Source organism: Seramator thermalis, from assembly GCF_004138125.1.
In the GTDB taxonomy this organism is placed as follows: Bacteria; Bacteroidota; Bacteroidia; order Bacteroidales; family Dysgonomonadaceae; genus Seramator; species Seramator thermalis.
Genome location: NZ_RXHS01000011.1, coordinates 57,672 through 102,008, shown reverse-complemented (window position 1 = coordinate 102,008; position 44,337 = coordinate 57,672). Strand labels below are relative to the sequence as shown.

Annotated in this window: 31 protein-coding genes (1 of these 31 cut by a window edge); 11 read left to right on the top strand and 20 right to left on the bottom strand. The window is 41.6% G+C overall.

What is annotated here, in order from left to right; translation table 11 throughout:
* Positions 1-294 precede the first annotated feature (294 nt).
* Positions 295-2,421: a S46 family peptidase gene (locus EJN84_RS09300; RefSeq protein ID WP_129595165.1), complete on the bottom strand. Its 2,127-nt coding sequence runs from the start codon at positions 2,419-2,421 to the stop codon at positions 295-297.
* Positions 2,422-2,446: 25 nt separating this feature from the next.
* A complete protein-coding gene (locus tag EJN84_RS09295) occupies positions 2,447-3,964 on the bottom strand; it encodes a lipopolysaccharide biosynthesis protein (protein ID WP_129595164.1) in 1,518 nt (505 codons plus the stop codon).
* Positions 3,965-4,178: 214 nt separating this feature from the next.
* Between EJN84_RS09295 and EJN84_RS09290 the strand changes: the two genes are divergently transcribed.
* A complete protein-coding gene (locus EJN84_RS09290) occupies positions 4,179-5,723 on the top strand; it encodes a glycine--tRNA ligase (RefSeq protein WP_129595163.1) in 1,545 nt (514 codons plus the stop codon).
* 6 nt (positions 5,724-5,729) lie between these two features.
* Positions 5,730-6,302, top strand: a complete 573-nt coding sequence (locus EJN84_RS09285) for an FKBP-type peptidyl-prolyl cis-trans isomerase (protein WP_129595162.1) — start codon at positions 5,730-5,732, stop codon at positions 6,300-6,302.
* Positions 6,303-6,311: 9 nt separating this feature from the next.
* Here the strand turns inward: EJN84_RS09285 and dacB are convergent, their stop codons facing one another.
* Positions 6,312-7,745 (bottom strand): D-alanyl-D-alanine carboxypeptidase/D-alanyl-D-alanine endopeptidase, encoded by a 1,434-nt coding sequence (dacB, locus tag EJN84_RS09280; protein ID WP_129595161.1) that lies wholly within the window; start codon positions 7,743-7,745, stop codon positions 6,312-6,314.
* A 93-nt stretch (positions 7,746-7,838) separates the two neighbouring features.
* Here dacB and EJN84_RS09275 point away from each other — a divergent pair, with 93 nt between their 5' ends.
* Complete coding sequence (locus EJN84_RS09275; RefSeq protein WP_129595160.1) at positions 7,839-8,951, top strand: metallophosphoesterase; 1,113 nt, start codon at positions 7,839-7,841, stop codon at positions 8,949-8,951.
* A gap of 126 nt (positions 8,952-9,077) precedes the next feature.
* Here the strand turns inward: EJN84_RS09275 and EJN84_RS09270 are convergent, their stop codons facing one another.
* Complete coding sequence (locus EJN84_RS09270; protein ID WP_165004232.1) at positions 9,078-11,210, bottom strand: TonB-dependent receptor; 2,133 nt, start codon at positions 11,208-11,210, stop codon at positions 9,078-9,080.
* Positions 11,211-11,863: 653 nt separating this feature from the next.
* Here EJN84_RS09270 and EJN84_RS09265 point away from each other — a divergent pair.
* Positions 11,864-13,312 (top strand): tryptophanase, encoded by a 1,449-nt coding sequence (locus EJN84_RS09265; RefSeq protein WP_101487400.1) that lies wholly within the window; start codon positions 11,864-11,866, stop codon positions 13,310-13,312.
* A 65-nt stretch (positions 13,313-13,377) separates the two neighbouring features.
* Here EJN84_RS09265 and EJN84_RS09260 read toward each other — a convergent pair whose 3' ends face one another.
* Positions 13,378-15,921, bottom strand: a complete 2,544-nt coding sequence (locus EJN84_RS09260) for an adenosylcobalamin-dependent ribonucleoside-diphosphate reductase (protein WP_129595158.1) — start codon at positions 15,919-15,921, stop codon at positions 13,378-13,380.
* A gap of 330 nt (positions 15,922-16,251) precedes the next feature.
* On the bottom strand, positions 16,252-16,725 hold the full coding sequence (locus EJN84_RS09255) for a hypothetical protein (protein WP_129595157.1): 474 nt from the start codon (positions 16,723-16,725) through the stop codon (positions 16,252-16,254).
* A 211-nt stretch (positions 16,726-16,936) separates the two neighbouring features.
* Here EJN84_RS09255 and speA point away from each other — a divergent pair, with 211 nt between their 5' ends.
* Positions 16,937-18,835, top strand: coding sequence for a biosynthetic arginine decarboxylase (gene speA, locus EJN84_RS09250; protein ID WP_101487459.1), 1,899 nt, complete (start codon positions 16,937-16,939; stop codon positions 18,833-18,835).
* Between the two features lie 109 nt (positions 18,836-18,944).
* On the opposite strand, the gene EJN84_RS09245 is transcribed toward speA, so the two are convergent.
* The 9 genes from EJN84_RS09245 to EJN84_RS09205 form a co-directional block, all read right to left on the bottom strand.
* On the bottom strand, positions 18,945-20,402 hold the full coding sequence (locus EJN84_RS09245) for an MFS transporter (RefSeq protein ID WP_394343091.1): 1,458 nt from the start codon (positions 20,400-20,402) through the stop codon (positions 18,945-18,947).
* 30 nt (positions 20,403-20,432) lie between these two features.
* Positions 20,433-21,101: a bifunctional 4-hydroxy-2-oxoglutarate aldolase/2-dehydro-3-deoxy-phosphogluconate aldolase gene (locus EJN84_RS09240; protein ID WP_129595155.1), complete on the bottom strand. Its 669-nt coding sequence runs from the start codon at positions 21,099-21,101 to the stop codon at positions 20,433-20,435.
* Between the two features lie 142 nt (positions 21,102-21,243).
* A complete protein-coding gene (locus tag EJN84_RS09235; RefSeq protein WP_129595154.1) occupies positions 21,244-22,281 on the bottom strand; it encodes a sugar kinase in 1,038 nt (345 codons plus the stop codon).
* 42 nt (positions 22,282-22,323) lie between these two features.
* Complete coding sequence (locus EJN84_RS09230; protein ID WP_165004229.1) at positions 22,324-23,463, bottom strand: DUF4861 family protein; 1,140 nt, start codon at positions 23,461-23,463, stop codon at positions 22,324-22,326.
* 7 nt (positions 23,464-23,470) lie between these two features.
* Positions 23,471-24,262 (bottom strand): gluconate 5-dehydrogenase, encoded by a 792-nt coding sequence (locus tag EJN84_RS09225; protein WP_129595153.1) that lies wholly within the window; start codon positions 24,260-24,262, stop codon positions 23,471-23,473.
* Positions 24,263-24,288: 26 nt separating this feature from the next.
* Entirely contained in the window at positions 24,289-25,134 is an 846-nt protein-coding gene (gene kduI / locus EJN84_RS09220; RefSeq protein ID WP_129595152.1) for a 5-dehydro-4-deoxy-D-glucuronate isomerase, read from the bottom strand.
* A gap of 113 nt (positions 25,135-25,247) precedes the next feature.
* Positions 25,248-27,536 (bottom strand): translocation and assembly module lipoprotein TamL, encoded by a 2,289-nt coding sequence (tamL, locus tag EJN84_RS09215; protein WP_129595151.1) that lies wholly within the window; start codon positions 27,534-27,536, stop codon positions 25,248-25,250.
* Between the two features lie 26 nt (positions 27,537-27,562).
* On the bottom strand, positions 27,563-31,993 hold the full coding sequence (locus tag EJN84_RS09210; protein WP_129595150.1) for a translocation/assembly module TamB domain-containing protein: 4,431 nt from the start codon (positions 31,991-31,993) through the stop codon (positions 27,563-27,565).
* A gap of 98 nt (positions 31,994-32,091) precedes the next feature.
* Positions 32,092-33,339 (bottom strand): S-adenosylmethionine:tRNA ribosyltransferase-isomerase, encoded by a 1,248-nt coding sequence (locus EJN84_RS09205; protein ID WP_129595149.1) that lies wholly within the window; start codon positions 33,337-33,339, stop codon positions 32,092-32,094.
* A 161-nt stretch (positions 33,340-33,500) separates the two neighbouring features.
* On the opposite strand from EJN84_RS09205, the gene EJN84_RS09200 reads away from it, so the two are divergent.
* From EJN84_RS09200 to udk, 3 genes are read left to right on the top strand one after another with little or no spacing between them, the layout of a single operon-like run.
* Positions 33,501-34,571: a DUF2027 domain-containing protein gene (locus EJN84_RS09200; protein WP_129595148.1), complete on the top strand. Its 1,071-nt coding sequence runs from the start codon at positions 33,501-33,503 to the stop codon at positions 34,569-34,571.
* Between the two features lie 16 nt (positions 34,572-34,587).
* Positions 34,588-35,187, top strand: coding sequence for an NDR1/HIN1-like protein (locus EJN84_RS09195; protein ID WP_129595147.1), 600 nt, complete (start codon positions 34,588-34,590; stop codon positions 35,185-35,187).
* A 60-nt stretch (positions 35,188-35,247) separates the two neighbouring features.
* Positions 35,248-35,868, top strand: coding sequence for a uridine kinase (udk, locus tag EJN84_RS09190; protein WP_129595146.1), 621 nt, complete (start codon positions 35,248-35,250; stop codon positions 35,866-35,868).
* A 1-nt stretch (position 35,869) separates the two neighbouring features.
* Here udk and EJN84_RS09185 read toward each other — a convergent pair whose 3' ends face one another.
* On the bottom strand, positions 35,870-36,607 hold the full coding sequence (locus EJN84_RS09185) for an acyl-[acyl-carrier-protein] thioesterase (RefSeq protein WP_129595145.1): 738 nt from the start codon (positions 36,605-36,607) through the stop codon (positions 35,870-35,872).
* A 140-nt stretch (positions 36,608-36,747) separates the two neighbouring features.
* On the opposite strand from EJN84_RS09185, the gene proS reads away from it, so the two are divergent.
* Entirely contained in the window at positions 36,748-38,229 is a 1,482-nt protein-coding gene (proS, locus tag EJN84_RS09180; RefSeq protein WP_129595144.1) for a proline--tRNA ligase, read from the top strand.
* A 122-nt stretch (positions 38,230-38,351) separates the two neighbouring features.
* On the opposite strand, the gene EJN84_RS09175 is transcribed toward proS, so the two are convergent.
* A complete protein-coding gene (locus EJN84_RS09175; RefSeq protein ID WP_129595143.1) occupies positions 38,352-39,659 on the bottom strand; it encodes an alpha-L-fucosidase in 1,308 nt (435 codons plus the stop codon).
* Positions 39,660-39,684: 25 nt separating this feature from the next.
* Complete coding sequence (locus EJN84_RS09170; protein WP_129595142.1) at positions 39,685-40,344, bottom strand: hypothetical protein; 660 nt, start codon at positions 40,342-40,344, stop codon at positions 39,685-39,687.
* Positions 40,345-40,486: 142 nt separating this feature from the next.
* Between EJN84_RS09170 and EJN84_RS09165 the strand changes: the two genes are divergently transcribed.
* Positions 40,487-42,028 (top strand): helicase HerA-like domain-containing protein, encoded by a 1,542-nt coding sequence (locus tag EJN84_RS09165; RefSeq protein ID WP_129595141.1) that lies wholly within the window; start codon positions 40,487-40,489, stop codon positions 42,026-42,028.
* Positions 42,029-42,080: 52 nt separating this feature from the next.
* Here EJN84_RS09165 and EJN84_RS09160 read toward each other — a convergent pair whose 3' ends face one another.
* A complete protein-coding gene (locus tag EJN84_RS09160) occupies positions 42,081-42,908 on the bottom strand; it encodes a tetratricopeptide repeat protein (RefSeq protein WP_165004226.1) in 828 nt (275 codons plus the stop codon).
* 80 nt (positions 42,909-42,988) lie between these two features.
* On the opposite strand from EJN84_RS09160, the gene EJN84_RS09155 reads away from it, so the two are divergent.
* Complete coding sequence (locus EJN84_RS09155) at positions 42,989-43,921, top strand: mechanosensitive ion channel family protein (RefSeq protein WP_129595139.1); 933 nt, start codon at positions 42,989-42,991, stop codon at positions 43,919-43,921.
* Positions 43,922-43,960: 39 nt separating this feature from the next.
* On the opposite strand, the gene EJN84_RS09150 is transcribed toward EJN84_RS09155, so the two are convergent.
* Positions 43,961-44,337, bottom strand: partial view of a sulfatase-like hydrolase/transferase gene (locus EJN84_RS09150; protein WP_129595138.1) — the 3' end only. Its footprint extends 1,147 nt past the window's final position; the window shows 377 of its 1,524 coding nt (coding positions 1,148-1,524); its start codon lies beyond the right edge, outside the window — the gene reads right to left on this strand; its stop codon occupies positions 43,961-43,963.

Below are 44,337 nucleotides of genomic sequence, written 5' to 3'. Positions count from 1 at the left end.
GTTCTGCCGGCGTTCCAGTATCACCATAAATTCTTCTTTGCTTATCGGCGTCATATATTGTTATGTTTGCCGGCAAAGATCAAAAATTATGATGAATACTAAAACGGGGAATTTATCGGGTGCTTACATTAAATAGTCATTTATCAAAAAAAAGCTGCTACAACCAAACAAGGCAGCTTTTTTCGTCCGAGTTTGCAACTATAAAAAGCGGTGTCAATCAAAATTAATTGAAAAGAGACTGTCAATGGAATCTGACAGTCTCTTTTCGATTTAAAATAGGTTTTTCAACAGGAACTATTGTACTATTGTAAGCTCTTGAACAATGTGAGGAGCATTCATCACCTTGTCGATAATAAAAAGTACGTAACGAATATCGACACTGATAGTACGTTGCATTTCGGGTTCGAAGAGAATGTCGCCACTCAGCGATTCCCAATTGCCATCAAAGGCAAGACCTATCAATTCGGCCTGACCGTTAAACACCGGGCTACCCGAGTTACCTCCGGTAATATCGTTATCGGATAGGAAGCATGTACGCATATTCCCATCCTTATCGGCGTATTGGCCAAAATCGCCTTTATTTAACGCCTCAATTACAAATGGTTTCAAATCAAATTCGGGATCGCCGGGCTTGTATTTTTCCATTACTCCTTTCGCAGTGCTGAAATAGTCGTACCAAACAGCATCGCGGGGTGCATAACCTTTGATAGAACCATAACTCAATCGTTGGGTGAAATTGGCATCGGGTGAAAAAGCCTTGTCTGGGTTCATTTCCATCAACGCGGCCATAAATTCACGCTCGCCACGAAGAATTTTTTCATAATCCGACATCATTCGCGAAGATAACTCATACCCCATATCTTTTACCGACAAGGCAAGCTGCATAGCCGGATCTTTTGTCAATCGCTTGGTGTCCGCCGATTTTAGCAGCGTGAGTAAATCATCCAAATTTGTAAATTTCGAATTTTTGAAAAGCCATTCGGCATATTTTTCATAATTTCCTTTAAACTTTTTGTTGATGGTCTCATATACATCGGGCTGATACTCTTTCGGAACTCGCTCGGCATACAGTTTCATAAGCGCGGGAAGCACCTTTTTATCGAGTTGAGGATCGTAATCTTTGTAGGCTCTAAGAATGCGATCGTTGATAAATTCCTGTTTTTCCTGCTCTGTTCCATTTGTATTGAACTGCAAAATGGTGTTGGAAAAACGAATAATTTCGATTCCGTTTTGGAAAGTTTCCAGAAAATAAGTAGTATATTTGGCTATTTCGTTGCTGTTGGTATAAGCTTCCTCAAGAGTGTTAAGCGTATTACCATACTTTTCTTTGCGGGCAGGATCAGATTCAATCCATGAAGCAAGACGATTTTCGAGTTCTTTTTTCTCGGCAATTACATTCAGATGATCAATGGCTTCGTTCATGCCTATAGCATTTTTCCAATAATTAGAACTTCCGTCATATTTCGAAGCATATTTGATGCGTGTTTCATCGCTTTTGGTCATGTCATTCCACCAGATTTCCTGTTTCACGCCACGAACTTCGATACGGGGTTTGTTTTCGGATTCTACCATTTGCTGTATTCCCCACGACGACATATAGCGCTGAGTTCGGCCGGGATAACCGATGGTCATCGAATAACTTCCTTTCTGATAACCATTGAGCGATACAGGAACAACATATCGAGGTTTGTAAGGGACATTGGCGGGATCAAATTCTGCCGGTTGATTATTTTGGTCTGCATAAACGCGGAAAACCGAAAAATCTCCCGTATGACGTGGCCACATCCAATTATCGGTTTCGCCACCAAATTTTCCTACAGATTCCGGCGGAGTTACCACCAAACGCACATCGCGAAAAACATCATAAACAACCATATAGTATTTGTTTCCCGAATAAAAAGGGACAATCCGTGCCGACTTGAACGGACTGTTTTCAAATTCTTGGGTAAGAGTTTCGGAAATGGAATCGATAGCAAGTTCACGCTGTATTTCGCTCAAAACGGAAGGAATCTTGGAGAGAATTTCGTCCGTCACATCACGCATTGAGCTCAAAAACGAAACAGTAAGACCATCGGCAGGCAATTCGTCCTGAAATCTGTCGGCTTTGAACCCATTTTTCAGATAATCGTGTTCTACCGAACTGAGTTTTTGAATAGCTCCGTATCCACAGTGATGATTGGTGAAAATCAGCCCCTGTTTCGAAACGGCTACCCCGGAGCAGCCACCACCAAAAATAACTACTGCATCTTTCAGCGAAGCATTGTTCTCATCATACAGCTTGTCTATTGGAAACGTGAATCCGAGCTCTTGCATTCGAGCAACGCTTTGTCGGTTCAATTCTTTAAGCAGCCACATTCCCTCGTCGGCTTTAACCACCAAAAACGAAAGAAACACCGTAAATAATAAACATAGTTTTTTCATTATCAATTATTTAAATATTAAAAAATTATTTTATCGACTTTCTAACGATAGAAATTCGTTTCAGAACATCCACCGGAAATCCTCTTTTCAATGCAATATAGGCATAAATAATCATAAGAAAAGTATTGATGGTCAAGCGCAGCCAAATTTGATCGATATAAACAAACTCCAACAAAATAACGGCCAACATCAATAGCGACATCGCAAAGAAAAAACCGGCAGACTTCAGATCATAATTAACCTTGAAAAATTTTTGACCCATGAAATACGAGATGAGCATCATTGCCATATTGGCAACAAACGAAGCCCATGCACAGGCCATGTATCCGTAAGTCGGGATAAACACTATATTTATTGCAAGCGTGATAACCAGTCCTATCAACGACATATAGGCCCCCCACTGTGTTTTGTCTGTGAGTTTGTACCATAACGAAAGGTTAAAATATATTCCGAAGAAAAGTTCACCGAGCATCACGATGGGAACTACAACCAATCCGGCATGATACGTTGATTTGATGAGATATTTCACAATATCCATATACCCCATCACCGCAATCACAACAAACAAACCAAAAATAATAAAATACTTCATCACCTCAGCATAGGCCTGTTTGTTATTGGCAGTATCCTTGCTCTTGGCGAAAATAAATGGTTCAAAAGCATATCGAAAAGCCTGAGTCATGACGATCAGAATGATTGCGATTTTCATTGATGCGCTGTATATTCCCAACTGTTTGTAAGCTTCTAGTTTATCGGGGCTCGGATCGGGATATATTTCGGGAAAAAGCATAATGGCAGCGTTCTGATTAAGAATACCCGCTACGCCTAAAATGAGTAATGGGAGCGAATAGTTGAGCATTCTTTTCAAAAGTTGCGAATCGGCGAACTGAAATTTTATTTTGACTTGAGCAAACACCAAAACAGTTTGAACAACAGAGGCAATCAAATTGGCAATCAGAATATATTCTACCCCACGCTCGATGCGAAACCACGAAAAAGCTTCGGGAAAACGCTTTGAAAGCAAAGGGCAAAGCAGAAAAAAGAATACATTCAGTAAAATGGTAATGACAATATTTAAAATCTTGATGAATGCAAAACGTATGGGTCGGTTTTTGTAACGAAGATAAGCAAAAGGAATCGCACTCATTACATCAAAAGCAAGGATGAAAATCATCATCGCAATGAAATGTGGTTTATCCGAAATATTTAAACCCTGCGAAATCGGTCGTATAAAAACGAACGAAAAAAGAATAAACAGCAATGTAGTAAAACCAAGACTCGAAACGGCTGTAGAGAAGACTTTGTCGGGATTTTCGTCTTGCTTGTTGGCAAAACGGAAAAAGCCTGTTTCCATTCCATAGGTAAGAATCACCAGAAACAATGCTATCCATGCATAGAAATTATTCACAATTCCCATGTCGGCCTGCGAGGGAAGATAGTACGTCCAAAAGAGAGCAAGGAACCAGCTTAGTGAACGCTGAATGATCGTAGTACCTCCGTAAATAACGGTTTCCTTAGCCAAAGTCTTCATTCCACCCGCCATAGTGCAGCATCTCGATTTTCTAAGAAGATTGAATTCGTTTTCACAAAAGTAGCATTTTTATCGTTTTAGCCGCCAAAATGATGGCAGTTTATTTATCTTTATGATTCGTACAAGCCAAAATCTCAAAAAAATCCGTTTACTTTGTAAATCGATTTAAAAAATAAAGAAAAAGCGCGACAAAACGTATTTTTTTCGCGCCGAAAACCGCAAAAAAATGGCACAGGAAGACGTTTTTAAGAAAATTGTATCGCATTGCAAAGAATACGGATTTGTATTTCCTTCGAGTGAAATCTACGATGGACTCGGAGCCGTTTACGACTATGGACAAATGGGCGTGGAGCTCAAAAACAACATAAAAAAATATTGGTGGCACAGCATGACCTTGCTTCACGAGAATGTGGTGGGAATAGATTCGGCCATATTCATGCACCCAACCATCTGGAAAGCATCGGGGCACGTGGATGCATTCAACGATCCACTGATCGACAACAAAGACAGCAAAAAGCGCTACCGCGCCGATGTACTTATCGAAGAACATTTAGCCAAACTCGACGAAAAAATCGAGAAAGAAGTGGAAAAAGCTGCGAAACGTTTCGGTAACTCGTTCGACGAAAAAATGTTTCGTGAAACAAATCCCCGCATACTCGAAATTACCCGCAACCGCGACGAAATTCATGCACGTTTCACAAAGGCTCTCAACGAAACCAATCTCGAAGAGCTTCGACAAATCATCATCGATGCCGAAATTGTTTGTCCAATCAGTGGTACGCGCAACTGGACCGAAGTTCGTCAGTTCAATTTGATGTTTTCCACCGAAATGGGATCTACTTCCGAAGGCTCGATGAAGGTATATCTTCGTCCGGAAACGGCTCAGGGAATTTTCGTAAATTTCCTGAATGTTCAGAAAACCGGCCGCATGAAAATTCCTTTCGGAATTGCACAAATCGGGAAAGCATTTCGTAACGAAATTGTTGCCCGCCAATTTATCTTCCGCATGCGCGAATTCGAGCAAATGGAAATGCAGTTTTTCATCACTCCGGGCGAAGAAATGAAATGGTTCAACTACTGGAAACAACTCCGCATGCAATGGCATCAGGCTTTGGGATTTGGAGCAGAAAAATACCGCTTCCACGATCACGAAAAATTGGCTCATTATGCCAATGCGGCTACCGATATCGAATTTGAAATGCCTTTCGGATTTAAGGAAGTAGAAGGAATTCACTCTCGAACGGATTTCGACTTGAGTCAACACGAAAAATATTCGGGTAAAAAGATGCAATATTTCGATCCTGAACTTAACAAATCTTATACACCCTATGTTATCGAAACTTCGATTGGCGTTGACAGAATGTTTCTTTCGGTAATTTCGGCAGCGTATTGCGAAGAACCCCTCGAAGATGGCGAAACACGCGTGGTGCTGAAGATACCGGCAGTGCTTGCTCCGGTGAAACTGGCAGTGCTTCCATTAGTGAAAAAAGATGGCTTGTCGGAAAAAGCGCGCGAAATTATGAATCAACTCAAATTCAGTTTCGCCTGTCAATACGACGAAAAAGACAGTATCGGCAGGCGCTATCGCCGCCAGGATGCCATCGGAACGCCATTTTGCGTTACAGTGGATCATCAAACGCTCGAAGATGGCACAGTTACCATTCGCGAACGCGATTCGATGCAGCAAAAACGTGTGCATATCGATGAGGTGGAAAACGAAATTTCTCAAAAAACCGACATGAAAACCTTGTTAAAACAATTGTCCCACTAAAAAATTATGAAATCGAAATTATTTCTATTGTTGTCCATTGTCGGCATTATCTTGCTGCCATCCTGCGAGGAAACCGTTACTTTTGACGATCTGCACAAAACCGAAAATGAAGCGGCTTTCGCGGCTATTGCCGGCAACAGTGAATATACAAAAATCGAATCACAATCGAAAGCCGGATTCATCATGTACAAGGAATTGGTGGACGGAGATGGAGCAAGACCGCTTTTCAGCGATCAGGTAAATGTGCAATATACCGGATGGTATAAAATCGACTGGACAAAAACGGATACCTATACCGATGAAGAAGGAAAATTGATCAAGAATAAAAAAATTTTCGACACAACTGCGACTGCCGACAATGTCAACATTACAAGAACGCTTAAGGTAGCCACAAGTATAAACCCTTACGACGGAGGTATCATCGACGGTTTTTCCACAGCGCTTCAGCACATGGAAGTTGGGGACAAATGGGAAGTATGGATTCCGTGGCAGCTTGGATACGGATCAAGCGCTTCAGGGACTATTCCTGCCTACACTACTCTCGTTTTTGAAATCGAGCTCGTTTCGATTGTTGAATAAAACGAAGTATTATAAACTCAAAAGAAATTTTTCGATGGCACTTCGAACTTCGCTTCGGGTGTCATTAAACTTATTAACCATCACCGCAAAAGCATATTTTTTGCGGCCGTCCATCAGATAACCTGCATAGCATTGCACACCTCCTATGCTGCCGCTTTTGGCTGCAATTTTCCCTTCAAGCTTGGTCCCTTTCAGAAACGACTTCAACGTGCCATCCAAACCCGCTTTGGGCAATGAATCGAAAAATGCCGATTTATTCTCGCTTTTGTTATTCATGTAGCGCAGCACCTCACACAAAAACTCGGGACTAACAGCATTTTGCGGTGCAAGTCCGGAGCCGTCTTTCATTATAAGCGATTGTGTATCTATACCCTTCTGCTTCCAAAATTTACCAATAGCATCAATTCCTTCCGTGAGCGGGTCACTATAAATATTCGGATTACTTTTTCTCCCGATTGCACGCAAAAGATGTTCGGCAAAATGATTGTTGCTGTTCTCATTGGTTTCGCGAATAATATCGCTCAACATTCGCGATTGACGCTGATCGAGTATCTCTCCAATACGATAAGGCATCGATTCTCTTGTACAGTATCGGGATATGTAATCGATTCTGGCAGTTTGTACCAAATCCACATGGATGCCTTGCCTGCGAAAACGATCGGCCAACTGTTCGCCCAGCAGCAGACCGGGATCGGGAATATCTCCCTTGATGCTGAAACTGCGTCTTCCTGCCGGAATATCGCCACGAAGTATTCGATCGTTCGAAAAAGGAATCCCATAAATATAGCCATTATCTCTTCCTGAAGTATTCGTTTTCAAGAAATTGGTAAAACGGATCGATTTCATTTCAGGGTCGGTTCGAATAATTTTCGGACAAGAATTAGGATCGGTAGTATCGAAAAAGATCTTATAAGAATTATCGAATATGCTGATTCCATAAGTCCCCGATGCATAATAGTTTCCCATATCAATCCACGTCCATTCGGGTGAAATCCCATCATACCCGAACAATTCGTCGGCAACATAAATTTGCCAAACTTTCTCTTTGTCATTCTTTTCGAGAATTTTTTTTGTCCAACCCGACAAAAGTTCATAGGGGTTTCCTCCGAAAACATCACTTCCGAGCGTTGGATCTCCCGACCCGATAACCAAAATTCGATTCGGATTGGTGGCATCGAGCGCCAAAAGTGTGGTATAACGATAGTCGGCACCAAATATTTCGAGGGCGGTAGCAGTGGTTACAAGTTTCATAACCGAAGCCGGCGTCAACGATTTGTCGCCGTTGTGTGAAACAATAACTCCTCCTGTCTCCAAATCTTTCACACAAACGCCCACACTCGCATGTTTAAGAGCCGGATGATCTATCAATTGGGAAATTGGTGTTTGTGAAAATGAAGAGATGACGACAAAAACAGATAATATTGCAAGCTGTATTCTTTTCATAAAGCATCTTTTTGAGATCGAAACAAAAGTAAGAAAAAAAGCGATATTTGCATACTATTTGAACATGGATGCAGTTTGTTTGTTTTTTATGACATGAGAATCATTATTTCATTCATCATTTTTGCCATCTTGATTGCGTGGGGAACGTATGTGGTCGTCCGCAGCGAGCAAACTTTTTTTCGTTCGGCAAAATCGAAAATGGTTTTTCGCACGGTTATCATCCTGCTAATTTTATCCGTGATTCTCGGAACAATCCCCGATAATCATCTGCCGATTGCTATTGCCAAACCGATTCGTTTCGCGTCATTCAGTTTCCTCATCTTTATGCTCTATTATTTTCCGTTTGTTGTGATAACCGATATCGTAAGAGCTATCAATAAGCGGCATCCATTCTTACAAAATCCACAAAAATTTCGCTTTCGAGTTGGCGTAATCGGCATAATTGCCGTTACATCGATCATGATTGTGGGCAATTATCGTTTCAATCACCCGACAAAAGTTTATCTTGATATTGAATCAACGAAATCGAAACAAGGCAAAGAACTAAAAATTGTTGCGTTGAGCGATGTTCATCTCGGAATTTCACTCGGCGAAAAAGCCGCAAAAAAATACGTAAATATGATCAATGCCGAAAAACCCGATTTGGTGTTGTTTGTCGGCGATTTGATTGACCATTCGGTACCCGTTGTTGTCCAACAGAATTTGGATCAGCAATTACGACAAATATCGGCGCCTCTCGGCGTATATGGCGTACTTGGCAACCATGAATATTTTGCAGGAGCAGGTGATGATTTATTCGATTTTTATCGAAAATCGGGAATAGTCATCCTCCGCGACACTTCCGTGCTGATTAACGACGAAGTATATCTCGTTGGACGCGACGATGCATTCAATCAACATCGCAAAGCGCTTCGGCAGTTGATGCAGTCCACAGATAGTTCAAAACCTTCAATTTTGCTTGATCACCAGCCCAATCATCTACGGGACGCCGAAGAGAACAACATCGATTTGCAACTCTCGGGGCACACGCATGACGGACAAGTATATCCGGGTAACCTCATCGCTGCTGCAATGTTCGAACTGAGCCACGGATATAAAATCAAGGGAAACACCCATTATTATGTATCATCCGGTTTGGGAATTTGGGGACCGCTCTATCGCATCGGCACACAATCGGAGCTGATGGTAATTCGGTTTCGTTATTGACTTTCAAAGTTTATACATCTAAATTTTAACCGTGCAAAAGGAAAAAACAGGAATGGCTTAATTTACCTCCTGTCTTTTTCTTCATAAACTATCTGTATAATTTCCCTGCTAAATTCTTAGGGACCTTCATAAAGATACGTTCAACGATACACCCCATTGAAAAGGCTTTCCCTTTTGAAAAAATTGATTACCAAACGATTCAAAGTAAAAAGTATGATAATATGTGTTCAGCAAGTTTTTGCCCCAAATCTCGAGTCCCACATTATTTCTGGCAATCCCGATTTTAGCATTCAACGTATGGTAAAAATTCTGAAAGAGAGAATTGGCTTCGTCCCAATAAATCTTTCCTGTTCCCAAATATTGAACGTCTGCCCTAATGTGGTCGATAAACGCATGATGAAAAGAATGAATGTAATTTCCGTTTACGCCCACCGTATTCTGTGGAGCATAAGGTACAAATTTACCTTTATAATCAACTTCTTGAACGGCATTGCCAATTTTTACAGAATCGGTGTAATCGGCAAAGGATGCATGCGCATATCCATAGTTGATATCCAACCCAAACCCTTTTCCTAAATAGGCCTGCAACGAAAGTTCGGCACCTTTACTCGTAACCTCTCCGGCGTTGGTAATCATCCGGCCGTTGCCACTCGGTACAAATTTGGTGAGCTGCATATCCGAAATATCCATATAAAAAAGAGAAAGTTGGGTTCTCAATCGATTGTCCAAGAAAGACGCCTGATAGCCAATCTCATAATTCACGCTGTGCTCGGGTTGATAAGCTATAACGTTTGAGACATTGACTTCAGGGGCGGATGGAGTTTGATTCATCAATTGGGTTTGCATCAAATCGGAAAACATTTGAATATTGTATCCCCCTGCTTTATATCCTTTAGAAACAGTAGCATATACAAATTGTCGATCATTCCACGCATATTTGAGCGCAATTTTTGGAAGGATCTCCGAAAATTCAAGTGAAGTTTTTCCTTTCAAGGTATCGGCAATAGAAATGGGAATTCTCATCGGTCCCCGCACCATATCCAGATCCAAATGTGTATGGGTAAAATAGTCTAAATCGGTTCTCTCGAAATCAGCGCGCAGTCCTGCCGTAATGGAAAGACCTTCGACAAAGAGATGGTTGAATGTTGACTGATGAAAAAGGGCACCACCCCAGGTTTTCGTATTATAACTGCCGGGAATATCCATGACATCATTGGTAATAATCATGGTTGGAGCATTCGGATTCTGAGCTATTTGATCGAATACCGGCTGAAGAATATTTTTCAGTCCGTCCTCCTTGAAAGCAACAGGTGCATCCGTATAGAGCTTCTGAATGAAAGAAGTTAATCCGAAACTCCATTGATAATTGCCGGACGTTTTTGATCTTATCACAATTTCTTCGTTGAAAGCATGTTGATTCTGACGTTGGGCAAGCGAAAAATAAGATTGTGGCGAAAAATCCTGATCCATTTTCATATCATCGGAAAAATATTGATAAGAAGAAGATGAAGTCAGCTGAATTTTATCGGTTAAGTAATCAAGCAGCAGACTATTATTTGCAATGGAACGCGAATAACGATTTTCGTCATTATAATCGGGTTGCAGGGTCTTTCCCGTTGAGGGGTCGTACAGGCCGTAAGGAAAAGCTGATTGATCGACGTAATCGTAATTAAAAATGTATTGTGCATGAAGATTTGGGCGAATCAACCATTCTATCCTGACTCTTCCTCCTGCCGACGATTTATCGTCTGCACTTCGATGATTATATTGGTTCGTAAAGAATCCATTCGTATGATTGTAATATCCGCTCACCGACCAGCCTATTTTTTCGTTAATCATATCATAATGAGCAGCACGAATTTTTGCCAATCCATAACTTCCTCCTGTAGCAGAAAGTCTGGTTCCCTGATATTCAAACGGCGAGAGTGTGTACATATTAACGATGCCTCCCAGTGCGTTGCGACCATAAAGTGTTCCCTGCGGCCCGCGCAAAATTTCGATTTGCCGAATATCGTAAAAATCAAAATCAAAAGTTGATTTTTCAAAATAAGGAACATGGTCCACATACAAAGCCATCGATTGACCCGAACTGCGAGAGCCTACACCGCGAATATAAGGAACACTCGACATAGCCGACCCATAATCCGGAATAAAAAAATTTGGAACAAAAACACTTAGATCTCGGATTGAGTTCATTTGGGCAGCATGAATTGTATTGGGAGTCAGAACTGTGGATGAAATAGGTATTTGCTGCGACATAGTTTCTTTGTGAGAATAAACTCTCACTTCGTCGAGGTAAATAATTTTTAGAGTATCCCTCTCTTCTCCTTCCGCACATAAAATCATCGGAAATAGCAATAAAAAAAATATAGAAAATCGTTTCATAATTTAACTTGTTAAAAAATAATTCATAAAAACAGCTTCAATTAATAAAGACGCTCAAATATTGATTGAGAAATCGAACAAGGCCATAAAAAATTTGGTGATTTTTTATGAGGTCTTTTGATTTGGATGTCTTATCGATTTTTGACTAAATAAACAATCCTATTAACGATTCCATTTTCAAATCCCTTGTTAAGTAACGGATGAATTGGATAACCTATTCGAAAATGGGCACAAAGATTATTCGGATACAAACTTAAAAAAAAATTGAACATTCGAAGCTGCCTGATAGATAAAAATGAATGAAACGAATAGCTTCTTGATAAAACATTAATTTTATTTAAGAAGAAAATACATTTATCAAACGAGATAAATATTCCGCTATGCAATATTTCATAAATTATTAATTTGTCATATCTTTGCGACCACGATATCATATATTATTACAATTTTATAATTTTGATTACCATTTTTCCATTAAAACAAAACATCAAACTACATTATTTACTTCAAAAAACCAAATTTTTATCATGCAGGAAATCAAATTTTACAAGGGTGAAAACATCCCACTCGAATTGCACAAAGTGAGAGTTGTACAAAAATTACATTTGGTACCTATCGAAAGACGTTTGGAAGCATTGCAGGAAGGAGGGTACAACACTTTCAGACTAAATACCAACGACGTTTTTCTGGACATGCTTACCGATAGTGGTACAAATGCCATGAGCGACAACCAGGTTGCAGCCATGATGCAGGCCGATGATGCATATGCCGGTTCACAAAGTTTCTACCGTCTGCTGAAAGCTGTTCAGGACGTTCTAGGCAAACAATATTATCTGCCCGTTCATCAGGGACGTGCAGCCGAAAACATTATTTCGAACGCTTATGTGAAGAATGGGAGCATCATTCCGATGAATTACCATTTTACCACCGCCATGGCGCACATAACCCAATATGGCGGAAAAATCGCCGAATTGCTTTACGACGAAGCCTATGTTGTAGATTCTTCACACCCTTTCAAAGGAAATATGAATCTCGAGAAATTAGAGGAAATTATTCAGATACACGGAGCCAAAAACATTCCGTTTATCCGCATGGAAGCCTCTACCAACCTGATTGGTGGACAACCTTTCTCGGTTCAAAATTTACGAGATGTGAGGGCGATTGCCGACAAATATAAAATTCGACTCGTGCTCGATGCCAGCCTGATTGGCGAAAATGCTTATTTAGTCAAACAGCGCGAGGAAGAATTTAAAGATGCTTCGTTGGGCGAGATTCTGAAAACGATGACAGGATTAGCCGATTTGGTATATTTTTCGGCACGCAAACTCAGTTCGTCGCGTGGAGGTGGAATTTGTACGGACAGTGATGAAATTTATCATGAATTGGAGGCGTTGGTGCCACTTTTCGAAGGGTTCCTCACTTACGGAGGAATGTCGGTTCGGGAGATGGAAGCAATGGCTGTTGGGCTATATGAGACATTGGACGAAACAATTATTTGCCAAAGTCCCAATTATATTAAATATCTGGTTAATGCGCTCGATTCTAAAGATATTCCTGTTATAAAACCTGCAGGAGTGCTTGGTGTGCATCTGGATGCCATGCAGATATGTGCCCATATTCCACAAAGGCAGTATCCTGCAGGATCGCTTGCGGCTGCTTTGTTTTTGATCTCGGGTATTCGTGGAATGGAGCGAGGTTCGATTTCCAACCAGCGCGACGAATATGGCAACGAAACTTATGCCGATATGGAATTGTTGCGTTTGGCTATTCCGCGACGCGTATTCACGCTCTCGCAAATTAAATACGTCGAAGACCGTGTGAATTGGCTTTACGATAATCGTGAACTGATTGGTGGCCTCCGATTTGTGTATGAACCGCCGGTTTTGCGTTTCTTCATGGGTGGGCTTGAACCTGTCAGCGATTGGCCACAGCGGCTAATGACGAAATTTAAAGAAGATTTTGGCGAAAGTTTGTAAGAAAAAACTAACAGGTTTTTCGAAACCTGTTAGTTTTACATATTGTATTCAATTTTAATGCCGTGTTATCCGCATTTGGATGCGCCACAATTGCGACATTTCAAACATCCTTCCTGGTAAACGAGCGTTTCGTGGCCACAAACCGGACATTTTTGACCCTTAGCTTCGGTTTCGTTTGGCAAATATTTTTTCAGGGCACGTTCCACCCCATTTTTCCAAGTATTGATGGTTTCGCTGTCCAAATCGAGGCCCGAAACCAATTTGATAACCTGGTCGATAGGCATTCCGTAACGCAATACGCCAGAAATCAGCTTGGCATAATTCCAGTACTCGGGATTAAATTTACTGTCCAGTCCTTCGATAGTTACTTTGTACCCGCGACGGTTTTGAAACTGAAAATCATAATGTTTACGACCGTCGCGATCGTAGGCCTTGATGATTTTTCCTGAAGTTACATTTTTTGGAATCATGATGCCGTCGTCTTCGTCATTGATACCGGTAAAAATTTCGTAAGGTCGTCCGTTGAGCAGTCCGATGAAGGCAATCCATTTTTCTTTATTGTTCTGAAATTTGATGACATCCGCTTCCAGCTCCGTAGGTCGTGAAGTGACAATTTGCGGTAGTTCGTAACAATCGTCATCCTTCTTTTTATCGTCTTTTTCGTCATTCGAAATCAAAACGCCGGCACGCGATCCGTCGCGATAAACCGTGCACCCTTTGCAACCACTTTTCCAGGCTTCCATATACAATTCGCCCACGAGCTCTTCGCTCACATCACTCGGAAGATTGATGGTAACGCTGATGGAGTGATCGACCCATTTTTGGATGCGTCCCTGCATGCGAACTTTTTGAAGCCAATCCACATCGTTAGACGTTGCCTTGTAGTAGGGTGATTTGGCAACCAATTCGTCAAGTTCTTCTGTCGAATAAATTTTCGTTGTAGGATATCCGTTTGCTTCCATCCAGGTTACGAATTTGTGATGAAAAACTACATATTCTTCCCACGAATCGCCATTTTCGTCCACAAAATCTATGTGCGAATCCACATCACTCGGATTCACTTTGCGGCGGCGTTTATAAACGGGCAGAAAAACAGGTTCTATTCCCGAAGTAGTTTGCGACATCAGACTGGTTGTGCCCGTAGGTGCTACAGTGAGACAGGCAATGTTGCGACGTCCATATTTTGCCATATCGTCATAGAGTTTTGGATCGGCTTCCTTCAAACGAAGAACAAACGGATTGTTTTTTTCGCGTTCCGTATCGTAAATTTCGAACGCTCCACGTTCTTTAGCCATAATCACCGACGATTTATAGGCATTCAAGGCAATTGTTTTATGCACATTTTCCGAGAAGTCTGTTGCACTTTCTGTTCCGTATCGTAATCCAAGTGCGGCAAACATATCGCCTTCGGCAGTAATACCCACTCCGGTTCGACGTCCCTGAAGCGTTTTTTTTCGGATTTTTTCCCACAGATGCCGTTCAGTTCCTTTGATTTCCTCCGATTCGGGATCGCCATCGATTTTTTGCAAAATCAAATCGATTTTTTCGGATTCCAGATCAATGATGTCGTCCATGATACGTTGCGCAAGTTGCACATGTTTGGAAAACAGTTCGAAATCGAAATAAGCATCTTTTTTGAACGGATTCACCACATAAGAGTAAAGATTGATGGCGAGCAGACGACAACTGTCGTAAGGACACAACGGAATTTCGCCGCAGGGGTTTGTAGAAACAGTCTTAAATCCCAAATCGGCATAACAGTCGGGTACTGATTCGCGAAGGATAGTATCCCAAAAAAGAACACCGGGCTCGGCCGAACGCCACGCATTGTGAACAATCTTATCCCATAGTCTTTTAGCATCGATCGTTTTTGAGTACATTGGTTTGTCCGAATCGATCGGATATTTTTGTTCATATTCCAATCCTTCGGCAGCGGCTCGCATAAATTCATCGTCAATTTTTACCGAGATATTGGCTCCCGTAACTTTCCCCTGCTCCAATTTGGCATCGATAAAGTCCTCCGAATCGGGATGTTTGATCGAAACGGTGAGCATCAGCGCACCGCGACGTCCGTCCTGAGCCACTTCACGTGTGGAATTGGAATATCGTTCCATGAAAGGTACTAATCCGGTGGAAGTCAGGGCCGAATTTTTCACGGGTGATCCTTTAGGCCTGATATGCGACAAGTCGTGCCCTACACCTCCGCGACGTTTCATCAGCTGCACTTGCTCTTCGTCGATTCGAATAATGGCCCCATAAGAGTCAGCATTACCATCCAAACCAATCACAAAACAATTGGAGAGTGATGCAATCTGATAATCGTTTCCTATTCCGGTCATGGGACTTCCTTGCGGAATGATGTATCTGAACCGATCGAACAAATCGAAAAGTTCCTTTTCGCTCAGCGGATTTTTGTATTTCTTTTCAATCCGCGCAATTTCTCGAGCCAAACGCCAGTGCATGTCTTCGGGCGATTGTTCGTAAATATTGCCGTCACTGTCCTTCAGGGCGTATTTGCTGACCCAAACTTTGGCCGCCAGTTCATCCCCCTTAAAATATTCCAACGATTTGTTGTACGCCTCGTCGAACGTATAGGTTTTCTTATTCATCACCGAAATGTTTTATAATTTTGCATTGATAAATTGAATTTAGAACTTATCTATAGAATTACGCGACAAACAAAACGTAATTTTTTTTGATCATGCAATTTTAATTATTCGATTTAAGTTTACCAAATTTTCCAACAACTATTTTCAAAATTGTTGATAAGTTTTCCAATTATAAAGTCAATATCCAGATATATATGTATTTATAAATATATCGGTGTAAAATTGTTTTCCAAAATAGTATTTTATAATTGATCTTTAGACTTTTAATTCATACATGCGCTACAAAAAAATTGCCTCTCGTTTTGAAAGAGGCGATACAAGAGAGAAGAATTATTTATCGTTGATGAGGGTGATTTTTTCGTTAAGTTTGTCGATAAAATTATGCAAATAGATGGGAATAGCACTTTTCGACTGATCTATCCTCCATGTTTTCTCCTTTCCGTTTTCCACATACTTTATAAGCAACCCTCCCTGATCGCCGCAATCGGGACATCCGAAAATGCTATCCTTTGAGCTCAACAGTTCAGCGGGAAAATATTGCGTCAAATCTTTCACCAACTCGAATTTGTCTTCTCCAAGTTCGATGAAATTAAAATTTTGTGCCAGATAATTGTGTCGTGTATCTTCGTATAACTTTTCGCCGGTAAGCTTGTAGGTCAGTATGCAATTGTCGCCGACACACATTCCGTAATAACGTCCGAAAATAAGATAATTGCTATCGGTTAGCAAAATCTTATCGTCTTTCGCACACGACGCCACCCATAGTAAAACTGCGGCAATTGTTGTTATCTTTAACTTACTCATTTTGGATATGTCATTATAAAGGTATGTTTTTTTAAGATGATATTTAGGTCAAAACGTTGCGCGAGATCGCATGGAAAAATCAATCATGTTGAACGCGAAGAGGACCATGACGCAAATGTGAACTTAATCGAACAAGAAAACAAAATAATTATGTAATTTTGTACCATCAAATGAATTACTCTTTCTATCACATTAAAACTAACTTGCCGTAATGAGAAAATGGCGTATCGAAGATTCGGAAGAATTATACAACATCAATGGTTGGGGTAACGGCTACTTTTCAATAAATGATAAAGGACATGTACAGGTTACACCGCGCAAAAAAGACAACCACAGCGTTGATTTGAACGATTTGATGAGAGAACTCTATCTGCGCGATGTTTCATCGCCCGTACTTCTTCGTTTTCCGGAAATTTTGGATAACCGGATCGAAAAAATTTCCAACAGCTTTAAAACCGCTGCCAAAGAATACGATTATCAGGCGCAAAATTATCTGATCTATCCCATCAAAGTAAATCAGATGCGGCAAGTAGTAGAAGAAATCGTAACGTACGGAAAGCGCTTCCATATTGGGCTGGAAGCCGGATCTAAGCCAGAGCTTCACGCCGTATTGGCCATTAATACCGACACCGATTCGCTCATCATTTGCAATGGCTATAAAGACGAAAGCTACATCGAGCTGGCTCTGCTTGCACAGAAGATGGGGAAACAAGTGTTTATCGTAGTTGAAAAACTCAACGAACTCGACCTTACTATCGAACTGGCAAAACGATTAAAAGTCAAGCCGAATATCGGCATACGCATTAAACTTGCAAGTTCCGGAAGTGGAAAATGGGAAGAATCGGGTGGAGACGGCAGCAAATTTGGATTAAATTCGAGCGAACTTCTTCGTGCCATCGATATATTACGCAATCAGGGAATGGAAGACTGTGTACGATTGATACATTTTCATATCGGGAGTCAGATTACTAAAATTCGTCGCATAAAAACTGCACTTCGCGAAGCAGCACAGTTCTATGTGCAAATGCACGAAATAGGATTCAACATCGAATTCGTGGATGTGGGAGGCGGATTAGGGGTAGATTACGACGGAACGCGTTCGTCTTATACCGAAAACAGTACGAACTATTCTATTCAAGAATATGTCAATGACTCCGTTTTTTCGTTTGTGGATGCTGCCAACAAAAACAATATTCCTCATCCCAATATCATTACCGAATCGGGACGCGCGCTTACTGCGCATCATTCGGTACTTGTTTTCGAAGTGTTGGAGACAGCTACCCTGCCCGAGTGGAACGAAGAAAAAACCGTACAGCAAGACGATCATGAACTGGTAAAAGAACTTTATTCTATTTGGGACAATCTTACACAAGCACGTATGCTCGAGGCATGGCATGATGCGCAGCAAATCAGGGAAGAATCTTTGGATTTGTTTAGTTTAGGACTTCTCGACCTAAAAACCAGAGCTCAAGTGGAAGAACTGTATTTTTCCATCGCACGCGAAATTCATTCCATGACCAATCGAGCTAAACATGCACCCGAAGAATTACGCGAATTGACAAGCCTCTTGCCGGATAAATATTTTTGTAATTTTTCGCTCTTCCAGTCCCTCCCCGATTCTTGGGCTATCGATCAAGTATTCCCGATAATCCCCATCCACCGCTTAGATGAGAAACCGGAACGTATTGCCACCCTGCAGGATATTACGTGCGATTCCGATGGGAAAATTTCGAATTTTGCTTCACAAGATGGATTCCATTCTTCGTTTCTTCCGGTGCATTCGCTCAAAAAGGATGAACCTTATTATATCGGTGTATTTTTGGTAGGCGCGTATCAGGAAATTTTGGGCGATTTACACAACCTCTTTGGCGATACAAATGTGGTGCATGTTTCAACTGACGACAACGGTTACAAAATCGATCAGATAATTGATGGTGAAACCGTAGCCGATGTGCTCGAATATGCTCAATACAATGCCAAGAAACTCGTACGTACGGTGGAAACCTGGGTGATGAGTTCTGTCAAACAGGGGAAAATATCGGTAGAAGAAGGAAAGGAATTTTTATCAAACTACAGGTCGGGACTATACGGATACACCTATCTCGAATAAGTATTTCCGATCGATCCCTCTCAGTATATCCAAAAGCGTTCCGAACTATTTTTTTACCGTTCGGAACGCTTTCATTTTTTTACATGAATTGTATAAGATCGAAGTATTCTTACATCTCTGTAATCAATTCGTATTTTGGAACGAGTGCCTTCATCACTATCCATCCAATAAGATAAGCTACGGCACAAATGCAGAAAATAATGAAATATCCTGCATTAATCCCCTCAAATCCGAGAAAACGCATATTCGAGGCGATCGAATAATCAAACAGCACACCTGATCCTTTGTTGATAAGAAAAGAACCTAATCCGCCAGCCATTCCACCAATACCCGTAATGGTGGCCACAGCATATTTTGGGAACATATCGCTCACGGTAGAAAAAATGTTGGCCGACCACGATTGGTGTGCCGTGGCAGCTATACCGATAAGAATTACCGGGACCCACACAGAAATATGGCCCAATGGCTGAGCAAGTAAAATCACCAACGGACAAAAGGCGAAAATGAGCATCGCCCGCATACGACCTCCGTAAGGATCCATTTTCTTTTTTTCCATAAAATATGCGGGCAAAAATCCGCCTGCTACAATCGCAAACATCGAAATGGCATAAACCACAAAAATATGTACAGCGCTCTGTGTTGAATCGAGATTGTAAACAGAACTCAAATAAGCCGGAAGCCAGAATAACAAAAACCACCACACACCGTCGGTCATAAATTTGCCAAAAGCAAAAGCCCAAGTCTGTTTGTGACGAAATGCCTTTTTGTAGGAAACTTTTTTACCCGATTCTTCATTATTTTCAACTACTTTATGTTCAGCAGCATCATCCTGAATAATATAAGCCAATTCGGAGGCATTAACCTTCGGATTTTTTTCGGGTTTATGGTATAAAAAAACCCAAAAACCCATCCAAATAAACCCCACTCCACCGATGATAATAAACGACATTTCCCATCCGAATGCTTTGGCTATAAAGGGAACCGTTAAGGGTGCAAGCAGGGCTCCAATCTGTGCTCCCGAATTGAAAACGGTTGTTGCAAACGCTCTTTCCTTTTTTGGAAAATATTCGGCAATGGCTTTTATTGATGCAGGGAAATTTCCTGCTTCGCCAATTGCCAGAACCAAACGCGCAAAGATAAACAGTGTGACGCTGAATGAAACGATTGCTCCCACATCGCCCACAGTGGCGATAATGTTTTTCGCTTCGGAGAAACTCCCGGTCCATTGACCTGTAAGAAATCCGGCAGTAGCAATTCCGCAAAAAGCGTGAAGCACAGCTCCGAACGACCAAATGCCGATAGACCACAGAAATCCTTTTTTTGTATCAAGCCAATCCACCAATTTACCTGCAAAAAGCATAGATATGGCATAAAATATCGAAAAAAGGCCGGTGATGGTACCATAATCATTGTTTGTCCAATGAAATTCGGGAGCGATAAAATCCTTCCACGTGAGTGACAATACTTGCCGATCCATATAATTAATGGTAGTGGCAAAAAATAACATCGTTGTGATCACCCAACGGTAGTTGGTCATTTTTTGTTTTTCTTGTTTTAAATCATTCATGGATAAAAGTGTAACAGTTTTATATTCAATTTATTTATATTTTTTCGCAATAGAAAGCGATAATTTGCTTAATTCTGTAATTTTGTACCAGTCTTCGTTTTTGATCGCCTCTTTAGGAAAGAGATTAGATCCCATTCCCACACACGCAACGCCGGCCTCGAACCAAGCGGATAGATTATCCTCAGTCGGTTCTACACCTCCGGTTACCATAATTTTAGACCAAGGCATCGGCCCCACTATGTTTTTGACAAACGATGGGCCACCTACATTTCCTCCCGGAAAAACTTTTACTATTTCTGCTCCTAACTCTTGTGCCCATCCTATTTCGGTAGTTGTAGCACATCCGGGCGAATACGCTATCTGTCGTCGATTACATACTTTAAAAATATCGGGATTAAGAAGCGGACCAACCACAAAATTTGTCCCCAACTGGATGTAAAGTGCAGCCGTAGGCGCATCAACAATTGATCCGACCCCTAAAATCATTTCGGGACACTCTTTTTCTGCCCATCGATTCAGCTCCGAAAAAACATCCTGGGCAAAATCGCCTCGATTGGTGAATTCGAACACTCTTATGCCTCCTTCATAACACGCTTTCACCACTTGTTTGGCAGTTTCCACATTGGCATGATAAAACACAGGCACAACACCTGTTTCTATCATGGCATTATATACCTCTAATCTCGAAAAACGGGACATGATAATAGTTTTATTTTAGTATTGTTGAAATATTTCTGTTATCGGATTTAACTAAAATCGATACAATAGATTTATTACGACGGTTGAAAACGTGATGTGTACTCAATTTATAATACATAAAACAAAATATGCAGAACCTCAATCATCTCACTACACGACCTGATCCGTCTCCTTTCATCAGATTTTCAACTTCTTTCACCGAAACCATATTAAAGTCGCCATATATGGTATGTTTCAGGCTCGATGCGGCAACTGCAAAGTCGAGAGCTTTTTGATCGTCATTTGGATAAGCAATCAAACCATAAATCAATCCTCCCATAAAAGAATCACCCCCACCAACGCGATCGACAATGTGAGTAATATCGTATCGACGTGATTGATAAAGTTTGTCGGAGAAGAGACATCCTCCCCACGTGTTGTGATTAGCATTAATGGAACCCCGCAAGGTAATGATTATTTTTCGAGCTCGGGGAAATTTTTTCATCAATTGCCTGCAAACCGATTCAAATTGTGCTGCATTGATCTCTCCACCCGTCTTTTCCACCTCGAATCCTTCAGGCTTGATACCGAAAACTTTCTCGGCATCTTCCTCATTTCCGAGAATCAGATCACATCCGGCTACCAGTTGCGGCATGATTTCAGATGCTTTCTTCCCATATTTCCAAAGATTTTTTCGGTAATTCAAATCGCACGAAACCGTTACTCCCATTTCGTTCGCCGTTTCAATTGCCTCGAGACATACATCGGCCGCTCCTTGCGAAAGAGCCGGGGTGATTCCGGTCCAGTGAAACCACCGGGCTTCCTTCAGAATTTCTTTCCAGTCAAACATTCCTTTCTGCACTTCAGCAATGGACGAATGTGCCCGATCGTAAACAACTTTTGAAGGACGAGCTACAGCACCGGTTTCCAGAAAATATATGCCAACCCTGTTCCCCCCACGTAATACATAAGAAGTGCCAACATTGTATTTTCGCAAATCGGCCAAACACCAATCGGCTATCTCGTTTTCAGGCAGACGTGTCACAAATTCAACAGGGATACCGTAATTGGCAAGCGATACGGCTACGTTGGCTTCACCACCGCCAAAGGTGGCATTTAATGTGTCGGTTTGCAAAAATCTCAGATATCCGGGTGTAGCCAACCTGAGCATAATTTCGCCAAATGTTACCACTTTTTTCATAAAGCCACAGTTTTTGTTTTGTATCGTTAATTGAAAATCGGATTATTCGATGGTTAGTCGAAGTGGGTTTATCAATTTGCTTCTTTGCATCTGCAAATATTTTACCCATTCGTCCATATTCGCAAATCCGGCTTTGCTCCATCCTCCGCCAGTGTAGTAGGAATACGAATTACCGACGGTATAAAGGCAAAGTCCCAATAAATGACCTTGAGAAATTTTAACTTCCGAAAATCCATCGGGATTGATAACTCCTGCAAAAATAGTTCCATTGACACTGTCTTCCGGCGCAGCATAAGCCATCCATCCGGTTTGGGGTTCGAACGATACTCTTTCGGGGTTATTCTCAGGCATCACAATACCGGTTGCAATCATTAAAGTAGTTGTATCTATTTCGAAAGTGTTTGTGACCGAATTGAGGTAACTAAATGCATCGAGCGATATAACACGCGTTTCGTTCACCAGTTTTTCCCCTACAGGATAAGGTTTGTACGACAATCGAAAAGTCAAGCGAAGCGGTCCCTGATCGAGAATTTCTGCTTTGATAAAGTTATGGCCCAAACAAAGGGTATCATGATCAATCGGTGCTGTCATTCCCATGCCCAATGTTCGCCCGACCTTGTAAAAATCGAGCCCTTCGCCATGATCTTCGTGGTAAGAAGCTATTCCAGCCAAGTCATTTTTATACCATTTATCTATGATCAGAGAATCGGTGCTCTTTGCCCAAAAATCCATTCCATTACTAATCTCGCCGGTGGCTTCTAACGCAGGCCCATAGATACGAAAAGCAACCCGGTTGTTTTCCCACGCGAAATCGTCCTTTCGTTCGGGCACCAATCTGCCATAAACAAAAGATGGAAATTCATGGGGTTTGCCTTTGACTACTGTATAAGACGAACGCCCATTAGCCAAAACCGATGCAAGAAAGATCAGTTTCGTTTTCTGTTCGCTCCCTTCGGTAATGATCTGGTACGGCACTTGCTGTTTGATACTGTCAAGAACTACAATCTGATCTTCATCCGACAAAGATAAGCGTTGTTGAATGCTGGGCCATTGTATCTCGACTATTTCGTTGAAACGGTCGATATCCATAGGATTGTCGACAACCAATACGACTTTCTTTTGTGAAGACGAACATGCCGCAACAATTACGGAAAGCAGCAAAAGCAATAAATATTTTTTCATTTTACAATCAAGGTTGTTTACCGATATAAGCCAGAATTCCACCATCTACGTAAAGCACGTGTCCGTTCACAAAGTTGGATGCATCGGATGCCAGAAAAACGGCAGGCCCCTGTAAATCATCGGTCGTTCCCCAACGGGCCGCCGGAGTTCTTGTAACGATGAAAGCATCAAACGGATGACGTGACCCATCGGGTTGACGTTCGCGAAGAGGTGCTGTTTGAGGAGTTTCAATGTAACCCGGGCCAATTCCATTACACTGAATGTTGTATTGCCCATATTCGGCGCAAATATTACGGGTGAGCATCTTTAAACCGCCTTTGGCTGCAGCATAAGCCGAAACGGTTTCGCGCCCAAGCTCACTCATCATCGAACAGATATTGATGATTTTTCCATGCCCCTTTTTAATCATCTGAGGTATTACCGCCTTTGCCATGATAAAGGGTGCATTCAGGTCAATATCGATGACTTGACGAAAATCTTTAACCGACATTTCGATCATAGGCACGCGCTTGATGATGCCGGCATTATTTACTAATATGTCGATTACACCAATTTCTTTTTCGATCTTTTCTACCATATCTTTCACCACCTCTTCATCGGTAACGTCGCACAAATAGGCATGTGCCTCGATACCGTCAGCTTTGTAATCAGCTAAGCCTTTTTTGAGTTTTGCTTCATCAATATCGTTAAAAACGATGGTGGCGCCCGCCTCGGCATAAGCTTTGGCTATTGCATATCCAATTCCATATGAGGCTCCTGTGACGAGTGCAACCTTCCCGTCCAATCTGAAATTTACCATAACTTGAGATATTTTTATTATTGTTTTTATCTAATTTCTGTGATTTTCGAAAAATCCTGATCGTCGTAATCGAAATTCTCACCTGCCATTCCCCAAATAAATGTATAATTGGAAGTTCCGGCAGCGGCATGTATCGACCATTGTGGCGAAAGTACCGCCTGCTCATTTTGCAGCCAAATATTTCGGGTTTCGGAAACCGGCCCCATGAAATGACAAACTGCTTGATTGGCAGGAACTTCGAAATAAAAATAGGCTTCCATCCGCCTTGAATGTGTATGTGGTGGCATTGTGTTCCACACGCTTCCCGGTGCGAGTTCGGTCATTCCCATCTGTAACTGGCATGTAGGCAATACCTGATTGACGAGCATTCGATTGATATTGCGGTGATTTGAAGTTTCGAGCGCGCCCATTTCCATTACAACTGCATCCGACTTCGTAACTTTCCGGTCAGGATAATTACGATGAGCCGTTGCCGAATTGAAATAGAATTTGGCGGGATTTTGCGCGTCCTCACTTTCAAAATAAACTTCTCTGTCGCCGGCTCCTAAATATAGGGCTTCTTTGTATGAAAGATCGAAAGATTTATCGGCCACATGAACTTTACCAACTCCACCGATATTAAAAATTCCCAGCTCCCTACTATGAAGGAAAATTGGCTGCTTAAGCGGATCAATAGCTTCGAGATGCAATTTTTCGTCAACGGGCATAGCTCCGCCAACGATCATTCGGTCATACATCGAATATACCATATTAACTTCATTGGGAGAAAAAATTTTCCCGATCAGGAAATCATGCCTCAACCGATCTGAGGTATAATGTCGAGCATCATCAGGATGTGCTGCATAACGCAATTCGTAATTTGTCTTTGTCATGTCTTTCAATTCTAAAATAGCGTCCAAAAATAACTAAAAAAATATTGTGCTCGTCCACATTTAACAAATTTAACTGATATTTACCACTACAAAGTATGCTTGACATTCCGGAATCAGAATGGATAACCAATTGCAAAATGGATAGCGAAGTCTCGACTAAACTTCGGTTTAAAAATTGTCCAACGGTCTCCTTCAGGCAATGCCGGATTGTGTGCCTTCATACCTGCATCCAATCTGAGAAGCAGGAAATTCAAATCAAGGCGAAAGCCCAATCCGTAAGAAAGTGCTATTTCCTTGTAAAAAGTATTCCAGCGAAAATATCCTCCACTTTGAGCGATATAATCTTTTATGGTCCAGACGTTACCTGCATCTACAAATGCGGCTAATTGAAACAGGTTGGTAAGTTTTTGACGATATTCGAGGCTCATTTCTAATTTAATGTCGCCGGTTTTGTTTACGAAGTCGTATCCTACCGAATCGCGACTGTAACTTCCCGGCCCCAAAGATCGAGTATTCCATCCACGTAAACTGTTGGCTCCACCTCCAAAATAACGCTTCTCAAACGGAAGAACGTCAGAATTACCATACGGCAGAGCAACCCCGGCAGCAAAGTGCCCGGCTATAGCCTTGTTTTCGTCTATCGGATACGATAAGGAAACATCTAAATCGCTTTTTAAGTATTCCGCATAAGGAATGCCTAAAATTTCTTCGTACCCATTTGCATTTGTGTTACTACCGCCCAAAACACTCACCAAACGCGGCAAATAACCCGATATTTCAAATCCGCTGCGAATCTGAAAAGGCATTCTCGGCAAAAACCGGGCATTCGTATTCGAAAGTGTGACATAATATGAAGTTGATGCAATCAATTGGTCTTCATAGCTCTGGCGGATAACCGGATTTGTGTTGTCGTTGAGATATGTATTTCTGAAGAGATCGGAAGTCCAAGGCATCCGTACGTAGTTGACGTTGAGCGGTGTGAGCACATGAGTAAGACGCCAGTCAAAGCTCGACCACTGTAAACGTGAGGAGAGATTGAAGAATTGGCGATGATATTCCGGCCTTTTTTGGAAATTAACTCCCAAAGAAAATTCCGTAGAAGCCGAAGGTCTGTCTTGCAATTGTTGAAGCAACCACGGAACTAATAGTTGTGGAATCGAAAGAAACACTTCTGCACCGTATTCATAAAAGCTCTGATCGAGTAAATTAGCACTGTCGGAAGCCGTAATAAATTCGTAAGCTCCATTCAATCGCACTCGAAAACGTTCCCCTCCTTTCAACAGATTTCGGTGCTCGTAGGTAAGATTTGCAGCAGCTCCCAAGTCTCCTGCCGAATTAGTGCCATCGATACCAAATTGCAAATAATGTAAATTGCCGGGTAGAAGAGAAATAGTAGTATTCAGAAAGTTAGAATCGTTTCGCTGAACAGGTGTAAACGAAATATTGGTTCGGCTGACCGATCCCAAATTGTTGAGCGAAGAATAGGTTCGTTCGAGTATTCTTTCGGAATAAAGTCTTCCGGGCCGTAAAAAAGTATTGTAATAGATCGCCGGCGGTTTCAACAATATGTTTTGATTCGAAATCACCCGGATATTTTTGAACCTGACCGTGTCGAAATCAGACCTGAGGCTGCTGTCACCCTGAGCCGGAGGTGCAAATCCATTGTAAACCATCACATCTCCGATAAAATAGCGACGATGACGCGAGGTATCACTCGGATTATTCAAAGTAAGGGTAAGATCCACTTTGTGGTTACCAACTGTAGTGTCGGCGAGAAAATAAAAATAGTCTTTCGAAAAGTCAAAATATCCTCTGTTGGTCAAGGTTTTGGACAAATCAACCCTGATTTGCTCAAGTGCCTTCTGGTCAAATAGGTCGTTCTCTTTTATCAAATCAAGTTTTTTTTCTTCTTTTAATATCTTGTAAATGGTGGTATCGACCGATTGAAGCGTATCTTTGACATTTCGAATACGATAAGGCTCATTCCCAATAACATGATAGCTGACATCAGCTTTTTTCTCCTTTTTTATGACACTTGTGTCCACTTGGGCATTCAGATATCCTCGGTTATTTAGCTCTCTGCGCATCTGTTCGGCCGAAACGGCTGTAAGTCTTTCGCTATAAATAACGGGGGGCTCTCCTATTTTCAACAATGTTTTGTCTATCCAACTCGAATCACTTCCGGCCAAATTATAAAGATGCAGGGGCACACGGCCAATGATTGGAAATGAACTGTTTGGTTTTTGTCGAAGAAAAGACTTCAATTGATTTGACTTTACCTCTTTTGTGTCGGTTTCTATCTTTACCTTGTTAAGCAGATAACTTCCCTCGGGGACTCGTTTTGCTGCATCGCAGGCAATCAGAAGAAAAAATAAAGAGATAATAGGCAAATACTTTTTCATAATTTGGCAATGAGGATCGAATGTTTTTAATTCTCTTTTTTTCTGAAACTGAATCTGAACAAATCCTTGAATGTTCGGCTGTCTTTGGTAACCATTACCCCTACTCCTTGTGTGAATGGAGCACGACGATACAATTGTTCATTGGCATGATTATATACACGTAGCATGAGCCAATTGTTTACTCGATATTCCACATCAACTTCACCGATAAAAGCCTGCTGATAAGCGAAATTTGAAGGATCGCCATAACTCAGATTAGTCGAAATTCGCAGTTTGTCGTCAAACAATGTTGTGGACACATCTATCCCCATTCTTACCGATTCGAACGAACCATCCTGCGATTCGAGATTTGTGCTAACTGTCCAGTTATCGTTCAGCGCGCTTGAGAAAAGAGCATCTAATCCTCTCGTCACCGCACTTGCGGCAAGAGAAGTGAACATTGAATTATTGATGTTGGTATTTTGTGCCCCCTCAGCCGAATTAAAATTTCCCGATGTGATGAGGTAGGCAAATTGCACCGTTCGACTTTCATCGGTATTGATATAATTTGCTACACGTTGCTTCACTTCATCCGATGCTTCGGGAAGCTCAATATCATAGCGTAAATTCATTTGCTCCAAATTGCCATCGATATGCAACACTGCATTTACAGGTACTCTTGTAGTAGGCAAATTCTGAAAACTTTCGCTCAGTGTCAACAAATCAGCCTTCACCTGATTGTATGCGGTGATATTAAATTGTGCGTTTAGAGGATCGCCAACCAAAGAGACTGTACTACCTTCTTCGATTTTAAAATCTACTGTTTTCAAACTCTGCAAATTATACTGTACATTTCCCGAATTGGCTATGTAATCGCCAAAAATACGAACCGGCGGATCCGATTTTGAGTTGAAGAGGACATTTAGATTGGAATTTCCGTTGATTCGAATCAGGTCGTTGGCGCCGGGACTTAATTTTACTCCCAAATCCAATTGGGGGTTGAGCTGAAGATCACCTCTAAAAACAATAGGCATCGAATTGGTCGTTCGTGTATTTATCGTCGTAAGTTTTGTCGGATCTTTATACAAAAATGCCATCGAATCGGCCTTTGCTGTGGTATTGATATAAACAATTCCGGAATATTCGGAAGCTGAGGCAGTTTGAGGAATAACGACTGTCAAATTTGATTTGCTCTCATTTCGCAGATTAAAATCGCCATAAATTCCATTAGAACCTCCATTTATATTGATAATTCCACTCATCTTGAGATTTCCATAAGCGATCATATCCGACTCTGACGTATTGTTAAGCAACAAAAAATCATTGAGTTGCATACGAACCTGATACATCATGTTGCCGAAATTGGTGTGCGAAAGAGAGAGATCCAGTTTCGCCGTGTGTCCGTTGTCATCGAGAATTACCAAATCGTTGAGGCCTATATTGTTGCGATTGATTTGAATGGTATCCGAGATACGATACGTAACGTTGGTGAAAGCAATTTGCATGGCCCCCTTATCCACACCCAGCCAACCTTCGACTTCAGGCTCAGAAGTTTTCCCCGAAACAGTTATTTTGGAATTGATTGTGCCCGATAAATTTGAAAATGCACCCACAGTGAAAGGTTGAATCCATTTCAAAGGCAAACTCTGCATTTCGAAATCGATATTCATCGGATTTTTGTCTTCCATTGGGACAAACCCTCGTATATCGATATATTTAAATCCCTGATTCTCAAGAAAAGCATTCACGCTTAACCCTGATTTTTCACTATTCAAATCACCATTAATTCGCAAATTTCCGATAACATCGCCATACAATCGAACACTATCTACACGGAAATTATTCGTTTGCAATATTGGATCCTGCAATGCCCGAAATACATCTATTTCACCATTCAACACGCCATTGATATTCTGAATATTTAAAGCCGAAAGAATTACGGCAAGCTCGGTATCGTTGAAATATAACCTGATTTTGTCATCTTCCTTTCGGGATGCAGTTCCCTCCAAACCGATGAGAAGCATTTCATTTTGCGACATTCCAAAATCTTCAATCGTTATTCGGTCTTTGGTATAGGCGATCGTGGCATCGTGCATATCGAAGACTTGTTGATTAAATAAAATCTGGGTAGGAAGGATGTGAATGATTGCCGACAAGGCATCGTTCTGATCCTTTTGCAATCCCACATCAATTTTTAAAGTTCCATTGGCTTTGGCCACACTATTTTCGATATCAAAAAACAGTGTATTAATGAGTGAATCGGAAATTGCCGACGTATTGAGGCGGGCATTTATGTAACCATCATTTTGAACCAAAAACGTATTTACGTCAAGGTTAATTCCTTCTGAGGCGGAGTTTTGCAAATTAATTTTCGATTCCCGAATATCACTGTTGCCCATCATCAAACGCGGGAGATAAGCATTCATCTTCAAAGGAGTGTCAGATTCGAAATCGATGCTGCCATTCAACGTGGCAGGTTCTACATTGTAGATGGGAAGCGAAAATGCGTAAGACAAATCTTCGGTATTCTTGATATGGATATTGAAATTGAAATTGTTAACCAATTCCGTTTGAGTAGGTGTTTTTTTAGAATTTGGCAATTCGATGAGGGTGGGTAAATGTGGTTGTAATACCTTGATAAGCTGATCGGCAATTGTGGCAAAATGATAATCTCCAACTATTTGCGCATCGAGAAAAGAGGAAGCAAAACTAATTTTTTTCTGACCAACCGAATCCGAAGTAACTGCCTCAAGAAATATTTCTCCCGGATTGTATATAAAATTGTCATCATAAAGCGAAACACTGTCAATGCGGAGGTTTCCCTGCAAGTCGTCGATAGTTGCCCCGGACATTTTTCCTTCGATACGGGCTGCCATGTACGGATTTTGCCAATCTCTCATCTGAAAAATTGGAGATAGAAACAAACGATCGATAATCCCATCAACCTGAAACATCATTTGCTCACCGAAACCAATATCGGCAGTAATATCGAATTTATTGTGTTCTTCGTCAGTCGATATTTGGGCAAATATCTTATTGTCATCATAATCGACTGCAAAATTCACGTTTGTGTATTGATATTTCTTGTAGAGTAGCGAAATCAGATTCCCGTCAGCAGTAATTTTCAACTTGTTATCACCTCCTTCGAGCTGCATATTGGCCCGGAGTGTAGCGGCTCCAAGCCCTATTTCGGGCCCTAATATTGCAGATAATTGAATGTCGTCGGCCGAAACAGGACCGCTTATCTCATAATATTTAAAATCACGACCAAACATTCCCTTGCCTGATAGTCGAACGCTTCCCAATGACGAAGACATAACCCCTTCATATCCAAAATTGCTGAATCTGCCAGAGGCATTAAAATCCAAACTCACTTCTTTGAAAGCCGTCATCTGTTTCGGAGCTACGAAATCGGCACTACCAATTCGGATGAACGATTCGAGATCCTTGATATTGAGCTTCATTTTTTCGATACGTAAATTCATTTCGGCATCGGCATAATGTTCAACGTCCGAAAAAGATCCCGTCAAGTTGGCTTCAGTGTCATCTCCATAGCGAAAGTGAAAATTCCGGATTTCGATTGAAGGTATTTTCCCCGAAGCTTGCACATCGAAACTGAATGGTTTATCGAGTGATGACACTTGAGGGACAAAAATCGCAATATCTTTCGGATTGATCAAATCGCTATTGGCTTTCAATCGGGTTTCTTTCGTGTCCAAATCGTATTCGGCAAGGTCAACAACAAATTCCGATTGGTTGACGACCAATTTCATGTCTTCGCTCCAAATCTTCGAACCTTTCGATTTGAAATTTCCCTTCAATTCCCTCACTTCGATGCCGCTACTTTCGGCAAAACTAAAAGAGTGAATTTTTGCATCCAGTTTTTTAATATCTACCGAAGGTGCACTTGCCCTCAAATTCAGATTGTTCACGCGGATATGATCCACATTAAACAAACCGGGCGTTTCCGGTTTCGAAAGAATGTTGTAGCGCAAATCGCCACCGCTCAATCGGATGTTTCGGAAAGATAAACCGAAAGGTTTTTTCGGCTTGTCTTCCTTGGGTTTATCGGATGAAAATGCATCGATCAAAAACTGAAAATTGAAAGGTTTGTCGGGATTTTCACGCGAGATATCGATCACGAAATCCTCCAATTCGGTTGTTTCAAAATCGAGTTTATTATGTAAAAGGTCCAGAAAATTGGCTCGCACGACTATGTTTCGGGCATAAAGCAAGGTGTCGCCTTGTTGACTTTCAATATACACACCACCCAAAACGACAGTATTGAAAAGTCGAATGCGTATTTTATCGAGGGATGCTTCCGTTTTGATAATCGGCTTTAGCTTTCCTAATGCGAAATTGGCAGCAACCTTCTGTACAGGAGGCAAACTGAAAACAGCAAAAAGCAACACATTCAAGAGAATTACCCCAACAACAATGTATGCAAGTACCTTGATTATTTTATTTATAATTTTCAACCCGATAAATTGTTTTTAAACTACTGGCTCACAAAAATAAAAAAAAATCGCAAAATCATTTCTCTATAAAGCCTTTTTAAGCAATTTGCAGATACGTTTTATTTCATTTTGTTATGGGTTCGCCATAGTAACGAACTATCGCCATAACTCAAAAATCGAAAATCGGATTTCAATGCATAATCGTAAATCACTCGCCAATTGTCCTCCACAAAAGCAGAGATCAGCAGCAGAAGAGTGCTTTGGGGTTGATGAAAGTTGGTGATGAGTGCGTCGGCATAATGAAAACGAAATCCGGGTACAATCATGATTTGTGTTGCAGAAATCAGATGATCGGTTTCATTTCGGTCGAGATAGTCGAGAATATTTTTCAATGATTGTCTTGCTTCGATGTCGTGCAAAAAATTTTCGTAAGGTTCCCATTGCGAAACAAATAGTTCATGCGGCATAGCAACAGGATTGATTGCGAGTTTGGCTCCGATATAATACAAACTTTCAATAGTTCGCATTGAGGTGGTGCCTACCACAACAAGGGGATGTTTGTTTTCGTAAATGGCTTTGATCGTTTCCTTCGGAACAGAAATGAATTCGGTATGCATTTCGTGTTCGCCGATTGTTTCCGATTTTACCGGACGAAAAGTTCCTGCACCAACATGCAGCGTTACTTCGGCCGTTGCAATACCTTTATGCCGAAGCGAGGTCATCACATCATCGGTGAAATGTAAGCCTGCCGTGGGAGCAGCCACCGATCCTTCGATACGCGAATATACAGTCTGATATGTTTCGTCGTCTTTCGTCTCAGCCGGACGATTCAGATAAGGCGGAATAGGAAGTTTTCCGGCAATTTCCAGTATCTCCGAAAACGATAACGTATCGTCGTTCCATGAAAAACGAACTGTCGTGTCCTTGTCCGTTACGGCTATTTTTTCTGCACTGAGCGTGAGTATTCCATTCCCTCCGTTTTCAATTTTCATCGTCAGAATATCGTCTTTCCAACGTTTGGCATTTCCTATCATGCAATGCCACGAGCAGTGGTGCTTTGAGGCAAAATTCATGGCATAATCTTCGGGATCGGCAGGCGAAAGACAAAACACTTCGATTTGTGCTCCCGTTTCTTTGCGAAAAAGCAACCGTGCATGAATGACTCGTGTATTGTTGAAAATCATCAGACTTTCCGAAGGGATATAATCGGCAAGGTTAGAAAAAATGCTTTCCGAAATGATTCCGTCATCATACAAAAGAAGTTTGGAAGCATCACGCTTTTCGAGGGGGTATTTTGCTATTCGTTCGTCGGGTAATGGATAATCGTAGTCGGTTATATGGAGTTGTTCGATTTCTTTTCTTTTCATTTTTTAGCTTTACGATGACAGTTATTTTCGATAAATCGGTCTGTTTTTTCGACAAAATTAATCATCTTTGCACTCGCAACAAAAAAATAAGGATATTCGAACAAACCTTTTGTCCTTTTTTATATCTCAGCCATAAACTAATCTTCAAAAAAAATTGAGAAATGACTAAACTGAATATCGGCGATACCGTACGCTTTCTGAATACGACCGGAGGTGGAAAAGTGAAAGGATTTCAGAACAAACAGATCGCCATTATCGAAGATGAATACGGATTTGATGTGCCCGTACTCATTTCGGAATGTGTGGTCGTGGAATCCGCAGGAAACGAAAAATTGGGACAAGCCGAAACTACAGATATCGAGGAAGTAGCGAAAAATAAGACACCCAACGCAGATTCGATTGCGGCCAATGAAGAAACCGAAGAAACGCCTGAGGGCGAGAAAATTACAACCTGCATCGCATTTTTGCCGATAGATGCAAAAAACATGACTACGACCGGCTACGAAAGTTATTTTGTAAATGATAGCAATTACTACCTATATTACAATTATATGAGTCGCGAAAACAACGCTTGGCAAAGTCGATCAAACGGACTTATCGAACCGAATACGAAAATTTTTCTCGAAGAGTTCGATAAATCCCGGCTCAACGAAATCGAAAAAATCTGCGTTCAGTTTATTGCCTTCAAGCATCAAAAATCTTTCGGTTTCAAAAATCCCGTTTCGGTGGAATTGCACATCGATACTGTGAAGTTCTACAAACTGCATGCTTTTCGGGAAAACGATTATTTCGACGAAAATGCACTGGTTTATTACATTACCCGCAACGATATTCCCGAACGCGACATGCTGGTTAATGCAGGGGATCTCGAAAATGCTCTTCGCGAGAAAGAACGTATCGACAGTAACCGTCGTCCGCGCATACAAAAAATCGAGAAAAAAGACAAAAACGAAATTATCGAAGTCGATCTGCACATCAATCAACTTTTGGATTCTACAGCAGGAATGTCGAACGCCGATATCTTGGAATATCAACTGAAAAAATTCAACGAAGTGATGACAGAAAACCTTCATCACAAAAACCAAAAAATTGTCTTCATTCATGGCAAAGGCGACGGAGTTCTCAAAAACGCTCTGCTTAAAGAAATCAAAACCAAATACAAACGTTGTGTTGCTCAAGATGCTTCATTTCAAGAATACGGTTTCGGAGCAACAATGATCATTATCAAATAATCGAAAAAAACAAACTATGATGAAAAAAACAGCAATTATTTTTACGTCAATTTTGCTACTATTTTCTGGATGCGACGTTTTCAAACAAATCGGCGGCGCCTATCAGCTCTCTCAATGCGAATATACTTATCATTCGGTGGATGATATTCAGATTGCCGGAATCAATATCGGCGATGGCTCCCGATTATCGTTGTCAAATTTAGCTTCGATATCTACCATTTTGGCCAGTAGCTCCAAAATGCAGACTATCCCTCTGACCCTGACTCTGAATATGAATATTAAAAATCCAAACGAGGCCGTTGCTTTTCTCAATTCGCTCGATTATGCAATCGAAATCAACGATCTCGAATTCACTAACGGAAAAATCGATATTCCGCTACAAATCAATCCGGGCGAAACACAAACGATGCCTATCCACATGAGCACCGACCTGAAACAGCTGATGAATCGCTATTCTCAAGAGAAAGTATCGGAAGTCGTCAATTCTTTTTTTGGCATATCCGCCGAAAAAACCCAGGTTAAAGTTAATTTGTGGCCAAAAGTTCTCGTCGGAAAAACGCCCATAAAATCGCCCGCTGCCATTCCGGTCATCTTTACGTTCGGAGGTAAATCGTAGAACAATTTTTGGGTGTAATGCCCGGCAAAATGAAATAATCGGTCGAAAAAACTTTCAAAAATGTTCACAATCGGAATTGCCGGTGGATCAGGATCCGGAAAAACGACACTCGTAAATGCCATTTTAAAACGAATCCCTGTCGAAAGCATTGCTCTTTTGGCGCAAGATGCTTATTACAAGGATGCCTCACATTTGCCGCTCGAACAGCGTCGTGCGTTGAATTTCGACCATCCTGATTCTATCGAGTGGGATTTGATGTTGTCCGACATCCGCAAGCTCAAAAGCGGACAGGCTATCGAATGCCCGACTTATTCCTACATCACTTGCACGCGACTACCGGAAACAATTCATATCGAACCAAAAAAAATACTCCTCATCGAGGGCATTCTTATTCTCACTCAACCTCAAATTTGCGAAGAAATGGACATGCGCTTGTACCTCGAAGTTGAACCTGACAACCGCCTGTCGCGCATTATTGAACGCGATATGGAAAATCGCGGTCGTACAGCTAAGCAGGTCATAGAACGATACTACAAAACCGTTAGGCCCATGCATGAAGAGTTTATCAAACCTTCTCGCGAACGAGCCGATATGTTGGTAATGGGAGGTGGATTAAATGCCGGCGCTGCCGATTTCATTTCCTCTGCAATTTTGGGGAAATTGACCGAACAGACATTGTGAATCAATCATTCTTATCAAATAGCAATCTTGCTCGGCAAGCAATTCCTTTTTCGCGTGTAACGATTTGAAAGTAATAATCGCCATGATTTTTCATTTCCACATACACTTCTCCTTCATCGCCATAAGTCAACTCTTTCATGTAATTGATTTCAAATCTCCTGATAGTGCGATTGGCATAAAAATCGATTGAAAAGCAATCGGAAATCCAACGTACGTAATGCAAGCTGTTGGCGTGATTATTGACATCGATATCGCTGTATTTCACTCTGAATGTATTCAACACTTCTCCCTCGACATCCGGCAATCGCTGAGGTTCACCGATGGGCGTCATCTCATCGTAAATATTTCTTTTGAGCGTTTCGATTGCATCTAAAGAAATAGGCCGACGAGTATCAAGATTGATGATAGCCCAGGTGGAGGCACCATAACCAATAACTTGATTCTGAGCATTTAAAAAACGAAAATTTCGTAACGAAAAAGCTTGACTTGATTTTTCTAACCATGTTTCGATGTCAATATCTTCGTTTTCAACCGGAATGTGGTTCATATCGAGAACTAGTCGAGACAAGACCCACGAGTGATTTTTCGACATTAAATCAAGAACACCAAAGCCGTTTTCATCGGCATTATTTCCTGCTGCGCCCAAGACCAAATTGACAAGCGAGACCAACGATATTTTTTTTCTGAAATCGATATTTTGCGCGTTGATACGATGATGATATGTTTTTTTTGATGACATAATTTGTTAATTGAGCTACAAAAATAGTGATTTCACGCATTAATAGTTCAATTCGATAGTCAAACTTCGAAAATGGGTAAGGAAATATTTTTTATCTTTGCACTCTCAAAATGAAACAACTTTACAACTTCTGAAAGATTATGGCAAAGGAATTGAAGGAACTGACACCACGCAGCAAAGATTATTCGCAATGGTATATCGATTTGGTTACAAAAGCAGAATTGGCCGAAAACTCAGCCGTACGTGGCTGTATGGTCATCAAACCTTACGGTTATGCAATTTGGGAAAAAATGCAACGACAGCTCGACGATATGTTTAAGGAAACCGGACATGTTAATGCCTATTTTCCTCTTTTTATTCCAAAATCGTATTTGAGTCGCGAAGCCGAACATGTGGAAGGTTTTGCTAAAGAATGTGCCGTGGTTACTCATTATCGTCTGAAAAATGCACCCGACGGCAGTGGCATAATTGTAGATCCCGAAGCCAAACTCGAAGAAGAACTTGTGGTTCGTCCTACTTCCGAAACCATTATCTGGAGCACCTACAAGAATTGGATTCAATCGTATCGCGATCTTCCTTTGCTTATCAACCAATGGGCTAATGTGGTTCGCTGGGAAATGCGTACGCGCCTTTTCCTCCGTACTACCGAATTTCTTTGGCAGGAAGGACATACGGCTCATGCCACCAAAGAAGAAGCTATCGAAGAAGCCGAGCGTATGCTAAATGTGTATGCCGAATTTGCCGAAAAATATATGGCCATGCCGGTGGTTAAGGGTGTGAAATCGGAATCGGAACGCTTCGCCGGCGCTCTCAACACCTACACCATCGAAGCATTGATGCAGGACGGAAAAGCATTGCAGTCAGGTACTTCGCATTTTCTCGGACAAAATTTTGCCAAAGCATTCGATGTTCAATTCACGGATCAACTTGGCAATCGCGATTATGTTTGGGCTACGTCTTGGGGGGTTTCCACCCGATTGATGGGTGCACTCATCATGTCCCATAGCGATGATAACGGATTGGTACTTCCGCCCAAACTTGCGCCTCATCAGGTTGTCATCGTTCCTATTTACAAAAATGAAGAACAGCTTAACCAAATAAACGAAAAAGCGGCTACGATCGTCGAAAAACTGAAATCGTTAGGCATCAGTGTGAAATACGATAACAATGACAACAAAAAACCGGGGTGGAAGTTTTCGGAGTACGAACTGAAAGGTGTGCCCGTACGCTTGGCCATTGGTGCGCGCGATCTCGAGAACAACACGATCGAAGTGGCTCGTCGCGATACATTGACCAAAGAAACCGTTTCATCCGAAGGAATTGAATTTCATGTGAAACAGTTGCTCGACGATATTCAACAGAATATCTACCAAAAAGCTTTCGATTTCAGAGCATCTCAAATGCGTGAAGTGAATTCGTATGACGAATTCAAGGAAGAAATCGAAAAAGGCGGTTTTTTGCTTTGTCATTGGGACGGAACAGCCGAAACAGAGGCGCTGATCAAAGAAGAAACAAAAGCGACCATTCGCTGCATTCCACTCGAGGGCGATAAAACTCCCGGCAAGTGCATGGTAACCGGTAAACCATCTGCTCAGCGCGTGATTATCGCACGCGCTTACTGATCACCCGAAATTAATAATCTGAAATTCTGTTTATCATCTATAGAGAGAACAATAATAGTAGAAAAGCGTTCTTCACCTCATTCCGTTGAGAAGAACGCTCTTCTTTTTTTTCACCTTTCCTATTACTTAATCTCCAACTCTACCACATAATCCACGTCGTCAGGAATTCGATCGAACTTTACGACCACTCCTCCCGGAACTTCCGTAAATTTCAAGGGTTTCTGATCGATAAATACTTTGGCCGAACGAACTTTTTTACCTTCCATGGGCAAATAGAGAGCATCATCTTTCAGATTGAGGATATGCACATAAAGTTTGTTGTCTCTCTGAGTCGTAACGCCCCAGTCGCGAGGAGCGATAAATCCACCACGCGTACCATAAATGGTTTCGCCATATTTCTTGAGCCATTCACCCATCGCCAAATAACGCTGAACGGCAATATCGGGAAATTCGCCATTTGGGCGAGGTCCGACGTTCAGCAACAAATTGGCATTGTTTCCTGCTGTTTTTACCAAGTAATGAATTAGCTCTTTTTCCGATTTATATTTCAAGTCGGTAATGTTGTATCCCCACGAATTGTTCATGGTTTCACAGGTTTCCAAGGGGAGTTGGCCGATCTGGGCATCGGCCGAAAAGCCGGTGGTATTTTGTCCGGGAAGGTCTTTTTCGAACGTCTGGGCATCCTCACCTTCTATCGGAGCTAAATGATGGTTGTTGATAACGAGACAACCGGGTTGCAGGCGATGAATATGAGCATAGATTTCTTGCAGTCGCCAGTCGAAATCGGGATTTTGGTCTTGATCCCATTGCCCGTCAAACCAAATAGCGCCTATCTCGCCATAGTTGGTTAGCAATTCTGTCAATTGATTAAGCATAAACTGATGATAGGTATCCCAATTGCCATGCTCTGCGCGACCCACATTTCGTCCGGTTCTTCCCAAGGGATAATAGTCGGGACGACTCCAATCGAGCAACGAATAATAAAAATGGAGTTTGATGCCCTGTTTGTGGCATTCGTTGGCAAGCTCTTTGATGACATCGCGTTTGAAAGGGGTGGCATCGACAATGTTGTAAGACGACTGCCGGGTCCCAAACATCGAAAATCCGTCGTGATGTCGCGATGTGATGCAAATATATTTTGCACCTGCCGCTTTTACATCCGACACCCATTTGGCTGCATCGAATTTCGAAGGATAAAAGCCTTCGGCCAACTTGGCGTATTCTTTGTAGTGGATGTTTTTGTTGTTCATGATCCACTCGCCGTCGGCCATCATACTGTATATGCCCCAATGGATGAATACTCCGAATTTCATATCCTGAAATTCCCGGCGGTTTTTGAGATTTTCCGGCGAAGGAGTGTAGCCCTGCTGTGCGGTTGCGCCCGTTGCGATGAAGAAAAGTGCAAAGAGAAAGCAATAAACGTGTTTCATTGATGTTTGAATTTAATTTTGTAGATTATTCGTTTGTTTCCATATATGCCACAAGTTGGGCAATTGCCAACTGATTGTTGAAATCGGGTTTGTGTTGCTGAACATAATCCTGAAAAAGATTATTCTTTTTTTTGTAATACTTTCCGAATTGCCCCATCGAAGTAAAGTTTTTGATTTCTGAGCCCTTCTGCAGTTTGTAAACCGTATAAGGAACGACTTTAAAATCGTCAGGCAATTGCAGCTCATACATTTTTCCACCCTGCGACCAACCGGAGTAGGAGTCGGATGCAGAAGTCTGCGAAGTGCCACCATAACCGGCCGGTTTCCCGGGAGGGATGACGCGACATTTGTAATGTGCCATTAAAATATAGGGTGAACTGCATAACACTTCCAGAATTTTTCGGTCACGATACACAAATTTTCTGTCTTCGATATACACCGTGTCGATCTGAATCAACGTAACATCGGCAAGTGCCAAAACTTTGTCGTTTTGCATAAACACCATCTCTTCGGTCGCAGCGTTATAATTGAGAAGAGCTTTAGTTACCACACCATTTTTCATCAAAATCGATCCTTCCTTAAACTCCGGAAAAAGATAATGCGATATTTCTATCGCGCTCACTGAAGGTGCCATTGCCAATGCAACAGAAAAAAAACAAAGTCCGAAGAAAGATGAGCATCTCATAGTATGATTAATTTGATGTTACATGTTTTACGCCATAAAGTTAGACGATTTTCATTGCATATCAAAACTTATTTTTTTGTTTAATCCATAAATATGTTTTTCTTTGCATATATAAACAACAAACTATCCAATAACTGATTTTATGTTCGACCAATCTCACAGAGCGCTTATTGCCAAAAACGAGGAAGCTGATATTTGCATCATTCCTAAAATGGCAAACCGTCATGGGTTGATAACGGGAGCTACAGGTACGGGAAAAACCGTTACGTTACAAACACTTTCAGAAACTTTTAGCGAAATGGGAGTGCCCGTTTTTGCCGCCGACATGAAAGGGGATTTTTCGGGAGTAGCCAAATCGGGAGGCAACAAGGAAAGTGTCAACAAACGTGTTGAAGAATACGGGCTCAAAGATTTGGGATTTGAGTACAAGGCTTTTCCTGTAACTTTTTGGGATGTATTCGGCGAACAAGGACATCCCATCCGCACGACAGTCTCCGAAATGGGACCCATTCTGCTGGAACGACTACTCAATCTTAATGATATTCAGAGCGCTGTGCTCGCACTCGCATTTAAAATTGCCGACGACAATAACCTTCTACTCATCGATTTGAAGGATTTGCAGAAAATGTTGCAATTTATAGGCGACAACCGAGCTCGGTTTACCACACAATATGGAAATATTTCTCCTGCAAGCATCGGCGCCATTCAGCGAAGTTTGATGCAGCTCGAAAGCCAGGGTGGCGACAATTTTTTCGGCGAACCTGCATTCGAAATCACCGATTTCATTCAAACCGATCAAGGAAAGGGCGTGATCAATATTCTCGCAGCTGACAAGCTTATCAATTCACCTCGCGTTTACACTACATTCCTGCTTTGGCTCCTTGATGATTTGTATGAATCGCTACCCGAAGTTGGCGATGTGGACAAACCGAAACTTGTGTTCTTTTTCGACGAAGCCCATCTACTCTTCAACGATATGCCAAAACCCTTGCTGGAAAAAGTGGAACAAATTGTTCGTCTGGTTCGTTCGAAAGGCGTTGGAGTATATTTTTGCACACAAAATTCCTCCGATGTTCCCGAAAATATTCTCGGGCAACTTGGCAATCGTGTTCAACATGCCCTTCGCTCTTATACTCCCAACGATCAGAAAGCGGTGAAAGTGGCTGCCAATACATTTCGACCTAATCCAAAATTTAATACCGAAGAGGTTATTACGCAATTAAATACCGGCGAAGCATTGATTTCTTTTCTTGACGAAAAAGGAGCTCCTCAAATGGTTCAACGTGCATATGTTTTGCCACCACAAGCCCAAATTGGGCCTCTCACTGTTGCGGAACGTGATCAGTTGATTAAAAGTTCTTTCATTTTTGGTGTGTATGAAAAATCGATCGATCGGGAATCGGCTTATGAAATTCTCTCCCGTAAACAGGAATTGTTAGAGGAAGAACGTAACCGTGCCGAGGAAGAAAAAGAACGGATCCTTCAACAGAAAGAGGCTCAGAAAGCATTGCTCGAAGCCGAAAGAGCTAAACGGGCAGAAGAAAGACAACGAAAAGCCGATCAGGGTTTTCTGGGAGATTTGATGGATCAGGTCGGGAAAAGCGCCACACGTCAAATCAGTAACGAGATTGGGAGAACGATCACCCGGTCCATTTTCGGAGCTCTTTTTTGGAAAAAACGGTAAAGAGCAAAGAAGGCCATAATTCGTTTTTACGACGCCTTTTTCATTCGATTTTCTATTTGGCTTTCTTGATCCATTCATCGGCTATTTCAGGATCATAGCCCAACTGCTTTGCTTTCTCGAAATCGGCTTTTGCCGCCAGCTTATCGTATTGAGCCAAACGAACTCTTCCTCTGAGAAAATAAAAATAGGGATTTTGCCTTTCGCCTGGTTCGGCAGATTTTAAATCGGCCGATGCCTTAAAAATCTGGTCGGTATTTACATAACACTCTGCACGATTCAAATAAAAAACCGAGGTTACATTTTCGCCGTTGTCTATCAGTCTCGAATACATTTTTTCGGCTTCTATCCAATTGTCATCAAGCTTGTAAATCAAGGCCTTGCTCAAAAGCGAATACATGTTGTCAGGGTCTATTTGTTGAGCTTTCCGAAAATCGACTTCGGCCAAATCCCGTTGTTTTTGCTCGAGATGAAGAATTCCACGCCGATAATAAGCTTGCACATCCGAAGGATCGAGTCGGAGTATTTCGTTGTAATCGTTCATCGCTTCGTCGTAGCGTTCCATGTCGCAAAGAAGAGCGGCTCGGTTGTGAAGGACAAGTTTCGAATCGGGATAATTAGTTAAGGCTGCAGTGAAAGTCATGTATGCATCCTCGTAACGTCCCGATTCACGCTGAATTACACCCAAACTCATCAGAAGCGAAGTATTATTCGGGTTTGACGGATCTGTTTCGATCGCTTTTTTAAGTGAATATTCGGCACTGTCGAGACGGTTTCGTTCGATGTGATCTGCCGACTTGCCTATCCATTGTTCGTACGTTTGAGCAGTAGAAGCAAAAGTTATAGAAAAAAGAAAAATCAGAAATGTATAAAATTTGTTCATCGATTCATCCATAAATCTTGAGTGGCAAAATTAATGGTTTTTTTGTACTTTTGCCGGAAGTTTCAATAAAATATATCATAATGCCTACCAACTTATTTGCAGCTCAGCCTGATTCCACCGGCACAAAGATGATCGAAAACTTGGATGAAAAAACAGTCTCTACGGCCGAACTTATTAAGCAAGGCCGCTTCCACGAATTGTTGGATCAGTTTCTTACGTTCAGTATAGATCTACTCGGAAAACTGTTGATAATCTTCGTTTTATTTTTTATCGGAAAATGGATTATCCGCAAGATTAATAAATTTCTGAACAATATTTTTTCGAAACGATCGATGGACTCGGCGCTGAAAGGATTCCTGCTCAATCTCACGAACGTGATGCTGTTCATCGGCCTTTTCATTCTGATTATCAATATTGTCGGATCTCAGACCGTTTCACTGGCAGCCATTATTGGTTCGGCAGGTTTAGCCATTGGTCTGGCGGTGAAAGACAATCTCTCCAATTTTGCCGGTGGTGTTATGCTGCTTTTCAATAAACCGTTTAAGGGAGGCGATTACATCCAGGCACAAAACACCGAAGGAACTGTTAAAACAGTGGGAATTCTTTACACTACACTTACCACGATCGACAACAAAACTATTTATATACCCAACGGGCCACTCTCTACCGGAGTCATTATCAACTACACTACCCAAGAAAATAGGCGCATTGATTTGCCAATCGGTGTCGATTATGGATCGGATGTGGAATTGGTAAAGAAAATTCTTTTGGATGCAGCTTCACAACACCCGAAAATTCTTCACGATCCCGCTCCCTTTGCACGCATGTCGAAGATGAACGATAGTTCCATAGATTTTGTACTACGCGTATGGGTAAAATCGTCCGATTATTGGGAAGTCAATTTCGACCTTACGGAAGAGATTTATAAACAACTCAATGCCAATGGACTTAATATCCCATTCCCGCAAATGACCGTGCATTTCGCCGACAAAAATCAGGTGAAACTCGAATGACAAGATTGAGAAAAAACAAATGCAAATCGAATGATATTTTCATAAACTCAACCCGATACCCTTGCTTTTTTCTTCCTGAAGAATTTCTTTCAGAAAACGCACAATCAGAGGATTTTCTGTGGCAACATTATCATATTCGCCGCGGTCGTGCAACATATCGTAAAGCTGGTCATGCCAATCATTCCCCAATTCTGTATGGGTTAACGGATTATATGCTGCACCATTGTTCGGCTCTATATATTTCCATTGCCAGGTGAGAATGGTCAAACCGTCTGCAGAACCAATGATATAATCACGCCCCTTTTCGTCATGCCCCAACCAGGCATCGAGCTGATCCCGGCTGTCCGCAACTTCCTTTGCAGAAATATCCACGCATGCCAAGCGTGCCAACGTCGCCAATAGGTCAATTTGCGAAA

Bases quoted from the DNA above. Each gene is read 5' to 3' on its own strand.
- EJN84_RS09295 (WP_129595164.1), bottom strand. From the start codon at position 3,964: ATGGCGGGTGGAATGAAGACTTTGGCTAAGGAAACCGTTATTTACGGA.
- udk (WP_129595146.1), top strand. From the start codon at position 35,248: ATGTTCACAATCGGAATTGCCGGTGGATCAGGATCCGGAAAAACGACA.
- EJN84_RS09200 (WP_129595148.1), top strand. From the start codon at position 33,501: ATGACTAAACTGAATATCGGCGATACCGTACGCTTTCTGAATACGACC.
- EJN84_RS09240 (WP_129595155.1), bottom strand. From the start codon at position 21,101: ATGTCCCGTTTTTCGAGATTAGAGGTATATAATGCCATGATAGAAACA.
- EJN84_RS09230 (WP_165004229.1), bottom strand. From the start codon at position 23,463: ATGAAAAAATATTTATTGCTTTTGCTGCTTTCCGTAATTGTTGCGGCA.
- EJN84_RS09245 (WP_394343091.1), bottom strand. From the start codon at position 20,402: ATGAATGATTTAAAACAAGAAAAACAAAAAATGACCAACTACCGTTGG.
- EJN84_RS09260 (WP_129595158.1), bottom strand. From the start codon at position 15,921: ATGAATAAGAAAACCTATACGTTCGACGAGGCGTACAACAAATCGTTG.
- dacB (WP_129595161.1), bottom strand. From the start codon at position 7,745: ATGAAAAGAATACAGCTTGCAATATTATCTGTTTTTGTCGTCATCTCT.
- EJN84_RS09165 (WP_129595141.1), top strand. From the start codon at position 40,487: ATGTTCGACCAATCTCACAGAGCGCTTATTGCCAAAAACGAGGAAGCT.
- EJN84_RS09175 (WP_129595143.1), bottom strand. From the start codon at position 39,659: ATGAAACACGTTTATTGCTTTCTCTTTGCACTTTTCTTCATCGCAACG.
- EJN84_RS09170 (WP_129595142.1), bottom strand. From the start codon at position 40,344: ATGAGATGCTCATCTTTCTTCGGACTTTGTTTTTTTTCTGTTGCATTG.
- EJN84_RS09275 (WP_129595160.1), top strand. From the start codon at position 7,839: ATGAGAATCATTATTTCATTCATCATTTTTGCCATCTTGATTGCGTGG.
- EJN84_RS09205 (WP_129595149.1), bottom strand. From the start codon at position 33,339: ATGAAAAGAAAAGAAATCGAACAACTCCATATAACCGACTACGATTAT.
- EJN84_RS09255 (WP_129595157.1), bottom strand. From the start codon at position 16,725: ATGAGTAAGTTAAAGATAACAACAATTGCCGCAGTTTTACTATGGGTG.
- EJN84_RS09185 (WP_129595145.1), bottom strand. From the start codon at position 36,607: ATGTCATCAAAAAAAACATATCATCATCGTATCAACGCGCAAAATATC.
- EJN84_RS09265 (WP_101487400.1), top strand. From the start codon at position 11,864: ATGCAGGAAATCAAATTTTACAAGGGTGAAAACATCCCACTCGAATTG.
- EJN84_RS09285 (WP_129595162.1), top strand. From the start codon at position 5,730: ATGAAATCGAAATTATTTCTATTGTTGTCCATTGTCGGCATTATCTTG.
- EJN84_RS09235 (WP_129595154.1), bottom strand. From the start codon at position 22,281: ATGAAAAAAGTGGTAACATTTGGCGAAATTATGCTCAGGTTGGCTACA.
- EJN84_RS09290 (WP_129595163.1), top strand. From the start codon at position 4,179: ATGGCACAGGAAGACGTTTTTAAGAAAATTGTATCGCATTGCAAAGAA.
- proS (WP_129595144.1), top strand. From the start codon at position 36,748: ATGGCAAAGGAATTGAAGGAACTGACACCACGCAGCAAAGATTATTCG.
- EJN84_RS09225 (WP_129595153.1), bottom strand. From the start codon at position 24,262: ATGGTAAATTTCAGATTGGACGGGAAGGTTGCACTCGTCACAGGAGCC.
- EJN84_RS09195 (WP_129595147.1), top strand. From the start codon at position 34,588: ATGATGAAAAAAACAGCAATTATTTTTACGTCAATTTTGCTACTATTT.
- speA (WP_101487459.1), top strand. From the start codon at position 16,937: ATGAGAAAATGGCGTATCGAAGATTCGGAAGAATTATACAACATCAAT.
- EJN84_RS09270 (WP_165004232.1), bottom strand. From the start codon at position 11,210: ATGTCGCAGCAAATACCTATTTCATCCACAGTTCTGACTCCCAATACA.
- EJN84_RS09160 (WP_165004226.1), bottom strand. From the start codon at position 42,908: ATGAACAAATTTTATACATTTCTGATTTTTCTTTTTTCTATAACTTTT.
- kduI (WP_129595152.1), bottom strand. From the start codon at position 25,134: ATGACAAAGACAAATTACGAATTGCGTTATGCAGCACATCCTGATGAT.
- tamL (WP_129595151.1), bottom strand. From the start codon at position 27,536: ATGAAAAAGTATTTGCCTATTATCTCTTTATTTTTTCTTCTGATTGCC.
- EJN84_RS09155 (WP_129595139.1), top strand. From the start codon at position 42,989: ATGCCTACCAACTTATTTGCAGCTCAGCCTGATTCCACCGGCACAAAG.
- EJN84_RS09300 (WP_129595165.1), bottom strand. From the start codon at position 2,421: ATGAAAAAACTATGTTTATTATTTACGGTGTTTCTTTCGTTTTTGGTG.